This is a genomic window from Stutzerimonas azotifigens DSM 17556 (assembly GCF_000425625.1).
GTDB classification, from domain to species: domain Bacteria; phylum Pseudomonadota; class Gammaproteobacteria; order Pseudomonadales; family Pseudomonadaceae; genus Stutzerimonas; species Stutzerimonas azotifigens.
In genome coordinates this window covers 91056-146585 of sequence record NZ_KE384409.1, presented here as the reverse complement: position 1 = coordinate 146585, position 55530 = coordinate 91056, and the positions used below count along the sequence as shown (strand labels likewise).

The 55530-nt window shown below is 67.3% G+C and carries 56 protein-coding genes and 1 pseudogene (1 of these 57 cut by a window edge); 36 read left to right on the top strand and 21 right to left on the bottom strand.

The window, feature by feature from the left end:
• The 4 genes from H610_RS0112620 to H610_RS0112605 all read right to left on the bottom strand — a co-directional run.
• Positions 1-142 carry the 5' portion of a SufE family protein gene (locus tag H610_RS0112620; protein ID WP_028240007.1) on the bottom strand. Its footprint begins 287 nt before the window's first position, so 142 of the gene's 429 nt are visible here — the first part of the coding sequence; its start codon is at positions 140-142; its stop codon lies beyond the left edge, outside the window.
• A complete protein-coding gene (locus tag H610_RS0112615; protein ID WP_028240006.1) occupies positions 139-1341 on the bottom strand; it encodes an aminotransferase class V-fold PLP-dependent enzyme in 1203 nt (400 codons plus the stop codon). Before H610_RS0112615 ends, H610_RS0112620 begins: the two co-directional genes overlap by 4 nt.
• A gap of 82 nt (positions 1342-1423) precedes the next feature.
• The gene (gene dapD / locus H610_RS0112610; protein ID WP_028240005.1) at positions 1424-2458 is read right to left on the bottom strand and encodes a 2,3,4,5-tetrahydropyridine-2,6-dicarboxylate N-succinyltransferase; all 1035 of its coding nucleotides are present in this window, start codon (positions 2456-2458) and stop codon (positions 1424-1426) included.
• A gap of 43 nt (positions 2459-2501) precedes the next feature.
• Entirely contained in the window at positions 2502-2873 is a 372-nt protein-coding gene (locus H610_RS0112605) for an ArsC family reductase (RefSeq protein ID WP_028240004.1), read from the bottom strand.
• 346 nt (positions 2874-3219) lie between these two features.
• Here H610_RS0112605 and H610_RS0112600 point away from each other — a divergent pair, with 346 nt between their 5' ends.
• Together H610_RS0112600 and H610_RS25810 are read left to right on the top strand one after the other, a co-directional pair.
• On the top strand, positions 3220-3465 hold the full coding sequence (locus tag H610_RS0112600) for a hypothetical protein (RefSeq protein WP_028240003.1): 246 nt from the start codon (positions 3220-3222) through the stop codon (positions 3463-3465).
• A gap of 8 nt (positions 3466-3473) precedes the next feature.
• Positions 3474-3623: a hypothetical protein gene (locus H610_RS25810; RefSeq protein WP_169338858.1), complete on the top strand. Its 150-nt coding sequence runs from the start codon at positions 3474-3476 to the stop codon at positions 3621-3623.
• A 19-nt stretch (positions 3624-3642) separates the two neighbouring features.
• Here the strand turns inward: H610_RS25810 and dapC are convergent, their stop codons facing one another.
• The 4 genes from dapC to rne all read right to left on the bottom strand — a co-directional run bounded on the left by dapC (position 3643) and on the right by rne (position 11867).
• Positions 3643-4836, bottom strand: coding sequence for a succinyldiaminopimelate transaminase (dapC, locus tag H610_RS0112590; protein ID WP_028240002.1), 1194 nt, complete (start codon positions 4834-4836; stop codon positions 3643-3645).
• A 121-nt stretch (positions 4837-4957) separates the two neighbouring features.
• Positions 4958-7660 carry a [protein-PII] uridylyltransferase gene (locus tag H610_RS0112585; protein ID WP_028240001.1) on the bottom strand — a complete coding sequence of 901 codons (2703 nt, stop codon included), beginning with the start codon at positions 7658-7660 and terminating at the stop codon, positions 4958-4960.
• A 43-nt stretch (positions 7661-7703) separates the two neighbouring features.
• Positions 7704-8486, bottom strand: coding sequence for a type I methionyl aminopeptidase (gene map, locus H610_RS0112580; protein ID WP_028240000.1), 783 nt, complete (start codon positions 8484-8486; stop codon positions 7704-7706).
• A 255-nt stretch (positions 8487-8741) separates the two neighbouring features.
• A complete protein-coding gene (rne, locus tag H610_RS0112575; protein WP_201768367.1) occupies positions 8742-11867 on the bottom strand; it encodes a ribonuclease E in 3126 nt (1041 codons plus the stop codon).
• A 547-nt stretch (positions 11868-12414) separates the two neighbouring features.
• Here rne and rluC point away from each other — a divergent pair.
• From rluC to sppA, 3 genes are read left to right on the top strand one after another with little or no spacing between them, the layout of a single operon-like run.
• On the top strand, positions 12415-13368 hold the full coding sequence (gene rluC / locus H610_RS0112570) for a 23S rRNA pseudouridine(955/2504/2580) synthase RluC (protein WP_028239998.1): 954 nt from the start codon (positions 12415-12417) through the stop codon (positions 13366-13368).
• A complete protein-coding gene (locus tag H610_RS0112565; RefSeq protein ID WP_028239997.1) occupies positions 13361-14047 on the top strand; it encodes an HAD-IA family hydrolase in 687 nt (228 codons plus the stop codon). Before rluC ends, H610_RS0112565 begins: the two co-directional genes overlap by 8 nt.
• Positions 14037-15014: a signal peptide peptidase SppA gene (sppA, locus tag H610_RS0112560; protein ID WP_028239996.1), complete on the top strand. Its 978-nt coding sequence runs from the start codon at positions 14037-14039 to the stop codon at positions 15012-15014. The genes H610_RS0112565 and sppA overlap by 11 nt, the downstream gene beginning before the upstream one ends.
• A 1-nt stretch (position 15015) precedes the next feature.
• Here sppA and H610_RS0112555 read toward each other — a convergent pair whose 3' ends face one another.
• The gene (locus H610_RS0112555) at positions 15016-15591 is read right to left on the bottom strand and encodes a Maf family protein (RefSeq protein ID WP_028239995.1); all 576 of its coding nucleotides are present in this window, start codon (positions 15589-15591) and stop codon (positions 15016-15018) included.
• A gap of 103 nt (positions 15592-15694) precedes the next feature.
• Between H610_RS0112555 and H610_RS0112550 the strand changes: the two genes are divergently transcribed.
• From H610_RS0112550 to H610_RS0112490, 13 genes are all read left to right on the top strand, one after another.
• Positions 15695-16222: a YceD family protein gene (locus H610_RS0112550; protein ID WP_028239994.1), complete on the top strand. Its 528-nt coding sequence runs from the start codon at positions 15695-15697 to the stop codon at positions 16220-16222.
• A gap of 11 nt (positions 16223-16233) precedes the next feature.
• A complete protein-coding gene (gene rpmF, locus H610_RS0112545) occupies positions 16234-16416 on the top strand; it encodes a 50S ribosomal protein L32 (RefSeq protein WP_028239993.1) in 183 nt (60 codons plus the stop codon).
• A 3-nt stretch (positions 16417-16419) separates the two neighbouring features.
• Entirely contained in the window at positions 16420-17427 is a 1008-nt protein-coding gene (plsX, locus tag H610_RS0112540; RefSeq protein WP_028239992.1) for a phosphate acyltransferase PlsX, read from the top strand.
• A 104-nt stretch (positions 17428-17531) separates the two neighbouring features.
• Positions 17532-18467: an ACP S-malonyltransferase gene (gene fabD, locus H610_RS0112535; protein WP_028239991.1), complete on the top strand. Its 936-nt coding sequence runs from the start codon at positions 17532-17534 to the stop codon at positions 18465-18467.
• Between the two features lie 16 nt (positions 18468-18483).
• Positions 18484-19227: a 3-oxoacyl-ACP reductase FabG gene (gene fabG, locus H610_RS0112530; protein WP_028239990.1), complete on the top strand. Its 744-nt coding sequence runs from the start codon at positions 18484-18486 to the stop codon at positions 19225-19227.
• Between the two features lie 202 nt (positions 19228-19429).
• The gene (acpP, locus tag H610_RS0112525) at positions 19430-19666 is read left to right on the top strand and encodes an acyl carrier protein (protein ID WP_003283670.1); all 237 of its coding nucleotides are present in this window, start codon (positions 19430-19432) and stop codon (positions 19664-19666) included.
• A 151-nt stretch (positions 19667-19817) separates the two neighbouring features.
• A complete protein-coding gene (gene fabF / locus H610_RS0112520; RefSeq protein ID WP_028239989.1) occupies positions 19818-21062 on the top strand; it encodes a beta-ketoacyl-ACP synthase II in 1245 nt (414 codons plus the stop codon).
• A 2-nt stretch (positions 21063-21064) separates the two neighbouring features.
• On the top strand, positions 21065-21880 hold the full coding sequence (pabC, locus tag H610_RS0112515) for an aminodeoxychorismate lyase (protein WP_028239988.1): 816 nt from the start codon (positions 21065-21067) through the stop codon (positions 21878-21880).
• Complete coding sequence (gene mltG / locus H610_RS0112510) at positions 21877-22944, top strand: endolytic transglycosylase MltG (RefSeq protein ID WP_028239987.1); 1068 nt, start codon at positions 21877-21879, stop codon at positions 22942-22944. The genes pabC and mltG overlap by 4 nt, the downstream gene beginning before the upstream one ends.
• Positions 22941-23573 carry a dTMP kinase gene (gene tmk, locus H610_RS0112505; protein WP_028239986.1) on the top strand — a complete coding sequence of 211 codons (633 nt, stop codon included), beginning with the start codon at positions 22941-22943 and terminating at the stop codon, positions 23571-23573. The genes mltG and tmk overlap by 4 nt, the downstream gene beginning before the upstream one ends.
• A complete protein-coding gene (locus tag H610_RS0112500) occupies positions 23566-24552 on the top strand; it encodes a DNA polymerase III subunit delta' (RefSeq protein ID WP_028239985.1) in 987 nt (328 codons plus the stop codon). The genes tmk and H610_RS0112500 overlap by 8 nt, the downstream gene beginning before the upstream one ends.
• Positions 24553-24582: 30 nt before the next feature.
• The gene (locus tag H610_RS0112495; RefSeq protein WP_028239984.1) at positions 24583-24939 is read left to right on the top strand and encodes a PilZ domain-containing protein; all 357 of its coding nucleotides are present in this window, start codon (positions 24583-24585) and stop codon (positions 24937-24939) included.
• Between the two features lie 83 nt (positions 24940-25022).
• Positions 25023-25805 carry a TatD family hydrolase gene (locus H610_RS0112490; RefSeq protein ID WP_028239983.1) on the top strand — a complete coding sequence of 261 codons (783 nt, stop codon included), beginning with the start codon at positions 25023-25025 and terminating at the stop codon, positions 25803-25805.
• 197 nt (positions 25806-26002) lie between these two features.
• Here H610_RS0112490 and H610_RS0112485 read toward each other — a convergent pair whose 3' ends face one another.
• Positions 26003-27136: an aminotransferase class V-fold PLP-dependent enzyme gene (locus tag H610_RS0112485; RefSeq protein WP_028239982.1), complete on the bottom strand. Its 1134-nt coding sequence runs from the start codon at positions 27134-27136 to the stop codon at positions 26003-26005.
• A gap of 74 nt (positions 27137-27210) precedes the next feature.
• On the opposite strand from H610_RS0112485, the gene H610_RS0112480 reads away from it, so the two are divergent.
• The 3 genes from H610_RS0112480 to H610_RS0112470 all read left to right on the top strand — a co-directional run bounded on the left by H610_RS0112480 (position 27211) and on the right by H610_RS0112470 (position 29091).
• Entirely contained in the window at positions 27211-27834 is a 624-nt protein-coding gene (locus H610_RS0112480; protein ID WP_028239981.1) for a TetR/AcrR family transcriptional regulator, read from the top strand.
• A gap of 79 nt (positions 27835-27913) precedes the next feature.
• On the top strand, positions 27914-28513 hold the full coding sequence (locus tag H610_RS0112475; RefSeq protein ID WP_028239980.1) for a DUF4823 domain-containing protein: 600 nt from the start codon (positions 27914-27916) through the stop codon (positions 28511-28513).
• Positions 28514-28524: 11 nt separating this feature from the next.
• Positions 28525-29091: a DUF1285 domain-containing protein gene (locus tag H610_RS0112470; RefSeq protein ID WP_028239979.1), complete on the top strand. Its 567-nt coding sequence runs from the start codon at positions 28525-28527 to the stop codon at positions 29089-29091.
• Positions 29092-29129: 38 nt separating this feature from the next.
• Here the strand turns inward: H610_RS0112470 and H610_RS0112465 are convergent, their stop codons facing one another.
• From H610_RS0112465 to xseA, 3 genes are all read right to left on the bottom strand, one after another.
• The gene (locus H610_RS0112465) at positions 29130-29597 is read right to left on the bottom strand and encodes a DUF3597 domain-containing protein (protein WP_028239978.1); all 468 of its coding nucleotides are present in this window, start codon (positions 29595-29597) and stop codon (positions 29130-29132) included.
• Between the two features lie 106 nt (positions 29598-29703).
• On the bottom strand, positions 29704-30558 hold the full coding sequence (locus tag H610_RS0112460; protein ID WP_051231724.1) for a peptidoglycan DD-metalloendopeptidase family protein: 855 nt from the start codon (positions 30556-30558) through the stop codon (positions 29704-29706).
• Between the two features lie 296 nt (positions 30559-30854).
• Positions 30855-32231, bottom strand: a complete 1377-nt coding sequence (gene xseA / locus H610_RS0112455; protein WP_028239976.1) for an exodeoxyribonuclease VII large subunit — start codon at positions 32229-32231, stop codon at positions 30855-30857.
• Between the two features lie 197 nt (positions 32232-32428).
• Between xseA and guaB the strand changes: the two genes are divergently transcribed.
• On the top strand, positions 32429-33898 hold the full coding sequence (guaB, locus tag H610_RS0112450; RefSeq protein WP_028239975.1) for an IMP dehydrogenase: 1470 nt from the start codon (positions 32429-32431) through the stop codon (positions 33896-33898).
• 102 nt (positions 33899-34000) lie between these two features.
• Complete coding sequence (gene guaA / locus H610_RS0112445) at positions 34001-35581, top strand: glutamine-hydrolyzing GMP synthase (RefSeq protein ID WP_028239974.1); 1581 nt, start codon at positions 34001-34003, stop codon at positions 35579-35581.
• A 139-nt stretch (positions 35582-35720) separates the two neighbouring features.
• Here the strand turns inward: guaA and H610_RS0112440 are convergent, their stop codons facing one another.
• Positions 35721-36353, bottom strand: a complete 633-nt coding sequence (locus tag H610_RS0112440; protein ID WP_028239973.1) for a TetR family transcriptional regulator — start codon at positions 36351-36353, stop codon at positions 35721-35723.
• 346 nt (positions 36354-36699) lie between these two features.
• On the opposite strand from H610_RS0112440, the gene H610_RS0112435 reads away from it, so the two are divergent.
• Genes H610_RS0112435 through H610_RS0112425 form a run of 3 tightly spaced genes read left to right on the top strand, consistent with a single transcriptional unit; the run spans position 36700 to position 39492 of the window.
• Entirely contained in the window at positions 36700-37356 is a 657-nt protein-coding gene (locus H610_RS0112435; protein ID WP_028239972.1) for an O-methyltransferase, read from the top strand.
• Between the two features lie 31 nt (positions 37357-37387).
• Positions 37388-38266 (top strand): SDR family oxidoreductase, encoded by an 879-nt coding sequence (locus tag H610_RS0112430; protein ID WP_028239971.1) that lies wholly within the window; start codon positions 37388-37390, stop codon positions 38264-38266.
• The gene (locus tag H610_RS0112425; RefSeq protein WP_051231722.1) at positions 38263-39492 is read left to right on the top strand and encodes an arabinose transporter; all 1230 of its coding nucleotides are present in this window, start codon (positions 38263-38265) and stop codon (positions 39490-39492) included. The genes H610_RS0112430 and H610_RS0112425 overlap by 4 nt, the downstream gene beginning before the upstream one ends.
• A 71-nt stretch (positions 39493-39563) precedes the next feature.
• On the opposite strand, the gene H610_RS23840 is transcribed toward H610_RS0112425, so the two are convergent.
• The gene (locus tag H610_RS23840; protein WP_408054996.1) at positions 39564-40709 is read right to left on the bottom strand and encodes a winged helix-turn-helix domain-containing protein; all 1146 of its coding nucleotides are present in this window, start codon (positions 40707-40709) and stop codon (positions 39564-39566) included.
• On the opposite strand from H610_RS23840, the gene H610_RS26005 reads away from it, so the two are divergent.
• Positions 40608-40823: a hypothetical protein gene (locus H610_RS26005; protein ID WP_236614295.1), complete on the top strand. Its 216-nt coding sequence runs from the start codon at positions 40608-40610 to the stop codon at positions 40821-40823. The genes H610_RS23840 and H610_RS26005 overlap by 102 nt on opposite strands.
• Positions 40824-41177: 354 nt before the next feature.
• On the opposite strand, the gene H610_RS0112415 is transcribed toward H610_RS26005, so the two are convergent.
• Genes H610_RS0112415 through H610_RS0112390 form a run of 6 tightly spaced genes read right to left on the bottom strand, consistent with a single transcriptional unit; the run spans position 41178 to position 46378 of the window.
• Positions 41178-41918, bottom strand: coding sequence for an amino acid ABC transporter ATP-binding protein (locus H610_RS0112415; RefSeq protein ID WP_028239969.1), 741 nt, complete (start codon positions 41916-41918; stop codon positions 41178-41180).
• 7 nt (positions 41919-41925) lie between these two features.
• Positions 41926-42654, bottom strand: coding sequence for an amino acid ABC transporter ATP-binding protein (locus H610_RS0112410; protein WP_028239968.1), 729 nt, complete (start codon positions 42652-42654; stop codon positions 41926-41928).
• The gene (gene argH, locus H610_RS0112405; protein WP_028239967.1) at positions 42651-44153 is read right to left on the bottom strand and encodes an argininosuccinate lyase; all 1503 of its coding nucleotides are present in this window, start codon (positions 44151-44153) and stop codon (positions 42651-42653) included. Before argH ends, H610_RS0112410 begins: the two co-directional genes overlap by 4 nt.
• 18 nt (positions 44154-44171) lie before the next feature.
• On the bottom strand, positions 44172-44855 hold the full coding sequence (locus H610_RS0112400; protein ID WP_028239966.1) for an amino acid ABC transporter permease: 684 nt from the start codon (positions 44853-44855) through the stop codon (positions 44172-44174).
• Between the two features lie 7 nt (positions 44856-44862).
• Positions 44863-45525, bottom strand: a complete 663-nt coding sequence (locus tag H610_RS0112395; protein WP_028239965.1) for an amino acid ABC transporter permease — start codon at positions 45523-45525, stop codon at positions 44863-44865.
• A gap of 13 nt (positions 45526-45538) precedes the next feature.
• On the bottom strand, positions 45539-46378 hold the full coding sequence (locus H610_RS0112390; protein ID WP_028239964.1) for a transporter substrate-binding domain-containing protein: 840 nt from the start codon (positions 46376-46378) through the stop codon (positions 45539-45541).
• Between the two features lie 205 nt (positions 46379-46583).
• Between H610_RS0112390 and H610_RS0112385 the strand changes: the two genes are divergently transcribed.
• From H610_RS0112385 to cas2, 9 genes and pseudogenes are all read left to right on the top strand, one after another.
• Positions 46584-47492 (top strand): LysR substrate-binding domain-containing protein, encoded by a 909-nt coding sequence (locus H610_RS0112385; RefSeq protein WP_028239963.1) that lies wholly within the window; start codon positions 46584-46586, stop codon positions 47490-47492.
• Positions 47493-47726: 234 nt separating this feature from the next.
• Positions 47727-48203, top strand: a pseudogene (locus H610_RS26000) (CRISPR-associated endonuclease Cas3''); the annotation flags it as partial.
• 520 nt (positions 48204-48723) lie between these two features.
• Complete coding sequence (locus H610_RS25995) at positions 48724-49962, top strand: CRISPR-associated helicase/endonuclease Cas3 (protein ID WP_236614301.1); 1239 nt, start codon at positions 48724-48726, stop codon at positions 49960-49962.
• Positions 49963-49988: 26 nt separating this feature from the next.
• The gene (gene cas5c / locus H610_RS0112375; RefSeq protein ID WP_028239962.1) at positions 49989-50663 is read left to right on the top strand and encodes a type I-C CRISPR-associated protein Cas5c; all 675 of its coding nucleotides are present in this window, start codon (positions 49989-49991) and stop codon (positions 50661-50663) included.
• The gene (gene cas8c, locus H610_RS0112370) at positions 50660-52459 is read left to right on the top strand and encodes a type I-C CRISPR-associated protein Cas8c/Csd1 (protein WP_028239961.1); all 1800 of its coding nucleotides are present in this window, start codon (positions 50660-50662) and stop codon (positions 52457-52459) included. The genes cas5c and cas8c overlap by 4 nt, the downstream gene beginning before the upstream one ends.
• Positions 52456-53322, top strand: coding sequence for a type I-C CRISPR-associated protein Cas7/Csd2 (cas7c, locus tag H610_RS0112365; protein WP_028239960.1), 867 nt, complete (start codon positions 52456-52458; stop codon positions 53320-53322). Before cas8c ends, cas7c begins: the two co-directional genes overlap by 4 nt.
• A 16-nt stretch (positions 53323-53338) precedes the next feature.
• Entirely contained in the window at positions 53339-53971 is a 633-nt protein-coding gene (gene cas4, locus H610_RS0112360) for a CRISPR-associated protein Cas4 (RefSeq protein ID WP_028239959.1), read from the top strand.
• Positions 53968-55002, top strand: coding sequence for a type I-C CRISPR-associated endonuclease Cas1c (cas1c, locus tag H610_RS0112355; protein ID WP_028239958.1), 1035 nt, complete (start codon positions 53968-53970; stop codon positions 55000-55002). The genes cas4 and cas1c overlap by 4 nt, the downstream gene beginning before the upstream one ends.
• Before the next feature lie 12 nt (positions 55003-55014).
• Positions 55015-55305, top strand: coding sequence for a CRISPR-associated endonuclease Cas2 (gene cas2, locus H610_RS0112350; RefSeq protein WP_028239957.1), 291 nt, complete (start codon positions 55015-55017; stop codon positions 55303-55305).
• Positions 55306-55530: the final 225 nt, after the last annotated feature.

Below are 55530 nucleotides of genomic sequence, written 5' to 3'. Positions count from 1 at the left end.
TGCGTTCGGCGTCGGTCAGCGGCTCCAGGCGCTCGCCCCAGCTCATCAGCAGGCGCGCGCGCTGCTCCCAGCCGCCGGCGGCGCCGAACTCGGCCAGCGCCGCCTGGGCGGCGGCCGGAAGGGCGGACGGATCGATGGTCATGCGAGCATCTCCAGCGCCCGGTCGAGCGCGGCGAAGAAGACGTCCAGGTCGGCGCCGTCGTTGTACAGGCCGAGCGAGACGCGGATCGCCCCGGTCCTGCCGAGGCTGTTCATCAGCGGCATGGCGCAGTGCGTGCCGCTGCGCACGGCGACGCCCTGCTCGGTCAGCAGGTGGGCCAGGTCCCCGTGGTGCACGCCGTCGACCGCGAAGCTGGCCAGCGCCGCCTGCGGGCGGCCCAGCAGGTGCAGGCCGCGTCGCTTGCCGAGGCCGGCGACGAGCTTGGCATGCAGCGCCGCTTCGTGCTGCGCCACGGCCGTTTCATCGAGGGTGAGCAGGTAGTCGAGCACCGCGCCGAGTCCGATCACCCCGGCGATCGGCGGCGTGCCGGCCTCGAAGCCCAGCGGGGCCGGGCGAAAGTCGGCGTGCTGATAGTCCGCGATCTCCACCATCTCGCCGCCGAACTGCCAGTGGCGCAGCTGCGCCAGCGCCTCGCGGCGACCGTAGAGCGCGCCGACGCCTTCCGGCCCATAGAGCTTGTGGCTGGACAGCACATAGAAATCACAGCCGAGCGCCGGAAGATCGTGCCGCCCGTGAACGATGCCCTGAGCGCCGTCGACCACGGTCAGCGCGCCCTGGGCGCGCGCCAGCGGTAGCAGCTCGGTGAGCGGCTGCCAGGTGCCGAGTACGTTCGACAGCTGGCTGACGGCGAGCAGCCGGGTGTGTGCACTGATCAGCCGCCTGGCGGCCGGCAGGTCGACCGCGCCGGCAAGGTCGAGCGGCAGGATCACCAGTCGCGCACCGCGCCTGAGGGCGAGCTGTTGCCATGGTAGCAAGTTGGCATGGTGCTCCAGGGCGCTGACGACGATCTCGTCGCCCGGCCGGACCAGGTGTTCCAGGCCGTAGGCGAGCAGGTTCAGCGCTTCGGTGGCGCCGCGGGTGAAGATCAGCTGGTCGGCGCCGGGGACGTTCAGCCAGGCCGCGAGTTTCTCGCGCGTGCCCTCGAAGGCGCGGGTGGCGCGTTCGGCGGTGGTGTGCTGGGCCCGGTGCACGTTGGCGGCGCCACTGGTGTAGTAGCCGCTCAGGGCGTTGATCAGCGCCTGCGGCTTCTGGGCGGTGGCCGCGCTGTCGAGGTAGATCTCGCCCTGGGCTTCGAGCACGGCCAGGGCGGGAAAGTCGGAGCGCCAGGGGGACGAAAGCATAGCGATGGGCCGGGTGCCGGAAGCCGGGACGAAAGCCGCGTGCGAATGATCGCGCGGGCGGCTTCCGGCACTTGGCTTCCCGTCAGTTGTGCGCGTGCAGCGCTTCGTTGAGTTCGATCGCGGACTTGTGCGTCTTGCATTCGACCGCGCCGGTCTGCGAATTGCGGCGGAACAGCAGGTCGGCCTGACCGGCCAGCTCGCGCGCCTTGACCACCTTGACCAGTTGGTTCTGTTCGTCGAGCAGATTCACCTTGGTGCCGGCCGTGATGTACAGGCCGGCTTCGACGGTGTTGCGGTTGCCCAGCGGGATGCCGATGCCGGCGTTGGCGCCGATCAGGCAGCCTTCGCCCACGGAAATGACGATGTTGCCGCCGCCGGACAGGGTGCCCATGGTCGAGCAGCCACCGCCGAGGTCCGAACCCTTGCCGACGAACACGCCGGCCGAGACGCGGCCTTCGATCATGCCCGGCCCTTCGGTGCCGGCGTTGAAGTTGACGAAGCCTTCGTGCATCACGGTGGTGCCTTCACCGATGTAGGCGCCCAGGCGGATGCGTGCGCTGTCGGCGATGCGAACGCCGCTTGGCACCACGTAGTCGGTCATCTTCGGGAATTTGTCCACCGAGAAGACTTCCAGCAGTTCGCCCCGCAGCCGTGCCTCGAGCTGGCGCTCGGCGACTTCGGCGAGGTCCACCGCGCCTTCGTTGGTCCAGGCGACGTTCGGCAGCAGCGGGAAGATCCCGGCCAGGTTCAGCCCGTGCGGCTTGACCAGGCGGTGGGACAGCAGGTGCAGCTTGAGGTAGGCCTCGGGGGTGGAGGTCAGCGGCGCGTCCTCGGCGAGCAGGGTCGCCACCAGCGGCCGCTGGCTTTCAGCCAGGCGGGTGAGCAGGGCGCACTGCGCGGCGTCCAGCGGCTTGAGCGCGTCGGACAGCTGGGTGGCCTGGCTGGTGGTGATGGCGATCGCCTGGTTGCCGCCGCTGTAGCCGATCACGCCGGCCACCGCCTCGACCAGCTCGGCGGGGGGATTGAGCAGCGGCTGGGCGTAGAAGACCTCGAGCCAGTTGCCCTGGCGGTTGTGGGTGCCGACACCGAAGGCCAGGCTGAAAAGGGTATTGGACATGGCAGGGTTCCTTCTGTCGCTGGGGCGCACCTGCGCCCGGGTGTCAGTTCGAGGGATTGAGGGCGGCGGCGTACTGGTCGGGCTTGAAGCCGATCAGCGTGCGGTCGTGCAGCTCCAGCACCGGCCGCTTGATCATCGACGGCTGGGCGAGCATCAGCTCGATGGCCCTGGCTTCGTCGAGGTCGGCCTTCTGCGACTCGTCGAGCTTGCGAAAGGTGGTGCCGGCGCGGTTGAGCACCGTCTGCCAGCCATGCTCGCGGCACCAGGCCTGCAGGTGCGCGCGGTCGATGCCGGCAGCCTTGTAGTCGTGGAAATCGTAGGCGAAGCCGTGCTCGTCGAGCCAGGTGCGCGCCTTCTTCATGGTGTCGCAGGCCTTGATGCCGTACAGGCGCAGGCCAGGGGTTCCTTCGGACATGGTCTGTTCGTTCACGATTCGTTCGTTCGGCCGCGAATTATGCCATGGCAAAGCGCGTTCCCGACGTTCCATCGCGTCTTGGCGATCGGACGCACCGCCGCCGGGCGAACCCAGGCGCCGGTTCGGCCTCCAACTAGACAGATCGATCAGAAGGAGGAGCAGCCGTGGCCGACGACACGCCCATCCCTGAAGACGAAGACATCGACCTGTCGGACGAGGAACTGGAGCAAGAGCGGATTCGGGACGACCCGACCGACATCCGGACCCGATCGTGCTGCCGGAAGATCCGGCGGTGCAGAAGAACCAGTGAGCACCGGCGAACATCTACCCAGAGACGGAGGCTTTCATGGCCCGCAAGCATTTCGAGAAGTTCGAAGCCATCTCCTCGGCCGTGCCGGCCGGCGATGCCTTCGAGGCGGTGATCGCGGTCAAGCGCCGCGACAGCGCCGAGTCGGCCAGGGTCCATCGCGTGGCGAACGGCCAGCGCTACGACCTGGCATCCGAGGCGGACGTCGCCGCCGAAGCGGCGCTGACCAAGGTGACCGAGGTCGGCGACGACGGCGAACTGATCTGGGAACCCAACGCGGAGTGAGGGCCACCATGAACGAGCGACCAGCCGAACAATGGGAGAGCGAGCGCGAACGCGACCGGCCCGAAGCCGAGGCCGACATCCCCGAGCATATGAAGCCGGAGAACCTGGAAAAACTTCGCGACTACGGCAAGGATTCGATTCCGCCGGGCATCGCCTGACGCCCGGCGGAATCCTCGTTCAGAGACGCTCGAGATAGGCGCGAATGCGCCCGGCGGCCTCGACGCACTCGGCCAGCGGCGCGACCAGCGCCATCCGTACCCGCCCGGCGCCCGGGCTGAAGCCGTCGATTTCGCGGGACAGATAGCTGCCCGGAACCACGGCGACGTGCTCCTGGGCGAACAGTTCGCGGGTGAAGCGCAGGTCGTCGACCGGCGTGCGCGGCCAGAGATAGAAGCCGCCATCGGGGCGCTGTACGTCCAGCACCGGCTGGAGGATGTCCAGCACCGCGTCGAACTTCGCCCGATACAGTTCGCGGTTGGCGCTCACGTGCGCTTCGTCGTTCCAGGCGGCGATGCTGGCGAGCTGGGTCTGCACCGGCATGGCGCAGCCGTGGTAGGTGCGGTAGTGGAGAAAGCCCTTGAGCACCTCGGCGTCGCCGGCGACGAACCCGGAGCGCAGCCCCGGCAGGTTCGAGCGTTTCGACAGGCTGTGGAAGACCACGCAGCGCCTGAAGTCCAGCCGCCCGAGCGCCGCACAGGCCGTGAGCAGGCCGGGCGGCGGGTTGCCCTCGTCGAAGTAGAGCTCGCTGTAGCACTCATCGGCGGCGATGACGAAATCGTATTCGTCGGCGAGGCGAATCAGCTTCTTCAGGGTCTCCAGCGGCACCAGGGCGCCGGTCGGGTTGCCGGGCGAGCAGAGGAACAGGATCTGGCAGCGCGCCCAGACCTGCGCCGGCACCGCTTCGAAGTCCGGGTTGAAACCGTTCTCGGCGCGGCAGGGCAGGTAGTGCGGCGTGGCGCCGGCCAGCAGCGCGGCGCCCTCGTAGATCTGATAGAAGGGGTTGGGGCTGAGCACCAGGCCGTCCGCGCTACGGTCGACGACCGCCTGGGTGAAGGCGAACAGCGCCTCGCGGGTACCGTTGACCGGCAGCACGTGGCGGGCCGGGTCGAGGGCGCCGGCGGGCACGCCGAAACGGCGCTCGCACCAGGCCGCCATGGCCTCGCGCAGGGCGGGAATCCCCTGGGTGGTCGGATAGACCGACAGCTGCTGCAGGTTGGTGGACAAGGCGTCGGCGACGAACTGCGGCGCCGGATGCTTGGGCTCCCCGATCGACAGCGCGATGCGCGGCTTGTCGGCCGGCTGCACGTCGGCCAGCAGGCCACGAAGCTTCTCGAAGGGGTAGGGCTGCAACAGTGACAGGGCGTCGTTCATATCGTGTGCACGCGTGAATGGCTGACTGGGCTGGTGGCCTGATTCGGCTGGTTCAGTGGGTCGATTGCGGCGCATGTCCCAGGACTTCATGCCTCCGCACTTCGACCAACTGCACGGGCCACTAGATGACGATCCGGCTGGGCGAGGGCGGCTGCTCGTTTTCCTGCGACAGCTGGCGGACCAGGGCCTGTTGCAGGCGACTGCAGAACTGCGGATCGGACAGCGGCTGGTTGTCTTCGGTGGTGACGAAGAACACGTCCTCGACGCGCTCGCCGAGCGTGGCGATCTTGGCATTCTGCACCGACAGGTCGAAGTCCTGGAACAGCTGGCCGATGCGCGCCAGCAGGCCGGGACGGTCCGGCGCGGTGATCTCGATGATCGTCTGCGGCCGCTGGGTGTCGTTGAGGATGGTCACCTGCGGCGCGAAGGCGAAATGCTTGAGCTGGCGCGGCACCCGGCGCTGGATGATCGATGGGTATTCGTCGGGGTTGCGCAGCGCCTCGACCAGGCCCTTGCGGATCTGCTCGATCCGCCGCGGGTTGTTGCCGATCGGCGTGCCGTCGGCGTCCAGCACGACGTAGGTGTCGAGCGTGAACTGGCTGGTGGAGGTGATGATGCGCGCATCGTGGATGCTCAGGTTCAGCTGGTCCATCGCCGCCACGGTCACGGCGAAGAAGTCGTGCTGGTCGGGCGCGTAGATGAAGATCTGTGTGCCGCCTTCGAACTCGCGCTGGGTGGTTTCCTTGACCAGCACCAGCGGCCCGCCGTCGTGCGGGTGCTCGAGGATGGCCTCGGTGTGCCAGGCGACGTCGCTCGCCGTGTGGCGCAGGAAATAGTCGTCGCCGAGCTGCGCCCAGAGCTGCTCGGCGTCGTCCGGGTCGGTACCGCTGCGCACCAGCTGGTCCAGCGCGGCCTGCTGGGTCCGGCGGATCTGCTCCTCGCGCTCCAGCGGGTTCTCCAGCCCGCGCTTGAGCGCGCGCTTGGTCTCGGTGTAGAGCTGGCGCAGCAGCGAGGCGCGCCAGGAGTTCCACAGGCTCGGGTTGGTGGCGTTGATGTCGGCCACGGTGAGCACGTAGAGGTAGTCGAGGTGGGTCTCGTCGCCGACCAGGCGGGCGAAGTCGTTGATCACCAGCGGGTCGGAGAGGTCCTTGCGCTGCGCGGTGGTGGACATCACCAGGTGGTTGCTCACCAGCCACACCACCAGTTGGGTGTCCCAGGGTGGCAGTTGGTGACGCTCGCAGAAGCGCGCGGCATCGATCGCGCCGAGCTCGGAGTGGTCGCCGCCGCGGCCCTTGCCGATGTCGTGGTAGAGGCCGGCGAGGTAGATCAGCTCGGGCTTGGGCAGGCGGTCGATGAGCTTGCTGGCCAGCGGGTACTTTTCCGCCAGCTCGGGGCGCTTGAGCTTGCGCAGGTGCTTGATCAGGTTGAGCGTGTGCGCGTCGACCGTGTAGATGTGGAACAGGTCGTGCTGCATCTGCCCGACGATGTGGCCGAACTCCGGCAGGTAGCGGCCGAGAATCCCGTAGCGGTTCATCCGTCGCAGGTTGCGGTGGATGCCCTGGCGCGAACAGAACAGCTCGATGAACAGGCTGGTGTTGCGGATGTCGCTGCGGAACCGGTCGTCGATCAGATGCCGGTGATCGCGCAGCAGGCGGATGGTGTCGGCGCGCACGCCCTGGATCTCCGGGTGCTGCGCCATCAGCACGAAGCACTCGAGGATGGCGAAGGGCGTGCGCTTGAAGACGTTCGGGTGGGTGACCTCGATGTAGCCGTCGCGCAGCTGGAAGCGGCTGTTCAGCGGCCTGATCGGACCCTGCTCGCCCTCGCGCAGGATGACTTCCTCGAAATGCTGGACGATCAGGTCGCCGAGCTCGGCGATGCTCATGACCACCCGGTAGTACTTCTGCATGAAGCGCTCGATGGCCAGCTTGCCGTCGCTGTCCTGGTAGCCGAGCAGGGCGGCGAGCTTGCGCTGGTGATCGAACAGCAGGCGGTCCTCGGCACGTCCGGCGAGCATGTGCAGCCCGTAGCGCACCTTCCAGAGGAATTCCTGGGCCGAGGCCAGCAGCGAATTCTCGGTATCGGTCAGGAAGCCCTGGTCGACCATCGCGTGCATGTTCAGGGTGCCGAACTGGCGGCGCGCGACCCAGAGAATGGTCTGGATGTCACGCAGGCCGCCGGGCGAGCCCTTGACGTTGGGTTCGAGGTTGTACTCGGTGTCGTTGTACTTGGCGTGGCGCGCCAGCTGCTCGGCGCGCTTGGCGAGGAAGAAGTCCTTGCTCGGCCACATGTGCTCGGGGCTGGTGACCCGGATCATTTCCTGGCGCAGGCGCTCGGGCCCGGCGACGGTGCGGCTTTCCATCAGGTTGGTGATGACCGTCAGGTCGGCGCGCGCCTCTTCGGCACATTCGGACACCGAGCGCACGCTCTGCCCGACCTCCAGGCCGATGTCCCACAGCAGGGTGAGAAAGCCCTCGATGGGGTCGCGGAAGACCTCATGGTCGCTGTCGTCGAGCAGGATCAGCAGGTCGATGTCGGAATAGGGGTGCAGTTCGCCGCGGCCGTAGCCGCCAACCGCCACCAGCGCGATGTCGGCGTCCTCGCTCCAGGCGAAGCGGCTCCAGGCGTTGCGCAGGATCTGATCGACGAACCAGGCGCGGTCCTCGATCAGCCGGCGGATGTCGCGGCCGGCGAGAAAGCGCTGGTCGAGCACTTCGCGCGCCTGGCGGATGGCCTTCTTGAACGCGGGGATGGGGCTCGCCTTGAGCGCGAGCTCGGCCTGGAACTGCCCGGGATCGAACAGTTCGGGATCCACCTGTGGCATACGAGACCCTCCTATCGATCAGGGACTGCGGTTCGGCTGCGCGTCAGGCCGAGGTGCGGGCGATGGTGTCGTCGCTGCGCAGGGTAAGGATCTCGTAGCCTCCGGCGGTGACCAGCACGGTGTGCTCCCACTGGGCGGAAAGCTTGCGATCCTTGGTGATGGCGGTCCAGCCGTCGCCGAGCAGGCGGGTGTCGGCGCGTCCCTGGTTGATCATCGGCTCGATGGTGAAGGTCATGCCTTCCTTCAGCTCGAGGCCGGTGCCGGCGCGTCCGTAGTGCAGCACCTGCGGCTCCTCGTGGAACACCTTGCCGATGCCGTGCCCGCAATACTCGCGCACCACCGAATAGCCGTTCTTCTCGGCGTGCTTCTGGATGACCTCGCCGATGTCGCCGAGACGTGCCCCCGGACGGACCAGTTCGATGCCCTTGTACATGCACTCCTGGGTGACCTTGCACAGCCGGGCCGCCCACTCGGGGGCGTCGCCGACGAGGAACATCTTGCTGGTGTCGCCGTGGTAGCCGTCCTTGATCACCGTGATGTCGATGTTGAGGATGTCGCCGCTCTTCAGCGGCTTGTCCGCCGGAATGCCGTGGCAGACGACGTGGTTCACCGACGTGCAGATCGACTTGGGGAAGCCCTTGTAGTTCAGCGGGGCGGGAATGGCCTTCTGCACGTTGACGATGTAGTCGTGACTGATGCGGTCGAGTTCTTCGGTGGTCACGCCAGGCTTGACGTGTTCCTCGAGCATCTCCAGCACGTCGGCGGCCAGGCGGCCGGCGATGCGCATCTTCTCGATTTCTTCGGGCGTCTTGATGGTGACGGTCATGCGGTTCTCTCGGCGCAAGGCAAGAACGTAAAGCGGGGCATTCTAACAGAAGACCGACCAGGCCGCAGAATGTGCCCGGTGCAGGCGGACTGGGGCATGGGCGGAGAGTCGGAAACCGTTCGCCTGTGTCACGGGCCGCCAAAGGTGCGCGCGGCGGCGCTCCTGAATGGCTGTCTGCATCTCATCCCGTCCGGAGCGCTTCGCCGCAACGAAAAAGGGGATGCCTTGGCATCCCCTTTTTTCGTGCAGCTTCGATCAGCCTCGCGGCGTCTCGTTCCTGCGTTTCTCGTCCTCGTCGTCGCGCTCGGCGGCGGTCGGCTCGCTGGGCTCTTCCGTCGGGACCTCGGCGGGCGCCTGCGGTTGTGCCGCTTCGGTCATGGCCTTCGGCTCGATGTCCAGCGTCGACTGCTCCGGCTCCTGCTGGACGGGCGCCGGCTGCTCGGCCTCGTCCTCCGGACGCGGGGTTTCGGCCTCGGCGACCGGCTCGCTGCCGACCACGATCTCCGGGCTGGCAGGCGGCTGCTGGGCAGCCACGGCCTCGACGGCTTGCAGGGAAGGCTCCTCGGCAGCCGGTTCTTCGACGACCGGCTGCGCAGCGGCCGGTGCTGGCGCCGGGGCTGCGGCGGCAGCCTGCTGGGCTTCGCGAGCGAGACGCTCGGCTTCGCGCTGGCGACGGCGCACCTCGCGCGGGTCGTTCGGCGCCCGGCCGGTGGGACGGGTGGGCGCTGCCTGTGCCGGGATTTCTTCCTCGGTCGGCTCGGGCTGCGGCTCGACCACTGGAGCGGGGGCGGGTGCCGGGGCTTCGCTGACCACTTCGATGGCTGGCTCCTCGGCAGGCTGTGCCGTTACCGGCTCGGCTTCGGGCTCGACCTCAGGGGCTGCGGCAGGCTCGACGGCGGCTGCTTCGGCCATTGGCTCGGTAACCGGAGCCGCTTCGGTGGCGACCGGCTGCTCGGCTTCCTGGCCGCCTTCGGCAACAAGCTGCGTGGGCTCGGTGTCGGCGGTGTTGGCCGCGAGAGCCGCAGCCGTGGCTGCAACGGCCAGGTCCTCGGACTTCACCGGCGCGTTCTCTTCGCTCACCTCGGCAACATCGATCTCGTTGCCGTTGGCATCGCGCTGCCGCTCGCGGCGGTTGCTGCGACGGCGCTGGCCGCGGGAGCGGCGGCGCGGACGCTCGCTGTCGCCGCCTTCCTCGCCTTCGTCCTGGGCCTGCTCGGCGTTGAGGATGGCTTCTTCCTCGGCCACCGGCTGCTCGTTGCGCGGCTTGCGCTCTTCGCGCGGCGGACGTGGCGGCTGCTCGCGGACGGCCCGTTCTTCGCTCACCGGCTCCTGGGCATCCAGCGCCGGGCGCAGCTCACGCTTGCGCTCTTCGCGCGGGGCGCGCTCTTCACGGGGCTGGCGCTCACGGCGCGGCGCCTGGCTGGGCGCCTCGGTGGTTTCGGCCACCTCGCGCTTGCGCTCCTCGCGCGGCGGGCGCGGCGGTCGCTCGGCACGCTCCTCACGCGGGGCGCGCTCTTCGCGCGGCGGACGCTCCTCGCGCGGCTTGCGCTCTTCGTCGCGGCCGCGGCCGTCGCGCCGGCGGTTCTGCTGGCGGCCATTGCGACGCTCGTCGTTGCGCGGCTGGCGGCTGCGTTCGGGCTTGCGTTCGGCTTCGGCCGGCTTGGCCTCTTCCTTGCCGGCGAACAGGCTGACCAGCGAGCGGACCAGGCCCTTGAACAGGCTCGGCTCGGGCGTCGGTGCCTCGGGAACCAGCGGGGCAGGCGGCGTCGGCATCGGCGTCGGAGCGGTGCGCGGCGGCGCGGTCTTCACCGCGGCTTCCTGGCGCACCAGGGTGCGGGTGGAACTGACCGGCTGGGCCTCTTCGACTTCGGTCGGCGCCATCTCGTAGCTGGCCTGGCCGGCGATGATCTCGGGGCTGTCGTCGCGCAGGCGCTGGACTTCGAAGTGCGGGGTTTCCAGGTGGTCGTCCGGCAGGATGAAGATGCGCGCGCGGGTGCGCAGTTCGATCTTGGTGATGGCGTTGCGCTTCTCGTTGAGCAGGAAGGCCGCCACCTGGAAGGGCACGCGGGCGCGGACTTCCGCGGTGCGGTCCTTCAGGGCTTCTTCCTCGATCAGGCGCAGGATCGCCAGCGACAGGGACTCGACGTCGCGGATGATGCCCTGGCCGTTACAGCGCGGGCAGACGATGCCGCTGGTTTCGCCGAGGGACGGGCGCAGGCGCTGGCGGGACATTTCCAGCAGGCCGAAGCGCGAGATACGGCCGACCTGAACGCGCGCGCGATCGGCCTCAAGCGCTTCGCGCATGCGGTCCTCGACGGCGCGCTGGTTCTTCGCCGGGGTCATGTCGATGAAGTCGATGACGATCAGGCCGCCGATGTCGCGCAGGCGCAGTTGGCGGGCGATTTCCTCGGCCGCTTCGAGGTTGGTCTGCAGCGCGGTTTCCTCGATGTCGCCGCCCTTGGTGGCGCGTGCCGAGTTGATGTCGATCGACACCAGGGCCTCGGTCGGGTCGATCACGATCGAGCCGCCCGACGGCAGCTTCACTTCGCGCTGGAAGGCGGTTTCGATCTGGCTTTCGATCTGGAAGCGGTTGAACAGCGGAACGCTGTCTTCGTAGAGCTTCACCTTGCTGGCGTACTGCGGCATCACCTGGCGGATGAAGGAGAGCGCTTCGTCCTGGGCCTCGACGCTGTCGATCAGCACTTCGCCGATGTCCTGGCGCAGGTAGTCGCGGATGGCGCGGATGATGACGTTGGATTCCTGGTAGATCAGGAAGGGCGCGGCGCGGTCCTGGGAGGCTTCGGTGATGGCGGCCCACAGCTGCAGCAGGTAGTCCAGGTCCCACTGCAGCTCTTCGCTGGAGCGGCCCAGGCCGGCGGTACGGACGATCAGGCCCATGTCGGCGGGGACGTTGAGGCCGTTGAGGGCCTCGCGCAGTTCGTTGCGCTCTTCGCCTTCGATCCGGCGGGAGATGCCGCCGGCGCGCGGGTTGTTCGGCATCAGCACCAGGTAGCGGCCGGCGAGGCTGATGAAGGTGGTCAGGGCGGCGCCCTTGTTGCCGCGCTCTTCCTTCTCGACCTGGATGATGACTTCCTGGCCTTCGGAGAGCACGTCCTTGATGTTCACCCGGCCTTCGGGGGCCTTCTTGAAGTATTCGCGGGAGATTTCCTTGAGCGGAAGAAAGCCGTGGCGCTCGGCGCCGAAATCGACGAAAGCGGCCTCCAGGCTGGGCTCGATGCGGGTGATGCGGCCCTTGTAGATGTTGGCCTTCTTCTGTTCGCGGGCACCGGATTCGATGTCCAGGTCGAACAGGCGCTGGCCGTCTACCAGTGCGACACGCAACTCTTCGGGTTGAGTCGCGTTTATCAGCATTCTTTTCATGTAGTACCGTCGGTTTCCGGGGCTGCCGGAAACGGCGTTCGGCACACACGACTCTCGCGGTCGGTGTCAGGTGCGTCAGGAATGGTTGTAAGTCACTCCAGTGTCCAGCGATCCGAGGCCTCTGGCCGGGATCGCGACGACGTCTCCTGCTTGCTGTGTTAACAGAAGCAATGGTTCGGGAGGAGGAATCGGTCTTTGGTAGCGGACGACCTGAAGCGTCTGTAAAGCTGTGCTACGCAATCCGAAGACCGTGCATCTCCACCCAACACGCATACTTTGAAAATCGGGTGCCGCTCGCAGAATCCGGGAGCGGTTGCATTGGGCGCGATTCCCCAGCGGGGGCACGCAACATGTCTCTCGAGGCTTGATTCGTCACTCACCGCTGGACGATGAATGACGCTGGACGGCCTCTGCGTCCTGGAACGGTTTTCGGGTCGGCAACGGCGGTGTGGCTGGCCATGCCGGACCAGGCCGCTTTTGGCGGCGTTCGGGACTATAGCAGCAATGACTAAGTGCTTCAAATGCATGAACTTGCTATGATGCGCCGATGACCACGACCCCCTCTCCGACCTCGAGCGTCCAATTGCTCGAGGTCGCGCCGGAGCTTGCCGGCCAGCGCATCGACAACTTCCTCCGCACCCAGCTCAAGGGCGTTCCCAAGACATTGATCTATCGCATCCTTCGCAAGGGCGAGGTCCGCGTCAACAAGGGGCGCATCAAGCCCGACTACCGGTTGCAGGCCGGTGACCTGGTGCGCGTGCCGCCGCTGCGGCTGCCCGAGCGCGACGAGCCGGTGCCGGTCGCCGCGTCCCTGCTGGAGCGGCTCGAGGCGGCGATCCTGTATGAGGACAAGGGGCTGGTGGTGCTGAACAAGCCGGCGGGCATCGCCGTTCACGGCGGCAGCGGGCTCAGCTTCGGGGTGATCGAGGCGCTGCGGCAGCTGCGGCCGGAGGCGAAGGAGATGGAGCTGGTGCATCGTCTCGATCGCGACACCTCCGGCCTGCTGATGATCGCCAAGAAGCGCAGCATGCTCCGCCATCTTCACCAGGCGCTGCGCGGCGATGGCGTCGACAAGCGTTATCTGGCGCTGGTGCGCGGGCGCTGGGAGTCCGCGCGCAAGCAGGTGAGCGCGCCTCTGCTGAAGAACACGCTGCGTTCGGGCGAGCGCATGGTCGAGGTCGACGACGAAGGCAAGGAGGCGTTGACGCTGTTCAAGGTGGTGCGCCGCTTCGGCGAGTTCGCCACGCTGGTCGAGGCGCGCCCGATCACCGGGCGGACGCACCAGATCCGGGTGCATGCCAAGCATGCCGGGCACAGCATCGCCGGCGACAGCAAGTACGGCGACGAGGCCTTCACCCGCGAGGTGCGCGAGCTGGGCGGCAAGCGGCTGTTCCTGCATGCCTACGCCCTGCGAGTGCCGCTGCCGGAAGGCGGCGTGCTGGAGCTGGAGGCGCCGGTCGACGAACTCTGGGAGCGCACGCTGGAGCGACTGGGTGCCTGATTACGAGCTGCTCATCTTCGATTGGGACGGCACGCTGGCCGATTCCATCGGCCGTATCGTCGAATCGATGTGGACCGCTGCCGACCGCTGTGAACTGCCTCGGCGCGAAGCGGTGGCGGTCAAGGGCATCATCGGCCTGGGATTGCCCGAGGCGATCGCCAGTCTCTATCCCGAACTGAACGACAGCCGGCGCGTCGAAGCCTTTCGGCAGGCGTACAGCGAGCACTGGCTCCTTCTCGAGCGGCAACCTTCGCCCCTGTTTCCCGGAGTGAGGGAGGCCCTGGCGGCCTTTCGTTCGGCCGGGTACCAACTGGCGGTAGCCACGGGCAAGAGCCGGCGCGGACTCGATCGCGCGCTTGCCGGGCAGGGCTGGGAGACCTTCTTCGAGGTGACCCGCTGTGCCGACGAGACGGCGAGCAAGCCGGATCCGCTGATGCTCGACGAGATCCTCGTGCATTGCGGTGTGCCCGCGGAGCGGGCGCTCATGGTTGGCGACTCGGTGTTCGACCTGCAGATGGCGGCCCGGGCGGGAATGGACGCGGTGGCCGTCGGCTTCGGTGCCCAGCCGCTGTCGGTGTTGCAGGCGTGCGGGCCGTGCCTGTCGATCAATCATTTCGAAGAGCTCGGCGTCTGGCTGATGCCTTCGGTTTCACGCGAGGTCAGGGACCATGTCGGATGAATGGAAGGCGCCGTCGGCCGGCAACGACGATCAGAAGAGCTGGAAGCTGCTGGAACGCACGCTGCAGGCGAGCATCCAGGAGCAGCGCCGTGCGCGCCGCTGGGGCATCTTCTTCAAGCTGTTGACCTTCGCCTACCTGTTCTTCGTGCTGTTCATGCTTTCGCCGGCGCTGCAGTTGGGCAAGTCGGTCGAGGGTTCGGGCCATACGGCGGTGGTCAATGTGCGCGGCATGATCGCCGACGACGAGGCGGCCAGCGCGGACAACGTCATCGGCGCCCTGCGCGAGGCGTTCGAGGATCCCAATACCCGTGGCATCGTCATGCGGATCAACAGTCCGGGCGGCAGTCCGGTGCAGTCCGGCTATATATATGACGAGATCCGGCGCCTGCGTGGCGAGCATCCGGACATCAAGGTCTACGCCGTGATCACCGATCTCGGTGCCTCCGGGGCCTACTACATCGCCAGCGCTGCGGACGAGATCTACGCGAACAGGTCCAGCCTGGTGGGTTCGATCGGCGTCACGGCGACCACCTTCGGTTTCGTCGAGGCGATCGACAGGCTCGGCGTCGAGCGTCGGGTCTATACCTCCGGGGAGCACAAGGCGTTCCTCGACCCCTTCCAGCCGCAGAAGCCGGAGGAAACGGCGTTCTGGCAGAACGTGCTGCAGACCACCCACCGCCAGTTCATCGACGCGGTCAAGCAGGGGCGTGGCGACCGCCTGCAGGACGAGCGGCATCCGGAGCTGTTCTCCGGCCTGATCTGGTCGGGCGAGCAGGCGCTGGAGCTCGGCCTGATCGACGGGCTGGCCAGCACCGGCGAGGTGGCGCGCAACGTGATCGGCGCGCCGGAGACCGTCGACTTCACCGTCAAGGGCTCGCCGCTGGAGCGTCTTTCCAGGCGGCTGGGCGCCAGCATTGCCGAGCACCTGGCCCTGTGGGCCGGCCTGCAGGCTCCGGTACTGCGCTAGCTCAGGGGATTTCCAGGCCTTCCGCCAGCAGCATGTCGACCAGGCGAATGAGCGGAAGGCCGACCAGGCTGGTCACGTCTTCGCCTTCGGTCCGGCGGAAGAGCGCGATGCCCAGCCCCTCGGCCTTGAAGCTGCCGGCGCAGTCGTAGGGCGTTTCCTTGCGCAGATAACGCTCGATGGTGGCGTCGCCCAGTTCGCGAAAATGCACGTCGAACGGGACGCAGTCGACTTGCACGTTGCCGCTGACGCTGTCGAGCAGCGCCACGCCGGTGAGGAAGCGCACGGTCCTGCCGCTGGCGGCTTTCAATTGCTCCCGGGCGCGTTCGAAGGTATGGGGCTTGCCGAGCACTCGCCCGTCGAGCACCGCGACCTGGTCGGAGCCGATGATCAGGCCGGCATGTCGGGCGGCGAGGGCGCGTGCCTTGCTCTCGGCCAGGCGACGCACCAGGGCGTCCGGGGCCTCGTCGGGCAGTCGGGTTTCGTCGATATCGGGTGACGCGTGTTCGAAGGGCAGGCCCAGGCGGGCCAGGAGCTCGCGGCGATAGGGCGAGCTGGAAGCGAGCAGCAGAGGGCGCATGCGAAGCCTCGTCGGAAAAGCTGTGATTGTAGCGCTGTGGGCCTGACGAAAGGGGTGGAATTCCTTTGACAGCGCCAGAGGGCATCCATAGAATGCCGCGCTTATGTTGAAAGGACCGATACCTTCGCACGTCGAGCCGCGTCAGTTGGCCGAGCGTTCAGCGACCCTCGAGGGTGAGCTGCCGCTCAGCAGGCTCGAACGCCTCAGTGACTCCCTCGAGGACGATCAGGGGGCGGTGCGCGCCCGGTTTTCCTTCGGGCGTGACGAGCAGCGGACCGTGGTGATCCACAGTCGCCTCGATGTTGACGTCAAGATGATTTGCCAGCGTTGTCTGGAGCCGGTCGTGCTGCCGATTCACAGCGAATGTGACTATGCGGTGGTCAACGAGGGCGCGAATACCCAGCACCTGCCCAAGGGCTACGACGTGCTGGAGGTGGGGGAGGATCCGCTGGATCTGCTGGCGCTGGCTGAGGACGAGTTGCTGCTGGCGCTGCCTATTGTTCCACTCCACGACCCCGAAATTTGCCAGGCGCCGGCCGGATCGGAGCAGTCCGAGCCCGCCGAGGACGAGGTGAAGCGGTCCAACCCGTTCAGCGTACTGGCGCAGTTAAAGCGTGACCCAAACGTTTAGGAGTTGATTCAATGGCTGTTCAGCAGAACAAAAAGTCCCGTTCCGCTCGCGACATGCGTCGTTCGCACGATGCGCTCAAGTCGAACGCGCTGTCGGTGGAAAAGAGCACGGGTGAAGTTCACCTGCGCCACCACGTTTCCCCGGACGGTTTCTACCGTGGTCGCAAGGTGATCGACAAAGGCGCCGACGAGTAATCCTTGTCCGCACCGATCATCGCGATCGACGCAATGGGCGGGGACTTCGGTCCCCGCTGCATTGTTCCGGCCAGCCTTTCCTGCCTGGCTGAATCCCCCTCGCTGCACCTGGTCCTCGTCGGCCAATCCCCTCTGATCGACCGTCTCGTCAACGCCCATCCCGGCGTCGACCGCTCGCGCCTGCGCATCGTTCATGCCGGTGAAGTGGTGACGATGGACGAGCGCCCGACCCAGGCCCTGCGCGGCAAGCCGGATTCCTCGATGCGCAGGGCGCTCGAGCTGGTGCGCGACGGGCAGGCCCAGGCCTGCGTGAGCGCCGGCAACACCGGCGCACTGATGGCTCTTGCGCGCTATCTGCTCAAGACCTTGCCCGGCATCGACCGGCCCGCCATGGTCACGGCCATTCCGACCGAGCGGGGCAGCTGTCTGCTGCTCGACCTCGGCGCCAACGTCGACTGCGATGCCGAACACCTCTACCAGTTCGCGGTGATGGGCTCGGTGGCCGCGCAGGCCCTGGGCGTCGCCAGGCCGCGCGTCGCCCTGTTGAACGTCGGAACCGAGGACATCAAGGGCAACCAGCAGGTCAAGCTGGCGGCGAGCCTGCTGCGGCAGGCCCGCGGCATCCACTTTTCCGGCTTCGTCGAAGGGGACGGGCTGTTCCGTGGCGAGGCCGACGTGGCGGTGTGCGACGGGTTCGTCGGCAACATTCTGCTCAAGTCCAGCGAGGGGTTGGCCCACATGGTCGGCACACGGCTCGATGCGCTGTTCCGCCGCTCGCTGCTGTCGCGCCTGGCCGGCACCCTGGCCATGCCACTGCTACGCCGATTGCGTGCCGAGCTGGCGCCGTCCGGCTACAACGGCGCGAGTTTCCTCGGATTGCAGGGGATCGTGGTGAAAAGCCATGGTGCCGCCGGCGAGGCCGGTTTCCGCACCGCCATCCGCAAGGCCGCCGAGGATGTCCGCCAGGACCTTCCGGGACGGTTGCACAGCCAGCTGGAGCATCTACTGTAGTCTTGGTCATGTGACCGCACCCGGCGGCAGACCATCCAACCCAGCAGTACGCGGGCGAGCACTGCCCGCGTTCGAACGACAAGAGCCACAAGAGACTCGTTTCAATGTCCTCAATCGCATTCGTTTTTCCAGGCCAGGGCTCCCAGGTCGTCGGCATGCTCGCCGAAATCGGTGCGCAGCAATCGGTGATCGCCGATACCTTCGCCGAAGCCTCGCAGGCGCTCGGTTACGATCTCTGGGCGCTCTGCCAGCAGGGGCCCGAAGAGCAGCTCAACCAGACCGACAGGACCCAGCCGGCCATCCTCGCCGCGTCGGTGGCGCTCTGGCGCCTGTGGCTGGCCGAAGGCGGCGCGCGTCCGGCCTACGTCGCCGGCCACAGCCTCGGCGAATACTCGGCCCTGGTGGCTGCCGAAAGCCTGTCGCTGGAACAGGCGGTCCGCCTGGTCGAGCGCCGTGGCCAACTGATGCAGCAGGCCGTGCCGGCAGGCGAGGGGGCGATGGCCGCCATCCTCGGCCTGGAAGATGCCGACGTGCTGGCCGCCTGTGCCGAGGCGGCCCAGGGCGAGGTGGTCAGTGCGGTGAACTTCAACGCGCCGGGCCAGGTGGTCATCGCCGGCAAGGCGGCCGCGGTGGCGCGTGCGATCGAGGCGTGCAAGGCCAAGGGTGCCAAGCGCGCGATGCCGTTACCGGTCAGCGTCCCGTCCCATTGCGGGCTGATGCGTCCGGCGGCCGAGCGTTTCGCGGAAGCGGTCAATTCGATCGACTGGCGCGAACCCGCCATCCCGCTGGTGCAGAACGTCAGCGCCGCCGTGCCGGTCGACCTCGACGCGCTCAAACGCGACCTGCTGGCACAGCTCTACAGCCCGGTACGCTGGGTGGAAACCGTGATCCGGCTGAACGAGTCGGGCATCACCGATCTCGTCGAATGCGGTCCGGGCAAGGTCCTGTCCGGGCTCAACAAGCGTTGTGTCAAGGGGGTCAATACCCATGGCCTCGACACCCCCGACCGCTTTGCCGCCGCGCGCGCCGCGCTGGCATGAACAAGGAGAAATGCGAATGAATCTGCAAGGCAAGGTGGCGCTGGTCACCGGTGCGAGTCGCGGGATCGGCCAGGCCATCGCCCTGGAGCTCGGTCGCCAGGGTGCAATCGTCATCGGCACGGCGACTTCAGAGGCCGGCGCCCAGCGCATCGGCGAAACGCTGGCGAACCATGGCATCCAGGGGCAGGGGCTGATGCTTGACGTCGGAAGCGACGACTCGGTGGCGGCCGCGCTGGAGCAGATCCAGCAGGCCCACGGCCAGGTGGCGATCCTGGTGAACAACGCCGGCATCACCCGCGACAACCTCATGCTGCGCATGAAGGACGAGGAGTGGCACGACGTCATCAACACCAACCTGACCAGCCTGTACCGGCTGACCAAGGCGGTGCTGCGCGGCATGACCAAGGCGCGCTGGGGGCGGATCATCAGCATCGGCTCGGTGGTCGGTGCCATGGGTAACGCCGGGCAGGTGAACTATGCCGCAGCCAAGGCCGGCCTCGAAGGGTTCGGGCGCGCGCTCGCGCGTGAAGTGGGCTCGCGCGGCATCACGGTCAACGCGGTGGCGCCCGGCTTCATCGACACCGACATGACCCGCGAACTGCCGGAAGCGCAGCGCGAGGCGTTGCTCGGCCAGATTCCGCTGGGTCGTCTCGGGCAGGCCGAGGAGATCGCCAGGGTGGTGGGCTTCCTGGCTTCCGACGGTGCGGCCTACGTCACCGGGGCCACCGTTCCGGTCAACGGCGGGATGTACATGAGCTGAGTGTGACGCCGGGCGAAGCCCGGCTGTCTCAGCAATCGTCGTAACCGCTGGATAAGGTAATAAGCGGCTGGCCGGGTTATAGACAGATCATCGGTAGCGGAGGCATGCTGTCCTGCTTTCAGCTTGAAATGCGGAAAACGCTTTCTATACACTACCGCGCAGACCAGCTGCCTGGATTTTTCCATAGGAGTGAAAACAAGGTATGAGCACCATCGAAGAACGCGTCAAGAAAATCGTTGCCGAGCAACTTGGCGTCAAGGAAGAGGAAGTCACTAACAGCGCTTCCTTCGTCGAAGACCTGGGTGCCGACTCCCTTGACACTGTCGAGCTGGTGATGGCTCTGGAAGAGGAATTCGAGACCGAGATTCCGGACGAGCAGGCCGAAAAGATCACTACCGTTCAGGAAGCCATCGATTACATCAACGCGCACGCGCAGTAAGACGTAATCCCGCTTCGAACAGGAAAAGCCGCACTGCCTTCGATGGGGTAGTGCGGCTTTTCTTTGATTGCGTATAAAAGGCCCGACGGGGCCATGGCGACGGCAATGGCTGGTCGTTCGCCCTCAAGAGTTATGTGTAAGGAGAATTGCTGTGTCGCGTAGACGCGTCGTGGTCACCGGGCTGGGCATGGTATCGCCCCTGGGTAACGATGTGCCGAGCAGCTGGCAAGGGATTCTGGCCGGCCGCAGCGGTATCGGGCTGATCGAGCACACCGACCTTTCCGCGTATTCCACGCGTTTCGGAGGTTCGGTCAAGGGCTTCGAGGTCGAGCAGTACCTGCCGGCCAAGGAGGCGCGCAAGCTCGATCTTTTCATCCAGTACGGACTCGCGGCCAGCTTCCAGGCCTGGCGCGACTCGGGACTCGAGGCGACCGACGAGAACCGGGATCGCTTCGGCGTCGCCATCGGCTCCGGCATCGGTGGTCTGACCAACATCGAGAACAACTGCAAGTCACTGATCGAACAGGGGCCCCGGCGGATTTCGCCGTTCTTCGTGCCCGGCTCGATCATCAACATGGTCTCCGGATTCCTGTCGATCCATCTGGGCCTGCAGGGCCCCAACTATGCCGTCGCCACGGCCTGCACCACGGCCACCCACTGCATCGGCATGGCGGCCCGGAACATCGCCTATGGCGAGGCCGACGTGATGATCGCCGGTGGCGCCGAGATGGCCGCCTGTGGGCTCGGCATCGGCGGGTTCGCCGCGGCGCGGGCGTTGTCCACGCGCAATGACGATCCTGCCGCTGCCAGCCGCCCCTGGGACAGGGCGCGCGATGGCTTCGTGCTATCCGACGGCGCCGGCGCGCTGGTGCTCGAGGAGCTGGAGCACGCGCGCGCGCGCGGGGCGACCATCTATGCCGAGCTGATCGGCTTCGGCATGAGCGGCGATGCGTTCCACATGACTTCGCCACCGGAAGACGGCGCCGGTGCCGCGCGCTGCATGCGCAACGCGCTCAAGGATGCCCGGCTGGACGCGAGCCAGATCGACTACATCAATGCCCACGGCACCTCGACCCCCGCGGGCGACACGGCCGAGGTGGCGGCGATCAAGAGTGTGTTCGGCGAGCATGCCTACGAGCTGGCGGTGAGTTCGACCAAGTCGATGACCGGCCACCTGCTCGGCGCGGCGGGCGCGGTCGAGGCGATCTTCACCGTGCTGGCGATCCGCGACCAGGTGGCTCCGCCGACGATCAACCTCGACGACCCGGACGAGGGCTGCGACCTCGACTTCGTGCCGCATGAGGCACGGTCGATGCCGATCGAGGTGGCGCTGTCCAACTCCTTCGGCTTCGGCGGAACCAACGGCTCGCTGGTCTTCCGCCGCTTCCAGGCGTGAGCCTGACCTGGATCGACGGCCTGCCTGCGTCGCAGGTGGCCGTCCTCGACCGTGGGCTGGCCTACGGCGACGGCCTGTTCGAAACGATCCGGGTCATCGATGGCCGGCCGCTGCGGCTCGAGCGTCACCTGGCCAGGCTGGGCGAAGGCTGCAAACGGCTCGCACTGCCGGTGGATATGGAAACCGTCGGCGCCGAGCTGAACGCATTCGCCGCTGCGCTCGGCGAGGGCGTTGCCAAGCTGATCGTGACGCGCGGGGCGGGGCAGCGTGGCTATGCCTTTCCCCAGCCGGCGCGGCCCAGCCGAATGCTCATCGGGGGCCCGCAGCCGCACTATCCCGCCGAGAATGCAGAGCAGGGCGTCCGTCTGTTCCCCTGCCGGCTGCGCCTGGCCGAGCAACCGGCGCTGGCCGGCCTGAAGCACCTCAACCGGCTGGAGCAGGTGCTGGCGCGCGCCGAGTGGAGCGATCCATCCTTCGCCGAGGGTTTGCTGCGCGACGGCGCCGGTCGCCTGGTCGAAGGGGTGTTCAGCAACCTGTTCCTGATCTCGGGCCGGCGCCTGCTGACTCCGGCGCTGGATCGCTGTGGTGTCGCCGGCGTGATGCGCGCCGAGCTGCTCGAACTGGCCGGCCCGGCGGGGCTCGAAGCGGTGGTGAGCGACCTGGGGCCGGATGCCCTCGAAGGGGCCGACGAGGTGTTCGTCTGTAACAGCCAGTACGGCATCTGGCCGGTAGTGGCTTGTGACGTGCTGAGCTGGCCGGTCGGGCCGCTCACCCGTAAACTGCAGGCCCTTCTGGCGAAGATGCCGAGCGATTCGTGATTCGAAAGATCCTACTTGTGCTGCTGGTCGTCGGGCTGGCGGCAGTGCTGGCCGGCGTTTTCGGCGCCTGGCGGCAGTACGCAGCCCTCGAACAGCCCCTCGAACTGCAAGAGGCGCAACTGCTGGAGGTCCGCCCCGGCGATACCCCGGGCGGCGTGTTTCGGCGTCTCGAGACCGAGGGGCTGCTGGACGATGCATTCTGGTTGCGGCTGTACTGGCGGCTGAATCTGGCCGGGCAGACCCTGCACATCGGGGAGTACCAGCTGCAGCCCGGCATGACGGTGCGCCAGATGATCGGGCTATGGCAGCGCGGCGAGGTGATGCAGCACAGCGTCACCCTGGTGGAGGGCTGGACGTTCCAGCAGGTGCGTCTCGCGCTGGCGGCGCAGCCGAAGATCGAACAGAGCCTGCAGGGCCTTTCCGACACCGAGGTGATGGCCGAGCTGGGCTACCCGGACCTGCACCCGGAGGGCCGCTTCTTCCCCGATACCTACCTCTATACTCGCGGCACCAGCGACCGCGAACTCCTCCTACGCGCTTTCAGCCGCCTCGAACAGGTCCTGGCGGAGGAGTGGAGCAAGCGTGCCGAAGGCCTGCCGTACAGCGATCCCTACCAGGCGCTGATCATGGCTTCGATCATCGAGAAGGAGACCGGCGTACCGGAAGAGCGCGGGCAGATCGCCGGGGTGTTCGTGCGCCGCCTGGCCAGGGGCATGCTGCTGCAGACGGACCCGACGGTCATCTACGGGCTCGGCGACCGCTATCGCGGGCGGATCACCCGTGCGCACCTGCGCGAGGCCACGGACTACAACACCTACGTCAAGCCCGGGTTGCCGCCGACGCCGATCGCCATGGTCGGCCGCGAGGCGATCCATGCCGCGCTGCATCCGGCAGAGGGCAACAGCCTGTACTTCGTCGCGCGCGGCGACGGCAGCCACGTCTTCAGCGACACGCTCGCCGAGCACAATCGCGCGGTTCGCGAGTTCCAGCTCAACCGCCGCGCCGACTACCGCTCCAGCCCCGCGCCGCAGATCCAGGCGGCGCCGAGCGAGGGCACCCCATGAGCGGTCTGTTCGTCACCCTGGAAGGGCCGGAAGGCGCCGGCAAGAGCACCAACCGCGAGTACCTGGCCGAGCGCCTGCGGGCGCACGGCGTCGAGGTGGTGCTGACCCGGGAGCCCGGCGGCACGCCGCTGGCCGAGCGCATCCGCGAGCTGCTGCTGGCGCCCAGCGCCGAGCCCATGTGCGAAGACGCCGAGCTGCTGCTGGTGTTTGCCGCGCGCGCCCAGCACCTGGCGCAGGTGATCAGGCCGGCGCTGGCACGCGATGCCGTGGTGCTCTGCGACCGCTTCACCGACGCGACCTACGCCTATCAGGGCGGCGGGCGCGGGCTCGGCGCCGAACGTATCGCCCGGCTGGAAACCTTCGTCCAGGGCGAACTGCGCCCGGACCTGACCCTGGTGTTCGACCTGCCGGTCGAGGTCGGCCTGAGCCGGGCGGCCGCCCGCGGGCGCCTCGATCGCTTCGAACAGGAAGGCCTGGCGTTCTTCCAGGCGGTGCGCGACGCCTACCTGGCGCGGGCTCGCGCCTGCCCCGGGCGCTACCGGGTGCTCGACGCCGGCCAGCCGCTGAGCGGTGTGCAGCAGGCGCTCGATGCCTTGCTGCCGGAATTGCTGGAGCGCATCCGTGGCTGAAGCCTATCCCTGGCAGGCCGAGCTCTGGCAGCGCTTCGCCGGCCGCAGCCAGCACGCCCATGCCTATCTGCTGCACGGGCCTGCGGGGATCGGCAAGCGCCATTTCGCCGAACGCCTGATGGCCATGCTGCTGTGCCAGCGGCCGACGGCGGAAGGCGCCTGCGGTACCTGCAAAAGCTGCCTGCTGCTGGCGGCGGGCACGCATCCGGACCATTACGTTCTCGAACCCGAGGAGGCCGACAAGGCCATCCGCGTCGACCAGGTGCGCGATCTGGTCGGTTTCGTCAGCCAGACCGCGCAGCTCGGCGGTCGCAAGATCGTCCTGCTGGAGCCGGCCGAGGCGATGAACCTGGCGTCCGCCAACGCCTTGCTCAAGAGCCTGGAGGAGCCATCCGGCAACACCGTGCTGCTGCTCGTCAGCCACCAGCCGAGCCGCCTGCTGCCGACCATCCGCAGTCGCTGCGTGCAGCAGGCCTGTCCGCTGCCGAGCCAGGCCCAGGCGGTCGAATGGCTGGCCGGCGCGCTGCCGGACCTGGACGACGCTGCGCGGCGTCAGCTGCTGCAGCTGGCCGGTGGTTCGCCGCTGGCGGCGGTCCGGCTGCATGGCCTGGGCGTGCTCGAGATGCGCGCGCAGGTGGTGGGCGCGGTGAAGAAACTGCTCAAGCAGCAGCTGTCGGTCAGCCAGGTCGCGGAAAGCTGGAACGCCGTACCGCTCATACTGCTGTTCGACTGGTTCTGCGAGTGGGCGCAGCTGGCCCTGCGTTTCCAGATGACGCGTGACGAGCAGGGGCTCGGTCCCGAGGACATGGCCAAGGTCGTCCAGTACCTGGCGCAGAAGGCGCCGTTGCCGCGCGTGCTCGCCATCCAGGACTGGCTGCTCGAGCAGCGGCAGAAAGTGCTCGGCAAGGCCAACCTGAACCGTGTCTTGCTTCTCGAAGCGCTGTTGACGAAGTGGGCAAGCCTGCCAGGGGCGGGCTAGAATCCGGGCTCCTGACGCTGGAATCGATCCATGAACCTTCCACCCAATCTGGGCCCGCGCAACGGCATCCTGTCCCTGACCATCAAGGACAAGTCCGTGCTCTATGCCGCCTACATGCCGTTCATCAAGAATGGTGGTCTGTTCATCCCCACCAACAAGACCTATCGCCTCGGCGACGAGGTGTTCATGCTGCTCAACCTGATGGACGAGCCGGAGAGGATTCCGGTCGCCGGCAAGGTCGTGTGGATCACCCCGAAAGGCGCCCAGGGCAACCGCGCGGCCGGCGTCGGCGTGCAGTTCCACGAGGGAGACAACACCGCCCGCAACAAGATCGAGACCTACCTGGCCGGCGCGCTCAAGTCCGACCGCCTGACGCACACGATGTAGGCCGGCCGGCCGGGCGGGCGCTGCAGCCCGGCGAAGGGTTGCATTACAATTCGCCGTTCCCTGTCACCCGGACGGCTATTCCCATGTTGGTAGATTCCCACTGTCACCTCGACCGGCTGGAGCTCGGCGCCCACGACGGCTCGCTCGATCGGGCGCTGGCGGCGGCGCGCGAACGCGGCGTCGGTCACTTCCTGTGCATCGGCGTCAGTGCCGACAACGCCGACGCGGTCTGCGAGCTGGCGGCCCGGCATGAGGACGTCGACTGCTCGGTCGGCATCCACCCACTGGACCTCGAAGCCGACGCGGCGCCGAGCCTCGACTGGCTGCTCGAACAGCTGGCCCGCCCGCACGTGGTCGCGATCGGTGAAACCGGGCTGGACTACCACTACGAACCGCAGGCCGCCGAGCGTCAGCAAACCTCCTTCCGCCTGCACCTCGAGGCCGCGCGGCGCACCGCCAAGCCGGTGATCGTGCATACCCGCGAAGCGCGCCAGGACACGCTGGCATTGCTGCGCGAGGCCGACCTGCCGCAGGCGGGCGTGCTGCACTGCTTCACCGAGGACTGGGCGATGGCCCGCGCGGCGCTGGACCTGGGCTTCTACATTTCCCTGTCCGGCATCGTCACCTTCCGCAACGCCGAGGCGCTGCGCGAGGTGGCGAAGAAAATTCCCGCCGACCGCCTGCTGGTGGAGACCGACTCGCCCTATCTGGCGCCGGTGCCGCATCGCGGCAAGCCCAACCTGCCGGAATACGTGCGCGAGGTCGCCGAGTTTCTCGCCGAACTGCGCGGCGAGCCCTTCGAAGCCCTCGCCGAACGGACCACGGACAACTTCTACCGGCTGTTCCCGCTCGCGCGCCGACGCTGACAAAAAGAACCCGGCGTCCCTGCGGAGCCGGGCCAAGACCATTAGGAGTACGAAACCTCGATCCTCGAGGCCTCACCTGGCCAGGCTTGGGGGATACCCGGCCAGCAGGACAAGTATCGGTCGGTTTGCCCGTTCCTGCCGGGCGCGGTTGATCATTTATTAAACGGATTTGGAATAGGTGGGGCGGGCTTGATCGCTTAGCGACGGGCCATGCCCCTGACCAGGTCCAGGGTCTCGTCCAGCACCCGCTGCGGCGTGTAGAAGTGCGGCGACAGGCGGATGCCGCCGCCGCGCAGGGCGCAGACGACCTGCGCCTGCTTCAGTGCCTCGAAATGGCCGGACTGCTCCCCGTCACCGATGCGGAAGGTGAGGATGCCGGCCCTTCGTTCGGGACGGGCGTCGCCGAGCAGCTCGATGCCGGGCAGGCGCGCCAGCCCTTCGCGCAGCACGTCGATACGCTCGCCGAGGGCACGGGCCACCTTCGGCATGCCGACCTCCTCGAGCAACGAGAGGCTCGCTTCCAGCGCCACCGCGCCTAGCATGTTCGGGCTGCCGCACTCGAAACGCCGGGCGCTGCGCGCTGGCTCCCACTCGCGGCGGTCGTAGTCACCGGCATGTTCGAGCATGTGCCAGCCGTACTCGTGCAGGGTCAGGCGTTCGCGCAGATCCCGCCGGCAGTAGAAGACACCGAGCCCCTCGGGGCCGAGCAGCCACTTGTGGCCGTCGGCCATGGCGAAGGCGCAGCGGCTGTCCTGCACGTCGAAGGGCAGGGCGCCGAGCTGCTGGATGGCATCGATGCACAGCAGTACGCCGCGCTGCTCGCAGCCCTGCCCGAGTCTTTCCAGGTCCAGGCGCAGGCCGCTGGCGTACTGCACCGCGCTGATCGCCATCAGCCGCGTCCGCCCATTGCAGGCCTGCAGCAGGTCGGCCTCGGGATCGTCGCCCTTGAGGCCGACCTGGCGCACCTGCACGTCGAACCGCTGCAGGGCCTCCCAGACCACCCGGTTGGAAGGAAACTCCTCGTCGCTGATGACGACCTCGTCGCCCTCGCGCCAGTCCAGCCCGAAGGCGACGAAGGAAAGCGCCTCGGAGGTATTCTTCACCAGCGCGACGTCGGCGATCGAAGGGGCGTTCAGCAGGCGCTTCAGTCGTTCACGCAGCCTCCGCTCGGTCTCCAGCCACTGGGGGTAATCGCGTGCCCCGACGGCAAGGTTCTGTTGCGCGAAGGCGGCGACCGCCTCGGCGGCGCGTCGCGGCCAGGGCGCGACGGCGGCGTGGTTCAGGTAGCGCAGACCGGGGGCCTGGGGAAACTCGTCATGCAGTTCGACCATCGGCTTTGTTCCGTGCATTTTTCGACCAGGTAGGCATAATATCGCGCTTCAATTAAGGCACTTCGCAATCAGTCATGCAGAACGAACCCCGAAAGGTCCGCGAGTTTCGCCGTCGCGAGCAGGAGATTCTCGACACGGCCTTGCAGCTGTTTCTCGATCAGGGTGAAGACAGCGTCACCGTCGAGATGATCGCGGACGCCGTCGGCATCGGCAAAGGCACGATCTACAAGCACTTCAAGTCGAAGGCCGAAATCTATCTGCGGCTGATGCTCGATTACGAGCGCGACCTCAACGAGCTGCTGCATTCGCCTGACGTGGACCGCGACCGCGAAGCGCTTTCCCGGGCCTACTTCGAGTTCCGCATGCGCGATCCGCAGCGCTATCGACTGTTCGACCGCCTCGAGGAGAAAGTGGTCAAGGGCCGGCAGGTTCCGGAGATGGTCGAGGAACTGCACAAGATCCGCGCCTCCAACTTCGAGCACCTCACCCAACTGATCAAGGGCCGGATCGCCGAGGGCAAGCTCGAGGACGTCCCACCGTATTTCCATTACTGTGCGGCCTGGGCGCTGGTGCATGGCGCGGTCGCGCTGTACCACTCGCCGTTCTGGAGCAGCGTGCTGGAAGATCAGGAAGGCTTCTTCCAGTTCCTCATGGACATCGGCGTGCGCATGGGCAACAAGCGCAAGCGCGACAGCTGACCCCGGTTCGCTGGCGCGAAAGCTGCATCGGGCGTCCCCGTCGCCGGCTTTCCGACGCCGGACCAGAAGAGGACAGAACATGCGTGCGCTGGGATTGCTGCTGATGTTGTCGTTGGCCGGCTGCATGAGCGTCAGCGACATGGCCGGCAGCGCGCGTCATCACCTGAGCGACGCCGGCCTGCTCGACCACAGCAAGACGAGCCGGACGAGCGCGTGGCGGCTGCAGCCGGACTCCTTCATTCTCATCGCCCAGGGCCATTTCGTGCCGCCGGGACATGCCTATCCACGTCCCAACGTCATCGCCGAAGAGACCTACGAGCGGTTCGTCGAATACTTCCCGCTGGTTCGTCGTGCTCCCGAGCCGCTGGGGCTGGAGGAAGCGTTGAACCAGGGGCGCGAACTCGGTGCCCATTATGTGTTGTACACGCGTTTCGCGGCGGCGGACGACCGGATCGGCAACGTCCGGGAATGGGACGACGAGCGCAGGCTGAGCCGGCTCGGCATCGACAGCGGCGTGGTGCAGCTGATGCTCATCGAGATCGCCACCGGCTACCTGGTCGACACCGCTACCATCCGCAGCCGCGGCGGACTTCTGTCGTTGTATGACGCCAAGCCGGAGGCCCTGCTGGGCCCGCCGCTGCGCGAATACGCACAGCGCCTGCTTGGCGTCTCCCGCTAGAGGAGAACCGAATGAGCGACACGGGCAGAGCAGGGGACCTGCTGGGGCAGATCCCCAGGAGCGAAAAGAAGGGACTGCCGCCGGTTCACCTGTGGAATCCCCCGTTCTGTGGCGACCTGGACATGCGCATCGCCCGGGACGGCACTTGGTACTACCTGGGCACGCCGATCGGGCGACCGGCCATGGTGCGACTGTTCTCCACGGTGATTCGCCGCGACGGCGACGACTACTTCCTGGTGACGCCGGTCGAGAAGGTCGGCATCAGGGTCGACGATGCGCCCTTCGTCGCCGTGCGCCTGGAGGTCGAGGGCGAAGGCGAGGCCCAGGTGCTGCGCTTCGTCACCAACGTCGAGGATGAGACCGAGGCCGGGCCCGAGCATCCGCTGCGGGTCGAGCTGGACCCGCAGACCCAGGAGCCCGCGCCCTACGTGCACGTACGAGCCAACCTGGAGGCGCTGATCGCGCGCAGCGTCTTCTATCAGTTGGTCGACCTGGCGGTGCCGCGCGAAGTCGACGGCGTCTCCTGGCTCGGCGTCTGGAGCCATGGCGTGTTCTTCCCGATCGGCCCGCAGGCCTGAGCGCGGCGCCGTCGCCGGGTGGCGGCGGCGCCGGTCCGTCAGTGCAGCAGCTCGGGCGGCACCTGACCGCCGTTTTCCGACAGCTGCTTGAGCACCTCGCGGTGCAGCCACATGTTCATCTGCGCCGAATCACCCATCTTGTCCGGCGGGCAGCCCAGTTCGGTGGCCAGCTCCTTGCGCGATTCCAGGCTGCTGTCGATGCCCAGCAGCTTGAGCAGATCGACGATGGAGGTGCGCCAGTTCAGGGTCTCCGGATGCTGGCCGGCCATGGCGTCGAGCTTGGCGGCGACGTCCACGCGTTCGGGTGCCGCCGACGGTACTGGCGTCACGCCGGCCGGTGTCTCCAGCGGCCCGGTGGTCGCGTTGGAGGTGGCGGTCGGTCGATCGGTCAGGGAGGTGGCCGAGTCGGCGCCGGGCGCTGGCGGGGCGGCCTTGGCGGTGGCTTCGTTGCCTACGGCCGGCGAACCGATGCCGAGTTTTTCTTTGATCTTGCTGAACAGGCCCATGTTTGCGGTTTCCTCTTCTGCTGGGTGGGACTATTCAGACCGTCGCAAGGGGGCCTGGATTCATGGCCGCAGGTCGGAAGCCCGGCGCCAGGCCGCGACCCTTTGCTCAGGGCTCGAAGGCGCCGATGAAGATGGTCGGATCGACACGCACGTCGTTGAGGCTGACGTTCCAGTGCAGGTGCGGCCCGGTGGCCCGCCCGGTCGAACCGACCTTGCCGATCACGCCGCCGCGCGCGACCTGATCGCCGACATTCACGCCGATTTCCGACAGGTGGCAGAACATGCTGACCAGGCCCTGTCCGTGATCGAGGAACACCGTGCGGCCGTTGAAGAAGTAGTCACCGACGAGGATGACCCGCCCGGCGGCCGGCGCCTTGATCGGCGTGCCCGCCGGGACGGCGAAGTCCAGGCCCGAGTGCGGGTTGCGCTCCTCGCCGTTGAAGAACCGGCGAAGCCCGAACGGCGAGGACAGCGGCCCCGCCACCGGCCTGTCGAACAGCAGGTTGCTCGGCTGCCCGGGGCTGAACTGCCGGTAGGCGCCGGTCTGCTCGTCGAGTTCGCGGGCGATACGCTTCAGGTCCTCCGGGTTCGGGTTCACCTGGCGCTGGTTCTTCAGCGTGATGTGCTGCTCCCGGTAGTGGCGCGCTTCGACGGCGAAGGTGAGGGTGCGCTCGCCCACCTGCAGTTGCTGCGGCCCGGGGGTGGTGGCCAGCGGAATGCCGACGATGGCGATCCAGCGTGCGCCATCCTCGCGGATCACCAGCACCGGCTTGTCCTGGTAGCGCACGCGCGGCGCGTCGGCCCCGTCGCCGAGCGGCACCACGGCGACGCCCCCGGGGACCGGTTTGTTCAGCAGGCGGGTGAGGAAGCCTTCGGCCTGGGCCGGAAGCGCGAGGCAGAGGGCGAGCAGAAGAACCAGGGTGCGCACTGACGAGGGCTCCGTAGGGCATGGGCTTGCCATGGTCGCCGAAAGCGCCGGCCGGAGAAAGGCGTGCTGTGCAGCAGGGCTTTTCTGTTGGGGCCGCGAATGGGCGGGTTCGTTCGTGGTCGAGACTCACCAGCACATCGCCCCGAGGGCGGGCCTCCCACAAAGCAGGGCAGCCGCAGGCCCTTGCCAGGCATCCGGCCCACCCTGTGGGAGGCGCGCCCCCGCGGCGACAGCGACAGCCAAGCCCCCAGGCACGGCTCTTCGCGGGAGCGGCCTCGGCCGCCCAAAGATGATGGCGTCCCGTTCGCGGTCGAGACAGCTCACACCGATCAGAGCAGCGGAAGGGTGACCGGCTCGAGATGATTGTCTTCCACGCGGACCTGCAGCTCGCCCTCGGCCAGCCGCGCCGACAGGCGCTGGCCGGGGTGGGTCTGGCTGGCGGCGCGGATGGCGCGGCCCTGTTCGTCGAGCAGGATGCTGTAGCCGCGCCCGAGGGTCGCCAGCGGGCTGACCACGTGCAGCGTCTGCACCAGCGCCTGCAGTTGCTGGCGCTGGTGCCGGAGCGCGGCCTGCATGGCGCGCGGCAGGCGGTCGCCGAGGTGGTCCAGGCGTTGCCGCAATTGCGCCAGGGCGCGGCCGGGGTGCTGCGCGCCGAGCCGGGTGTCCAGGCGTGCCAGGCGTTCATGGCCGGTGCACAGCCGACGGTCGATGGCGCGGATCAGCCGTTGCTCGAGGTCGTCGACGCGCTGCGCCTGCTGCTGCAGGCGTTCGCCGGGGTGGCGCAGGCGCCGGGTCAGCCCTTCGAGGCGCAGGGCGTCGCGGCGCAGGCGCTCGCGGGTGCAATGCAGCAGGCGCCGGCGCAGGGTTTCCAGGCGCTGCTCCAGGTCGCCGGCATGCGGTGCCAGTAGTTCGGCGGCCGCCGAGGGGGTCGGGGCCCGCACGTCGGCGACGAAGTCGGCGATGGATACGTCGGTTTCGTGCCCGACGGCGCTGACGATGGGGGTGCGGCAGGCGTCCACCGCGCGCGCCACGGCTTCCTCGTTGAAGCACCAGAGGTCCTCCAGCGAGCCGCCGCCGCGGGCCAGGATCAGCGCATCGAAGCCCTGCGCGTCGGCCAGGGCCAGGGCGCGCACGATCTGCGCGGTCGCCTCCCGGCCCTGCACGGCGGTGGGAACCAGGGTGAGTTCGACATGCGGCGCGCGGCGGCGGAAGACGCTGATGATGTCGCGGATCACCGCGCCGGTCGGCGAGCTGACGATGCCGATGCGCTGGGGATGCGCCGGCAGCGGCCGTTTGCGCTCGCTGGCGAACAGCCCTTCGCCGGCGAGCTTCTCCTTCAGCGCCTCGAAGGCCAGGCGCAGCGCGCCGTCGCCGGCCGGCTCGACATTGTCGAGAATCAACTGGTAGTCGCCGCGACCCTCGAACAGCGAGACCTTGCCGCGCACGCGCACGGCCAGCCCGTCGCGCAGGGCCTGGCGCACGCGCAGGGCGTTCTGCCGGAACAGCGCGCAGCGCACCTGGGCGTTGCGGTCCTTCAGGGTGAAATAGACGTGGCCCGAGGCGGGGCGCGCCAGGTTGGAGATTTCGCCTTCGACCCAGACCTGGGCGAACACGTCCTCGAGCAGCAGGCGCGCGCGGCCGTTGAGCTGCGAGACGGTGAGGACCTCGCGATCGAGGTTCAGGCGCTGGAAGGGATCGGTGAGCATGGCCGGCATGATAGCCGCGGGCATCGGCGGCTGGAACCGGCAGGGCGGCGCGGCTGTCGGCAGGAGAGGCGACGAAGGCGCGCGCCGGGCCGAACAGCAGCGTCTCCGACGGCGTTTCCCGGCCGCGCGCAGATTGAGACGTCAGGCCCGCGTGGGTATAATGCCGCGCTTCCTTTTTCCCGCCTGGGAGCCCCGCCATGCTGCGCATCAGCCAAGAAGCCCTGACCTTCGACGACGTTCTCCTGATTCCAGGATATTCCGAAGTCCTGCCCAAGGATGTCAGCCTCAAGACCCGCCTGACCCGCGGCATCGAGCTGAACATTCCGCTGGTGTCGGCCGCCATGGATACCGTGACCGAAGCCCGCCTGGCCATCGCCATGGCGCAGGAAGGCGGCATCGGCATCATCCACAAGAACATGAGCGTCGAGCAGCAGGCGGCCGAGGTGCGCAAGGTCAAGCGCCACGAGACGGCGATCGTCCACGACCCGGTGACCGTCAGCCCCGACACCAAGATCAGCGAACTGCTGCGCAAGGCCGACGAGCTGGGCTTCTCCGGCTTCCCGGTGGTGGCCAACCGCGAGGTGGTGGGCATCGTCACCGGCCGCGACCTGCGTTTCACGCCGAACGCCGGCGACTCGGTGGCGGCGATCATGACGCCGAAGGAAGAGCTGGTCACCGTGCTGGAAGGCACCGGCCTCGAGGAGATCAAGGCCAAGCTGTACGAACACCGCATCGAGAAGATGATCGTGGTGGACAAGAATTTCCAGCTGCGCGGCCTGGTGACCTTCCGTGACATCGAGAAGGCCAAGACCTATCCGCTGGCGTCCAAGGACAGCCAGGGCCGCCTGCGCGTCGGCGCAGCGGTGGGCACCGGTGCCGATACCGCCGAGCGGGTCGAGGCGCTGGCCGCCGCCGGAGTCGATGTCATCGTCGTGGACACTGCGCACGGCCATTCGCGCGGCGTGATCGAGCGCGTGCGCTGGGTCAAGGAGCAATTCCCGGACGTGCAGGTGATCGGCGGCAACATCGCCACCGCCGAAGCGGCGCTGGATCTGGTCAAGGCGGGCGCCGACGCGGTCAAGGTCGGCATCGGCCCGGGCTCGATCTGCACCACCCGCATCGTCGCCGGTGTCGGCGTGCCGCAGATTTCCGCCATCGCCAACGTCTCCGCCGCGCTGGAAGGCACCGGTGTGCCGATGATCGCCGACGGTGGCATCCGCTTCTCCGGCGACCTGTCCAAGGCGATCGTCGCCGGCGCCAACGCGGTGATGATGGGCTCGATGTTCGCCGGTACCGAAGAGGCCCCGGGCGAGGTCGAGCTGTTCCAGGGCCGCTCCTACAAGGCCTATCGCGGCATGGGCTCGCTCGGCGCCATGGCGCAGGCGCAGGGCTCGTCGGATCGCTACTTCCAGGATTCCGCCGCCGGCGCCGAGAAGCTGGTGCCCGAAGGTATCGAAGGCCGCGTGCCGTACAAGGGCGCACTGGCTGCCATCATCCACCAGCTGATGGGCGGCCTGCGGGCCTCCATGGGCTACACCGGCAGCGCCACCATCGACGAGATGCGCACCAGGCCGCAGTTCGTCCGCATCACCGGCGCCGGCATGGCCGAGTCGCACGTGCATGACGTGCAGATCACGAAAGAAGCACCCAATTACCGCGTAGGTTAATCGGCTTTTCGCTGGAGGCTGGAGGCTGGAGGCTGGACGATCACGCTTTTTCGTTCAGCCTCCAGCCTCCAGCCTCCAGCCATTTATTCAGGTGAAGAACAAATGGCCCATCCCGACATTCACGCCCACCGCATCCTGATCCTGGATTTCGGTTCGCAGTACACCCAGCTGATTGCCCGTCGCGTGCGCGAGCTGGGTGTGTACTGCGAGCTGCACCCGTTCGACATGGACGAGGACGCGATCCGCGCCTTCGCGCCGCGCGGGATCATCCTCGCCGGCGGTCCCGAGTCGGTGCACCAGGAAGGCAGCCCGCGCGCGCCGCAGGTGGTGTTCGACCTGGGCGTACCGCTGTTCGGCATCTGCTACGGCATGCAGACCATGGCCGAGCAGCTCGGCGGCAAGGTCTCGGGCTCGGACATCCGCGAATTCGGCTATGCGCGGGTCGACCTGGTGGGCAAGTCGAAGCTGTTCGACGGCATCGAAGACCACATGGACGACGACGGCGTGTTCGGCCTGGACGTCTGGATGAGCCACGGCGACAAGGTCAGCAACCTGCCGGAAGGCTTTCACATCATCGCCAGCACGCCGAGCTGCGCGATCGCCGCCATGGGTGACGAGTCGCGCGCCTACTATGGCGTGCAGTTCCACCCGGAAGTGACCCACACCAAGCAGGGCGGGCGCATCCTGTCGCGGTTCCTGCTGGATATCTGCGGCTGCGAGGCGCTGTGGACGCCGTCGAACATCGTCGAGGACCTGGTCGCCCAGGTCCGCGCCCAGGTGGGCAACGCCAACGTGCTGCTCGGCCTGTCCGGCGGGGTCGATTCCTCGGTGGTCGCCGCGCTGCTGCACAAGGCCATCGGCGACCAGCTGACCTGCGTGTTCGTCGACAACGGTCTGCTGCGCCTGCACGAGGGCGACCAGGTGATGGCCATGTTCGCCGAGAACATGGGCGTGAAGGTCATCCGTGCCGACGCCGAGGCGCAGTTCCTCGGCAACCTCGAAGGCGAGGCCGACCCGGAGAAGAAGCGCAAGATCATCGGCCGCACCTTCATCGACGTGTTCGACGCCGAGGCCAGCAAGCTGCACAACATCCAGTTCCTCGCCCAGGGCACCATCTACCCGGACGTGATCGAGTCCGCCGGCGCCAAGAGCGGCAAGGCCCACGTGATCAAGTCGCACCACAACGTCGGCGGCCTGCCCGAGGAGATGAACCTCAAGCTGGTCGAGCCGCTGCGCGAGCTGTTCAAGGACGAGGTGCGCAAGATCGGCCTGGAGCTCGGCCTGCCGTACGACATGGTCTACCGCCATCCCTTCCCGGGCCCGGGCCTTGGCGTGCGCATCCTCGGCGAAGTGAAGAAGGAATACGCCGACCTGCTGCGCCGCGCCGACGACATCTTCATCAGCGAGCTGCGCAAGGCCGACTGGTACCACAAGGTCAGCCAGGCGTTCGTGGTCTTCCAGCCGGTGAAATCGGTGGGCGTGGTCGGCGATGGCCGGCGTTATGCCTGGGTGGTGGCGCTGCGCGCGGTGGAAACCATCGACTTCATGACCGCGCGCTGGGCGCACCTGCCCTACGAGCTGCTGGAGACCGTCTCCAACCGCATCATCAACGAGATCGAAGGCATCTCCCGGGTGACCTACGACGTGTCGAGCAAGCCGCCGGCGACGATCGAGTGGGAGTGAAGCCGGAACGCTCCGAAGGACGATCGCCAGCCGGCGGAACAGGCTGGCGGTAGAGGAATGGGCAGGCCGGGATCGGACCTGCCCATTCGTCCTTCAGCCTCCGGAATATGCCGCCAGGACCGTTGGCGGCGTCTGTCCCTCAACTTCCCTGAAGGCGCACGAGGTAGGCGCAGAACATGTCGGCCATCGCGTCGGCGTAGACCTCGATCTCCGCCGGGCTACGCGGCGTCTCGGAAAAGCGCTTGCCCACGGTGCTCAGCGTCGTGGTGATCAGGTCGCAGGCCAGCGACCGCGTGGCCGTGTCCGCCCTGGGCAGCAGTTCCTCCATGAACAGCGCGACCGCCCGATCCGCCGGCGCTCGTATCTGCTGCGCTTCCGGCGCATCGCGATAGAGCGGGGCGGCGTCATTGAGCGCCACACGCATTTCGGCCTCGTCGCATTCCGAACGGATGAAGGCACGGACCATCGTGCGCAGGCGCTCGAGCGGCGGCGTGTCGATGTCCTCGAGGATGCGCTGCAGCATCCCGGTGGTTTCCTTCCACTCGTCCGTTTGCAGCCGAAAGAGAATCGCTGCCTTGTTCGGGAAGTACTGGTACACCGATCCAACGCTGACGCCTGCCTTCTCGGCAACCCGTGCGGTGGTGAAACGGGTGGCGCCTTCCTGAGCCAGTACCTGGACCGCGGCCTGGAGTATCGCCGCCACGAGTTCGGTCGAGCGGGCCTGTCGGGGTTGTTTCCGAGAGGAAATCTGCGGGTGGCGGTGATCGGTCATGGGGCGCGCAAATACGTAAGTGGCAGTGAATGGACGCCATCGTACCTTCATTGCGATGGATCAGTCGCATTTTCGTCGCAGTCGCCGCCGTTCCAGGGCGCGCAAGGACGTCGGCGCCGTGGCAGTGCAGGTCCGCGTTCCTGAGGAAAATCTGAACAACCGCTCCCGGGTAAGGTGAGGGCGAGCGGTGTATACCAGGGGGGCCGCGGGTGATGAGGGCTTGCAGGGTGAAGCGAAAACGCGAACCCCCATGCGAATAACGAAATGCGAATGATTGGTCGTATTCTGTCCCTCGACGCGCTGGGTAAATCGCGCTTCGCCTCTCGCTTCCAACCGGACGGCTCTCATGACCACGACACTGACCACCCCTGCGCTGGCGGCCTTGCTGGATCGCCTGTTCACGCAGGCCGACACGGCGACCAGCCCGGCGCTGGCCGGGATCTCCCCCGAAGAGCGGGAGCGCCTGATGCACAGCAAGACCGAATACCTGGACTTCTACGGGCGCCTGAAGGACCTCTGGCTGCCGGTCTCGCGCGAGACCGGCGCGCTGCTCTACATGCTGGCGCGCAGCACGAACGCGCGGAACGTCGTCGAATTCGGCACCTCGTTCGGCATTTCCACCCTGCACCTGGCCGCGGCGCTGCGCGACAACGGCGGTGGCCGCCTGATCGGCAGCGAGTTCGAGCCGTCCAAGGTGGCGCGGGCACGGGCGCATCTGGCCGAAGGCGGCCTCGCCGACCTGGTGGAGATTCGTGAGGGCGATGCGCTGCAGACGCTGGCCAGCGATCTTCCGGACGCCATCGACCTGCTGCTGCTCGACGGCGCCAAGGCGCTCTACACCGACGTGCTCGCGCTGGTGGAAAGCCGGCTGCGACCGGGCGCGCTGATCGTGGCCGACAACGCCGACTGCAGCCCTGACTACCTGGCGCACGTGCGCGCCTCCGGCGGCTACCTGTCCGTACCGTTCGGCGAGGACGTGGAGCTGTCGATGCGCCTCGGCTGAGCCGAACCGACTTTCAATTCGGAGAATTCACATGCACATCTTTGTCACGGGCGCCACGGGGTGGGTCGGATCCGCTGTGGTCGGAGAGCTGGTCGGTGCCGGCCACCAGGTCACCGGACTGGCCCGTTCCGACGTCAAGGCCGCCGCGCTCGCCGCGGCCGGCGCGCAGATCGTACGGGGCACGCTCGACGATCTCGAGACGCTGCGCGCGGTCGCCTCGAGGGTGGACGCGGTGATGCACACCGCTTTCAACCACGACTTTTCCCGGTTTCTGGAGAATTGCGAACAGGATCGCCGGGTGATCGAGGCGCTGGGCAGCGCCCTGGAAGGATCGAACCGCCCGTTGCTCGTGACCTCTGGCCTGTCGGGGCTGGCGCGGGGAGCAACCGAGTCGGACCGGCCCGATCCGAGCGCGCCGCGGAAATCCGAAGCGACCGCACGGGCCTTGGCCGAACATGGCGTGCGCGCGGCGACGGTTCGCCTCGCGCCCTCGGTCCACGGCCTCGGCGATCATGGCTTCGTCCCGATCCTGGTCCGGCTGGCGCGAGAGAAGGGCGTATCGGCCTACCTCGGCGAGGGCCGGAACTGCTGGTCGGGCGTGTACCGGCAGGATGCCGCGCGCGTCTACCGGCTGGCCCTCGAGCAGGGCGTGAGCGAGTCGGTGTACCACGCGGTCGCGGACGAGGCCGTGCCTTTCAAGGCGATCGCCGAAGTGGTCGGCCGCCGCCTCGGCCTGCCGATCGAGCCGCGGGCGCGCGAGCATTTCGGCTGGTTCGCCGGCATGGCTGGCGCGGACATGGCGGTATCCAGTGCGCGCACGCGCGAACTGCTCGACTGGAAGCCGGAAGGCCCGGGCCTGCTCGCCGATCTTGACCAGGCGGGCTACTACGCAGGCGGACCACGCACATGACGCAAGCCCCTCTTCAAGCCTCGCCGGCTTCGGACGCCTCTGCCGCCCCGGCAACCAATGTATTCCTGAGACTGTTTCCCATCACCCTGGCAGTGTTCATCGGCTTCCTCACCATCGGCATGCAGTTGCCGGTGCTGCCGTTGCACCTGCACGAAACGCTGGGCATGGGGACGCTGGTGGTGGGGGCGGTCATCGGCGCGCAGTTCGTCGCGGCGCTGCTGTCCCGCCCCTGGGCGGGCAATTTCGCCGACATGCGCGGGGCCAAGCGCGCCGTGATCGCCGGTTTTCTCATGGCAGCCGGCTCCGGCGTGGCTTACCTGGTATCGCTGGCTTTCGTCGCGGTGCCGGCCGTGTCGGTCTGGATACTGCTGGTCGGGCGCATCCTGCTGGCGCTGGGCGAAAGCCTGATCGCCACCGGGGCGCTGGGCTGGGGCATCGGGCTGGTCGGGCCGCAGAACGCGGGCAAGGTGATGGCCTGGGTCGGCATCGCCATGTTCGGCGCCTATGCGCTGGGCGCGCCCGTCGGCGTGCTGGTGAGCACTCATTGGCACTTCGCGGGCATCGCCATGGCCGCGCTGGTCGTGCCGTTGCTGGCGTTGGCGGTGGTCTGGCGCGCGCGTGCCGTCCCACCGTCGGCAACCAGGCGGACGCCGTTCTACAAAGTGCTGAGCGCCGTGTGGGGGCCTGGCCTGGGGTTGGCGCTATCCAGCGTGGGCTTCGGCCTGATCACCGCCTTCATCGCCCTGTTGTTCGCCGCCAGGGACTGGGACAACGCGTCGCTGGCATTTACCGCCTTCGGGTTGGCGTTCATCGGTGCGCGCATCCTCTTCGGACATCTGCCGGACAAGGTGGGAGGCGCACAGGTCGCGCTGGTCTGCGTGATCGTCGAAGCCATCGGCCAGCTGCTGATCTGGAAGGCCGACAGCGCAACCATCGCCTACCTGGGGGCGGCCCTGACCGGGTTCGGCTATTCGCTGGCCTTCCCCGGCTTCGGGGTCGAAGCCGTACGGCGGGCGCCGCCGCAAAGCCGCAGCCTCGCCATGGGCGCCTACGTGGCATTCCTGGACATCTCGCTGGGCATCAGCAGCCCGCTGGCCGGTGCATTGGCCGGCGCACAGGGGATCGCTTCGGTTTACCTGGCGGGGGCAGTCGCCGCCGGGCTGTCGCTGGTCGTCGCCCTGAGGCTGCTGGCCACCGGGCCGTCGAGGGGCGGGCGGGGGGCCTGACCCCGCGCCTGCGCGACCGCTTCCTCATTCACCAGGAGCCGCTACGAATCGCGAGGGCGCCGGCCCGACAGCTACCGGCCGGGCGTCGGTGCGAAGGTGGCGAGGAGAGGGTCGATCGCAGCAGTCGGGGCCACGGCGAGGTTCGGCAGTTCAAGCCAGGCCGCCATCCGGAGAAGCTCATCGACCAGTCGCTCGACCGTACAGTGCGGCGCCTCGGGCTCGACATGCGCCCGCTGGACGATCAGCACGCCGGCCTTGCGATCCGCCTTGAGGTCCACGCGCGCGACGAGCATTCCATCGAGCAGGAACGGCAGCACGTAATAGCCGTGTTCGCGCTTGTGGGCGGGCGTGTAGATCTCGAGCCGATAGCGGAAGCCGAACAGCCTCTCGGTGCGCGGCCGGTGCCAGACGAGCGGATCGAATGGCGAAAGCAGCGCCGCGCCCTCGATCCTGCGGCCGGCCCGCGCATCCCTGTGCAGATAGGCTTGCTGCCTCCACCCGCGCACCTGCACGGGGACGAGGGTGCCCTCGTCGACCAGTTGCCGGATCGGCAACCGCACGTCCGCGGCGGGGATGCGGTAGTAGTCGCGCAGGTCGTCCGCCGTCGCGACGCCGAGCGCCTCAGCCGAGCGGGCGAGAAGCGCCCGTCGGGCGTCCACGCCGCCTGGCGTGCCGAGATCGAGGACCGCACGTGGCAGGACCCGCTCGGGCAGGTCGTAGACGCGCTCGAAGCTGCCCCGGCGGTGCGTCGCGGCGATGAGGCCCGCCCAGAACAACCATTCGAGCGCGTGCTTGGCATCGCTCCACACCCACATGCCTTTGGCGGCTCTGCTGCCCGCCACGTCGGAGGCGGCCAGCGGCCCTTCGGCGCGAATGCGATCGAGCATGGCATCCGCTTCCGCCCGCTTTTCGCCGGCGAAGGGCTCGAGCGGCTTCCAGATGCCCTCGCCGCGAAGCGCGCGGGCCATGCGCCATCGCAGCAGCGGCTGGCAGTCGATCGGCAGCAGCGAGGCCTCATGCCCCCAGTATTCGAAGAAGCGTTTCGGCCTGGCGGCCATCACAACGTCCAGCAGGGTACGGTCGTAGGCACCCAGTCGGGAGAAGAGCGGCAGGTAATGGGCGCGCACCAGCACGTTCACGCTGTCGATCTGCAGCAGGCCGAGCCGGTCGATCGCCCGTCGCAGCTGCGCCGCAGCGATCCGGTCGTGACGGCGCAGGGCATTGAAACCCTGTGCCGTAAGCGCGATGCGACGCGCTTCGGAGAGAGAGATTTCCGGTTTCAGGAGCGCTCCCCCGGCAGTGCGGCGAGCAAGGCCCGTAGGCTCGTCTGAGGCCGCTCCGGCTCTTCCTGCACGGCGAAATGGCCGACGAAGCGAGCGCGCTCGCCTCCGACATCCGTGCTGAGACCCGGGCCCGCCGACCAACCGCCTGTGTCCGGAGCCCGGCTCCGGTCATGGGCTTCTGGCTTCGTCCCGATGCTGGCGAGCCGCTGCTCGGGGATATCGATGGCGTAGGGCCAAACCATGGGTTTTCCTCGCTGGCGCCGCCTCCGCGGGAAGCCCGGCGTGGCAGTCTTCCCGCCGGGCCGATGTGAATCCGCGCTGCCGGCCTTCGCGCAAAGATAGGCCTCGGCGGTCCATGGCGGCAATCGCCGATCCTGCACGGCCGGTTTCGTGCCATCCGGTTCAGTGGATGATCTTCGACAGGAACTGCTGCGCCCGTTCGCTGCGTGCATGGGCGAAGAAGTGCTCGGGCACGGCGCTTTCGACGATCGCGCCGCCATCCATGAAGACCACGCGGTCGGCGACCTGGCGGGCGAAGCCCATCTCGTGGGTGACCACCAGCATGGTCATGCCCGATTCGGCCAGGGTGACCATGGAATCCAGCACCTCGCCCACCATTTCCGGGTCGAGCGCGGAGGTCGGCTCGTCGAACAGCATGACCTTTGGCTCCAGACACAGCGCGCGGGCGATGGCCACGCGCTGCTGCTGGCCGCCCGACAGCTGCGCCGGGTAGCGATCGGCCTTGTCGGCGATGCGCAGTTTCGCCAGTTGCCGCATGGCCCTTTCGCGGGCCGTACGGCGATCCAGCCCCAGTACATGGACGGGCGCCAGCGCGCAGTTGTCGGCGACGCTCATGTGGGGGAACAGATGGAAATGCTGGAACACCATGCCCACGTGCTCGCGCACCCGGGAGATGCTTGCCGGCCTTTCATCGAGGCGGATGCCGGCCACTTCGAGGCGGCCGTTCAGGAAGGGCTCCAGCGCGTTGATGCAGCGGATCAGCGTCGATTTTCCGGAGCCGCTCGGCCCGCAGATCACCAGGCGTTCGCCGGCGGCGACCTGCAGGCTTACGTCCTTCAGGGCGTGGAAGGGGCCGTACCATTTGTTCAGGCCGTCGATCCGGACGATGGGCGTGTCGGGCATGCGGGACTCACTTCAATACGTGGGTGAGGAACTGGCGCGTGCGCTCTTCGCAGGGCGCGGAGAACAACTGGGCAGGCGGCGCGCATTCGACGATCCGGCCGCCGTCGAAGAAGATCACCCGGTCGGCCACTTCGCGGGCGAAGCCCATCTCGTGGGTGACCACCACCATGGTGGTGCCTTCGGCGGCCAGTTCCTTCATCACCTGCAGGACTTCGTTGACGGTTTCGGGGTCCAGCGCCGAGGTGGGTTCGTCGAACAGCATCAGCCGCGGCTGCATGGCCAGCGCACGGACGATCGCCACGCGCTGCTGCTGCCCGCCGGACAGCTCGGCGGGATAGGCGTGCGCCTTGTGCGCCAGGCCCACCCGCTCGAGCAGTTTCATCGCCTGTGCTTCGGCCTCGGCGCGGGCCAGGCCGCGCAGCTTCATCGGCGCCAGGGTCATGTTGCGCAGGATGCTGAGGTGCGGGAACAGGGTGTAGTCCTGGAACACCATGCCGACCTCGTCGCGCAGCCTGGCCAGGGAGTCCCGGCCGCCGTTCGAGCCGCTCAGTACGATGTCGCCCGCGGTGGCCGGCTCCAGGTTGTTCAGGCAGCGGATCAGCGTGGACTTGCCCGAGCCGCTCGGGCCGATCACCACCACCACTTCCCCCTCGTGGATGTCGAGGTCCACGCCCTTGATGACGTCGGCGTCGCCGAAATGCTTGCGCAGGCCTCGTACGCTCATCAGCGTGTTCATGCGCGTGCGAGCTCTTCTATGGCCGTCTGCAGGGCCTGCCGTGCGCGGGCCAGGCGCTCCCGGCGGGCAACCTGCTCGGCGCGTTCGTGCTCCAGGCGCATTCTCGCGGCGTCGATCTGCTCGTGCAGCGCACTGGCCGCGGGGCCGCCCGGCAGCTTGCGGGCGTTGACGTTGCTCAGCGGGTCGAGGGCTTCGCGGATCTGCCGGGCGTCCAGCCCGAGGGTACGGCCGAGCTGCTCCCTGGCAGCCGTTTCGATCATCTCGCCGTCGATACGGTTGGCCGGCAGGCCCTTGTCCATCGCATCGCGAACCACCGCGCCGACCACATGGTGGGCTTCGCGGAACGACAGGTCGGCCGCGCTGACCATCAGGTCGGCCAGCCCGGTGGCCGTGGAGAAGTCCTCGGTGGCCTTGCGCAGGCCCACCTCGAGGTTGGGGCGGGCCGTGCGCAGCACCAGGTCAAGCAGCTTCAGGCACTGCTCGCACTCCTGCGCCGACTCCCAGAAGCCGCGCATGCTCTCGCGGTTGCCGTCGCCGGTATGGGTGAAATTGGTGCCCTTGATGGTGACGGCCGAAGCCACCAGCGAGCCGAGCACCTGGCCGGTGCGCCCCTTCAGGTATTCCAGCACCACGGGATTCTTCTTCTGCGGCATGATGCTGGAGGTGCCGGCGACGCTGTCCGGGAACTCGACGAGCGCGAACTCGTGGGTCGACCAGATGAAGAAGTCCTGCGCGACACGGCTCCAGAACACGGCCAGCAGGGTCATCTGCGCCATGCTTTCCAGCGCGAAATCCCGCGAGCCGACGGCATCGAGGGTGTTTTCCAGATAACCGTCGAAACCCAGCAGCTCGGCGGTGCGCGCGCGATCGATGGCGAAGGGCGTGCCGGCGAAGGCGGCGGCGCCCATGGGGCTGCGGTTCATGCTGTCGAGCGTGGTGGCCAGGCGGATGCAATCGCGCTCCAGGGACTGGGCCACCCCGGAGAGGTAGAACCCGTAGGTGATCGGTTGGGCCGGCTGCAGGTGGGTGTAGCCGGGCATGATCGCCTCGGTGTGTTGCGCGGCGCCGTCCAGCGCGCTCTGGCGTACCTGGTACAGCGCATCGAGCAGATTCATCAGCACGTCGCGGCCACGCAGGCGGTCCAGCGTGGCCAGCAGGTCGTTGCGGCTGCGGCCGATATGCAGGCGGCCGCCGACGTCGGTGCCGACCTGGCCGATCAGGTGCGCTTCGTAGTTGAAGTAGGCGTCTTCGCGCAGGGGATCCAGGGTCACGGCCTGCGGCCCTGTCCTTTCCATGTCCAGCACGCCCCGGGCCAGAGCCGCGGCGACCGCCGTATCGATCAGGCCGCATTCGGCGAGCATGACGATGTGCGCCTTGTTGACGTCGCCGAGATAACCGAAGCCGTCGACGAAACCGGCCAGGCGCGGTGTGTAGATCAGGTCGCAGACTTCCGCTGCGGTGGGTTCCTTCAGCCGGCGGCTGACTTTGGACTGGTGCATGGAGGGGCCTTTTGCGGGTCAGGACTGAGGTTGGGGCAGCCGGGGCTGGCGGCCCAGGCGGCGTTCGAGGTAGCGGCTGAGCCAGGTCAGCGCGCTGCAGATGACGAAGTAGACGAGCAGGACGACGGCGTAGACGGTGAAGGCGGGGTTGACGCCGCCCATCATGGTGCTGCGCTCGATGATGATCTGGCCGACCTTGAGGAACTCGCCGACACCCACCAGCGCGCCCAGCGAGGTGGCCTGCACCAGCAGCGTCAGCAGGCCGGTATAGGCGGGCAGGATGGCTTTCAGCGATTGCGGTACGACGATGTAGAGGTAGATGTGCCATGGGCGCAGGCCCAGGGCCCAGGCGCTCTTCCACTGGTGCCGCGGCACCGAGAGCAGCCCGCCGCGGACGATCTCGATGCCGTTGGCACTGCCCCACAGGGTCAGGCCCAGCGTCACCGCGGCGAAGGGGCTCAGGTCGATGCCCAGCAGCGGCGCGCCGAAGAAGATGAAGAACACGTTGACGATCAGCGGAATCGAGCGGAACAGCTCGACGTAGGCGTGGATCGCCCAGCGCAGCGTGCGGCTCTTCAGCGTCGCCAGCGTGCCGAGCACCGCCGAAATCAGCGTGGTGAACAGCAGGATCACCAGCGCCAGCTTCAGGGTCATGAGCAGGCCCTTGGAGATGAAGCCCCAGTTCTCGATCACGAATTCCATGTCGGCCTCATTGCTGGAAAGGGCGCTGCAGGTGCGCTTCGAGGCGCCCCGCGAGCAGGGCCAGGACCGCCACCAGGGCCAGGTAGATCACGCAGATGGCGGTGAACATCTCGATGGCGCGAAAGTCCGTGGCGATGCGGTCGACGGCGACGAAGGTCAGCTCGGCCAGCCCGATGGTCTGCAGGTAGGCGGAGTTCTTAAGCAGCGAGATGGCCGTGTTGAGCATCGCCGGCAGGCTGACGCGAAAGGCGATCGGTATGGCGATCAGCCGGAAGAACTGGCGCGAGCTCAGGCTGAGTGCCGCGCCGGCTTCGCGCAGCCCCTTGTCGACGGTCGCCAGGCCGCCACGCAGGTTCTCGATCTGATAGGCCCCGGCCCAGAGTGACAGGCACAGGACGCCCGACCAGTACAGCGACAGCTTCAACCCCACGGCCGGCAGGCCGTAGAAGATGAAGAACAGCTGGACCAGGATGGGCGTGTTGCGGATCAGCTCGACATAGAGCGCGACCAGTTGCGTCAGTCCCGGCAGCCTGAACAGCTTGATGCCGGCGCCCAGCACGCCTATCAGCAGCGACAGCAGGATGCTCAGGGCCGAGACCTGCAGGGTCATCCACAGACCGTCGAGCAGGGCCGGCCACTGCGTGAGCAGGTAGTCGAAGTCGAAACTCATGGGAAGCCGCCGCTCAGTGGGATTCTTCGGGCTTCGGCTGCTCGAACACGCTCAGGTAGTAGGCGCGGATGTCTTCCGGCACGTACTGCTCGACCCAGGGGCGAAAGCGTTTTTCCTCGTGCATGCGGGTGACCGCCGCGGAAAGGTAGGTGCGCCATTCGTCCTCGCCCTGGCGCAGCCCGATGGCCGCATCGGAAATCTGGAAGGGTTCTTCGATCAGGCGCACCGAGGGGTCGTTGGCGGTCACCACCACCAGGGTCGCCGCATCATGGGTGTAGGCGTCCGCGCGGCCCTGGCGAAAGCTCTGCAGGGCATCGGCGGCGCTGTTCAGGCGCAGGGTCTTGACCTCGGGCATGCGCTCCTCGAACCACTTGGCCTGCACCGAGCCCTTGAGCGTCGCCAGGGTCTTGCCCTTGAGGTCGGCAATCTTCTCGATGCCGCTGTCCTGGCGCACCAGCACGTCACTGGCGCCCCAGCGATAGGGCTGGGTGAAGTCGATGACGCGTTGGCGCTCGGGGGTGACGCCCAGCGTGGCGATGAGCAGATCGACCTTGCGGCCGAGCAACTGGGGCACGCGGTTTTCCGCCGTCACGCAGGTGAAGGCCACCTTGTCGCGAGAGCCGAAAGCCCATTCGGCGATCTGCCGGGACATCTCGACCTCGACACCAGCGAAATCGCCGTTGTTGTCCTGATAGCCGTAAGGTGGCTGGTCGCAGCGCACGCCGGCACGCAACACGTCCTGCTGGCTGATGGAAGAGGGGACCGGGGGCATGTCTGCTGCCACGGAATGCATGGCGAAGCCAAGCGAGGCGGTGGCAAACAGGACGAACGGAAGCTTGCTGAACAACGACATGGGTATCTCCTGTTTGTTGTTATCGCAATGGGCGAGCGGATGCTCGTACGAACCATGGCAGTTAGGAGTATCGGAACTTATGGGGTGGCCTCGCTGTGCGTTCCGAACACGATTGCGAGTGCCTTGGCTGGAGTTTCAAAGGGAATGGCTCATACTGCAAATGCCAATGCGCTAAGAACCCATACGGAAATGATATGAGGAAGGCGTGAACTTCAAGCAGGTGGAAGCCTTTCGGGCCGTCATGCTGTCCGGCTCCATGACCGCGGCGGCCGAAGCGCTGCATACCTCGCAGCCCAACATCAGCAGGCTGATCGCACAGCTGGAGCGCCAGAACGGCTTCGCCCTGTTCGAGCGGGTCGGCAGCAGGCTGATTCCCACCGACGAGGGAACGGCGTTCTTCAACGAGGTGGACCGGGCGTTCGTCGGCCTGCGCAATCTGGAACACTCGGCCCGGCACATCCGTCAGCTCGGAACCGGGCGGTTGCGGATCGGCGCCGTGCCTTCGCTGTCGCTGACGTTGCTGCCGCGTGCGGTCCAGCGATTTCGCCAGGGCCGCGAGCAGGTCGCCATTTCCCTGCACACCAGCGACTCGACGACGGTTGCCCGCTGGGTCGCCTCGCAGTACTGCGACTTCGGGCTCGTATCCTTCATCGGTGAGGAAACACCTGGCATCCAGGTGCAGCTGATCGGTGACCTGCCTGCCGTGTGCATCTTTCCCAGGGGGCACCGGCTGACGGAACTGGAGCGGGTCGGCATCGACGACCTGGCGGGCGAGGAGTTCGTGTCGCTGGCCCATGACGACGGAACCCGCCGCCGTATCGACCGCCTCTTCCTGCAACATGGCGACCGCCGCAAGCTGAGCCTCGAGGCGCCCTATGCGGCGACGATCTGCGCCATGGTCGGCACCGGGCTGGGCGTCAGTATCGTCAGTCCCCTGGTGGCCCGGGACTATCTGCATGCCGGTGTCGACGCGCGCCCGTTCGCCGCCGACTTCCGCTTCACCAGCTACCTGCTGTATCCCGACCGTCGTCCCAGAAGCAATCTGGGATCGCATTTCGCGACGCTGCTGAAGGCGATCTTCCGCGAGGCGATGGAGGGGCCGGCGTGGGGGTGAAGATGGCAAGGAAGGGGGCTGTCGTGAGCATATACGTGACGGTTGCCGGATAACGGCGCAGATCGTAGTTCGCCTGACACCCAGGTCGCGGGTGACGTTCCTGCACGGTGCTACCCATGCGGGCGCGCCGTAACCCGCTGCAAATGCTTACCTGTTTTTATCAACAGTATTCGACTTGGAGCAGGTTGGGCATAAGGTGGCCATAGGCTATCGCCCAGGGAAGGTACGTCGAACATGGATTTCTTCGCTCACTCGACCGCCCGTGTCGATAAGGTGGATTGGCAGCTGCTTTCCGAACACCTGAGTCAGGTCGGCTCGCTCGCCCGGTTGCGGGGTGATGCGTTCGGCGCCGGCGACATGGCCTGTGTAGCCGGTCTGCTCCACGACCTCGGCAAGTACACCGCGCGTTTCCAGCGCCGCCTCGAAGGCGATCCGATGCGGGTCGACCACGCTACCTGGGGCGCTCAGGTCGCACGAAAGCATTATGGGCAGATTGGCGAACTGCTCGCCTATGGCATCGCCGGGCATCATGCCGGGCTGGCCAACGGCGTGGCGCGGGAGAAGCGCCCGGCCTTGAGCGAGCGCCTGGCCCAGTCTTCCCTCGACGCGCTGCCACCGCTGCTTCCCGTCTGGCAACGCGAGATCGAACTGCCGGACCGGCTGAGCCTGCCGGAGGGCTTCACGCCCGTCCAGGCGCGCGGTGCCTTCCAGCTTTCGCTGTTGGCGAGGATGGTGTTTTCCTGCCTGGTGGATGCCGACTTTATCGATACCGACAACTTTTACCGTCGCATCGAGGGAGAGTCGCCGAGGCCGGAGCGGGAGGGGCCCTCGCTCCAGGCGCTGCGCGAGCGGCTGGAGGTCCATCTGGCGGGATTCTCCCGGGAAGGTGGCATCAACCCGATACGTGCCGGGATTCTCGACCATGTACGTGGCCAAGCCTCCCAGGCGCCCGGGCTGTTCTCCCTGACCGTACCCACCGGGGGCGGCAAGACCCTGGCGTCGCTGGCCTTTGCGCTCGATCATGCCATCGCCCACGGCCTGCGCCGAGTGATCTACGTGATTCCCTTCACCAGCATCGTCGAGCAGAACGCGGCGGTGTTCCGCCGCGCCTTCGGCGACCTCGGCGAGCATGCCGTGCTGGAGCATCACAGCGCCTTTTTCGATGATCCGCGGGCCGAGCCGGAGTCGATGGAGAAGCGGCGCCTGGCCATGGAAAACTGGGGATTCGCCCGTGGTGGTCACCACCGCCGTGCAGTTCTTCGAGAGTCTGTTCGCGGATCGTCCCGCCCGCTGCCGCAAGCTGCACAACATCGCCGGCAGCGTGGTGATCCTCGACGAGGCCCAGATCCTGCCGCTGCCGCTGTTGCGGCCCTGCGTCGCGCTACTGAACGAGCTGGCGCTGAACTACCGGACCAGCGTGGTGCTATGCACCGCGACGCAGCCCACCCTGGGCAAGGCCCAGGGGTTCAAGGAAGGGCTAGAGCAGGTGCGCGAGCTGGCGCCCGAGCCTCCTCGGCTGTACCAGGCGCTGCGTCGGGTCGGCGTGCGGCATGTCGGCGCCCTGGACGACGAGGCGCTGGCCGGCCATCTGCGTCAACGGGAGCAGGTGCTTTGCATCGTCAACAATCGGCGCCACGCGCGGCACCTGTTCGAGGCCATCGCCGAGGAGCCGGGCGCCCGCCATCTGACCACGCTGATGCATGCCCGTCATCGCAGCCGGGTGCTGGAGGAGGTCCGCCAGCGCCTGCATAGCGGCCAGCCATGCCGACTGGTCAGCACCAGCCTTATCGAGGCTGGGGTAGACGTCGACTTCCCCTCCGTGCTGCGTGCCGAGGCGGGGCTGGATTCCATCGCCCAGGCCGCCGGGCGCTGCAATCGGGAGGGCCGGCGCGCGTTGGTCGACAGCGAGGTACTGATATTTTCCAGCCCGGACTGGAAACCGCCGGAGGAGCTGGAACGCTTCGCTTCGGTGTTTTGCAGCGTCGCACGGCGTCATCGCGAGGACCTGTTGTCCCTCGACGCGGTGGAAGCCTACTTCCGTGAGCTTTACTGGCGACTGGGTGAACCCGCGCTGGACAAGGACGACCTGCTCGGCCTCCTCAAGCAGACCAGGGAAGGCTCGCTGCCGCTGGAGACCCTGGCCGCGCGCTTTCGCATGATCCAGACCACCATGAGGCCGGTAATCGTCCCCTTCGACCCGAACAACGACGAGGCCGTACCCGAGGTAGAGGAGGCCTTGCGCGACCTGGAGTACGCCGCCGGTGCCGCGCGCAAGCTGCAGCCTTATCTGGTCCAGGTGCCTCAACAAGGATACGACGCGCTCTGGCGTGCCCACGCCATTCAGCCCGTGGCACCCGAGCGCTACGGCGAGCAGTTCGTGCGGCTGGTCAACCCGAGGCTGTACGACGCGCGGTTCGGGTTGCATTGGGACGATCCGCAGTTTCTGGATGCCGAGCGGCTGCTCTGGTGAGGCCACCTTATAGAGGGAGGTGTTTTATGACTTATGGAGTGAGGCTCCACATCTGGGGCGAACGGGCCTTGTTCACACGGCCTGAGATGAAGGTGGAGCGCGTCTCCTACGACGTGATCACGCCTTCGGCGGCGCGCGGGATACTGGAGGCGATTCACTGGAAACCGGCGATCCGCTGGGTGGTGGACAGCATCCAGGTGCTCAGGCCGATCCGGTTCGAATCGATCCGGCGCAACGAGGTGGGTGGCAAGCTCTCCGCGGCGGCGGTTGGCAAGGCGATGAAGGCCGGGCGAACCGACGGGCTGGTGGCCTATGTCGAAGAGGACCGCCAGCAGCGCGCGGCGACCTTGCTGCGTGAAGTGGGCTACGTGATCAGCGCCCATTTCGAGCTCACCGCCAAGGCGGGCCCGGACGACAGCGTCGGCAAGCATCTGGACATCTTCAACCGGCGCGCGCGACGTGGGCAGTGCTTCCAGGCGCCTTGCCTGGGCACGCGGGAGTTTCCCGCCAGCTTCGCCCTGGTCGAGGAGGGCGCGGAGCCGCCCGAACCGGCCGACGAGCTGCGCGGCGAGCGCGACCTGGGCTGGATGCTGCACGACATCGACTTCGCCAACGGCATGACCCCTTACTTCTTCCGGGCGCGAATGGTCGACGGCCTGATCGAGGTACCACCGGCGATGTCCAGCGAGGTCCGCGCATGATCCTCGCTGCGCTCAACGACTATTACCAGCGATTGTCCGAGGATCCGGACTCGGACATCTCGGCTCCGGGCTACAGCCAGCAACAGATCGGCTATGCCATCGTGCTGTTCGAAGATGGGCGCGTGGCCGATGTGCTCAATCTGCACGACGAGAGGGGCAAAAAGCCGGTGGCGCGTTCGATGAGCGTGCCGCAGCCGGAGAAGCGCACCGCTGGCGTCAAGGCCAACTTTCTCTGGGACAAGACCAGTTATGTGCTGGGCGTCAGTGCCAGCAGCAAGCGCAGCGTCCAGGAGCATGACGCCTTCAAGACTCGGCACCGCGAGGCCCTAGCGGGAACCGACGATCCGGGACTCAAGGCGCTGCTGGCGTTCCTGGAGGCCTGGACGCCGGAGCGCTTTCACGACGAGCCCGCCTTCGTCTCTTACGGTGAGGCGATGCTGGACGCCAACATGGTCTTCATCCTCGACGGCGAGCGGGGCTACCTGCATGACCGGCCGGCGGCGCAGGCGGTCTGGGCACGATTGCAGGGAGGGGCCGCCGGCAGCCAGGAGATGTGCCTGGTGACCGGGGAACGGGCGCCTATCGCTCGGCTGCACCCGGCGATCAAGGGCGTGAATGGCGCGCAGAGTTCCGGCGCGTCAATCGTTTCGTTCAACCTGGAGGCCTTCAAATCGTACGGCAAGGACCAGGGCGCCAATGCGCCGGTCTCCGAATCGGCGGCCTTCGCCTACACCACCGCCCTGAACCACATGCTGCGACGCGATCCGCAGAACCGCCAGCGCCTGCAGATCGGCGACACCACGGTGGTGTTCTGGGCCCAGGCACCGGAAAAATCCCAGGCCGAGGCGGCCGAAGACGTGTTCGCCGCCTTCTTCGACCCGCGCGAGGATGACCTGCGGGCCACCGGGCAATTGCAGGCGGTAATGGAGCAGGTGCGCCGCGCCCGTCCGCTGCGGGAGCTGGGTGCCGGGCTCGAGGACGGCACGCGGATCTTCGTGCTGGGGCTGGCGCCCAACGCGTCGCGCCTGTCGATCCGTTTCTGGGAGACCGACACCCTTGCGCGCTTCGCCATCCGGCTGGCGCAGCATTACGACGATCTTGAGCTGCTGCCGTCGCCGTGGCGATATCTCCCATCACCGCGTTCTCTCGCCCGCGCCGCCGCGCCGCTCTACGACGGCAAGGCCAAGGACGAGGACGTCCCACCATTGCTGGCCGGCGAACTGACCCGAGCCATTCTGGCCGGGACCCGCTATCCCCAGAGCCTGCTCGGCGCCCTGGTCATGCGGTTTCGCTCGGACGGCGTCATCAACGGTACGCGTGTGGCGCTGTGCAAGGCCGTGCTGGCGCGTAACGCCCGCCTGAATCAATGGAACACCCACAAGGAGGTCTTCGTGAGTCTCGATACCCGCAACGCCGATTCGGGCTACCTGCTCGGGCGGCTGTTCTCCTGCCTGGAGAACATCCAGCGCGCCGCGCTGGGCAAGCAGATCAACGCCACCATCCGTGACCGCTATTACGGTGCGGCCTCGGCCACGCCGGCCAGCGTCTTCCCGATGCTGGTGCGCAACGCCCAGCATCACCTCGGCCGCCTGCGCAAGGACAAGCCCGGGCTCGCGGTGAACCTCGAGCGGGACGTCGGCGAGATCATCGACCTGCTCGGCCCGGCGTTCCCCCGGGCGATGGCGATCGAGGCACAGGGGCACTTCGCCATCGGCTATTACCACCAGACCCAGGCCCGCTATACCCGCGCCGAGGCGCAGGACGCCACCGAAGAAGACCAAGGAGATACCGAATGAGCGCCATCGCCAACCGTTACGAGTTCGTCTACCTGTTCGACGTCACCAATGGCAACCCCAACGGCGACCCCGACGCCGGCAACCTGCCGCGGCTCGACCCGGAAACCAACAAGGGCCTGGTCACCGACGTGGCACTCAAGCGCAAGATCCGCAACTACGTGGCCCTGGAGAAGGAGGGCGATCCGGGCTATGCGATCTACATGCAGGAGAAGTCGGTACTGAACAACCAGCACAAACAGGCCTATGCCGCCCTGGGTATCGAGCCGGAAGCCAAGAAGCTGCCCAAGGACGAAGCCAAGGCCCGGGAGCTGACGACCTGGATGTGTGCGAACTTCTTCGACGTGCGTGCCTTCGGTGCGGTGATGACCACCGAGGTGAACGCCGGCCAGGTGCGCGGCCCGATCCAGTTGGCCTTCGCCAGTTCCATCGAGCCCGTGCTGCCGCTGGAGGTGTCCATCACCCGCGTGGCGGTGACCAACGAAAGGGATCTGGAAAAGGAGCGCACCATGGGCCGCAAGCACATCGTCCCCTACGGACTGTATCGGGTACATGGCTTCGTTTCCGCCAAGCTGGCCGAGCGCACCGGCTTTTCCGAGGATGACCTGGCGCTGTTCTGGCGGGCGCTGACCAACCTGTTCGAACACGACCGCTCCGCCGCACGGGGGGAGATGGCGGCCCGCAAGCTGATCGTCTTCAAGCACGAGCACGCGATGGGCAATGCCCCGGCCCACCTGCTGTTCGACAAGGTTCGGGTCGAGCGCAGTGGGTCAGCGGAGGCCCCGGCGCGCGGCTTCGGCGACTATCGGGTCAGTGTGGATGCCGAGTCGCTGCCCGCTGGCGTCAGCGTCACGGAGCTCTTCTGACCTCTGGAGCTCGGCCATGGATGACGACGAGCTGATTCCGATCTCCGCCCTGCAGCACTATCTGTATTGCCCGAGGCAGTGCGCGCTGATCCATATCGAGCGGCTCTGGGCGGAGAGCCGGGAAACGGCCGAAGGGCGCCTGCTACACGAGCGCGTCGACCAGCCCCAGGTCGAGCGCCGCCGTGGTGTGCGCACGGTGACCGCCATGCCCTTGCTGGAACCGACGCTCGGTCTGGTCGGGGTGGCGGATCTGGTGGAGTTCCATGCGACGAGCCAGGGCGAACAGGCGTTTCCGGTGGAATACAAGCGCGGCCGCCCCAAGGCGCACCGTGCCGACGAGGTCCAGCTATGCGCCCAGGCGCTGTGCCTGGAATCGATGCTGGGCGACCGGGTGCCGGCCGGCGCGTTGTTCTACGGCAAGACGAGACGCCGCAAGGATGTGATCTTCGATGACGCCTTACGCGAGCTGACCCGTGCAGTGATCGCGCAGACCATCGCCATGTTGCGTACAGGACGTACGCCAGGCGCCGTCTATCAGGCGCGCCGCTGTGATGCCTGCTCATTGCTAGATCTCTGCCAGCCACACTGGCTCGAGCACGGGCAAGGCGTGACCGACTGGCTTCGAAGCCAACTGGAGGATCAAGGATGAGGCGCCAGCTGAATACCCTGTATGCCACCACCGAGGGCGCCTGGCTGCGCAAGGAGGGCGAGAACATCGTCATGGAGGTGGAGCGGGCGGTCCGTGCGCGACTGCCGATCCACATGCTGGAAAGCCTGGTCTGCATCGGGCGCATGGCGGTGTCGCCACAGCTCCTGGGCTACTGCTCCGAGAAAGGCATCAGCATCTGCTACCTGACTCCACAGGGGCGCTTCCTGGCGCGGGTCGAGGGCCCCGTATCCGGTAACGTACTGCTGCGCCGCGAGCAGTATCGTCGCAGCGACGATCCGGCGAAATGCGCCGCCATCGTGCGCAACCTGCTGATCGGCAAGGTGCACAACCAGCGCGCGGTGCTCGCCCGCGGATGGCGCGATCATGGCGAGAAGCTGAGCGATGCGTCCGCTTTCCAGCATGCTTTGAAAAGACTCAAGCGAATCGCCCAGCGCATGCTGATCGAAACGGATACGGACGTGCTGCGGGGCTTGGAAGGGGAGGCCGCGCAGGCCTACTTCGGGGTATTCGACCAGTTGATCCGGATCGACTCGCCCCTGCTGCGTTTCGGCGGTCGCAACCGGCGGCCGCCCCGGGACGCCTTCAATGCGCTCTTGTCGTTCCTTTATACCCTGTTGACCCATGACTGCCGTTCCGCGCTGGAAACCGTCGGGCTCGATCCGGCGGTAGGCTTTCTGCACCGCGACCGTCCCGGGCGCCCGAGCCTGGCGCTGGATCTGGCCGAGGAGTTTCGTCCGCTCCTGGGCGAGCGCCTGGCGCTGTCGCTGATCAACCGTCGGCAACTGGGCGAGCGCGATTTTCGCACCTTCGACAACGGCGCCGTACTGCTCGGCGAGGACGCGCGAAAGACGGTGCTGGTGGCCTACCAGGAGCGCAAGCGCGAGGAGCTGCGCCATGTCTTCTCGGGAGAAAAGCTCGACATCGGCCTGCTGCCCTACGTCCAGGCGCAACTGCTGGCGCGTCACTTGCGTGGCGACCTGGATGCCTATCCGCCGTTTCTCTGGAAGTGAGGTGTTCGCCCGATGATGGTTCTCGTCAGCTACGACGTCAGCACGATCAGCAAGGGCGGTGAAAAGCGCTTGCGGCGGATCGCCAAGGTCTGCCGCGATTACGGTCAGCGCGTGCAGTTCTCTGTTTTCGAGCTGGAGGTGGATCCCGCGCGCTGGGTATTCGTCAAGCAGCGCCTGTGCGACCTGATCGACCCGGAGGTCGACAGCCTCCGCTTCTACCACCTCGGCCAGAACTGGCAACACAAGGTCGAGCATGTCGGCTCCAAGCCGGCCCTTGATCTCAACGGCCCCCTGATCCTCTGAGCGAACCCCAAGCGTCCGGCGAAACCCCGGCAGGTTCGCATTGCCGGCGAACACCGGTGGTCACTGGCTTGCGCTCCGCTGGACTGTCCTTGCCCATGCGCCTGAGCGTCTTCTCGGTTGAGGTTCGCGTTTCGAAGCCGTTTTCTTCTTTGCTGCCGTTGCGTTACAAAGGGGCCGTCACGCCCCACGCGGGCGTGTGGATTGAAACCTGTTGAATACCTTCTT

Coding starts and splice junctions, on each gene's coding strand:
- H610_RS0112605 (WP_028240004.1), bottom strand. CDS start 2,873: ATGTCCGAAGGAACCCCTGGCCTGCGCCTGTACGGCATCAAGGCCTGC.
- H610_RS0112615 (WP_028240006.1), bottom strand. CDS start 1,341: ATGCTTTCGTCCCCCTGGCGCTCCGACTTTCCCGCCCTGGCCGTGCTC.
- cas8c (WP_028239961.1), top strand. CDS start 50,660: ATGATCCTCGCTGCGCTCAACGACTATTACCAGCGATTGTCCGAGGAT.
- H610_RS26005 (WP_236614295.1), top strand. CDS start 40,608: ATGGGCGCGCACCAGCACGTTCACGCTGTCGATCTGCAGCAGGCCGAG.
- H610_RS0112480 (WP_028239981.1), top strand. CDS start 27,211: ATGCAGAACGAACCCCGAAAGGTCCGCGAGTTTCGCCGTCGCGAGCAG.
- rluC (WP_028239998.1), top strand. CDS start 12,415: ATGACCACGACCCCCTCTCCGACCTCGAGCGTCCAATTGCTCGAGGTC.
- H610_RS25810 (WP_169338858.1), top strand. CDS start 3,474: ATGAACGAGCGACCAGCCGAACAATGGGAGAGCGAGCGCGAACGCGAC.
- H610_RS0112425 (WP_051231722.1), top strand. CDS start 38,263: ATGACGCAAGCCCCTCTTCAAGCCTCGCCGGCTTCGGACGCCTCTGCC.
- cas7c (WP_028239960.1), top strand. CDS start 52,456: ATGAGCGCCATCGCCAACCGTTACGAGTTCGTCTACCTGTTCGACGTC.
- sppA (WP_028239996.1), top strand. CDS start 14,037: ATGTCGGATGAATGGAAGGCGCCGTCGGCCGGCAACGACGATCAGAAG.
- H610_RS0112495 (WP_028239984.1), top strand. CDS start 24,583: ATGAACCTTCCACCCAATCTGGGCCCGCGCAACGGCATCCTGTCCCTG.
- rne (WP_201768367.1), bottom strand. CDS start 11,867: ATGAAAAGAATGCTGATAAACGCGACTCAACCCGAAGAGTTGCGTGTC.
- H610_RS0112440 (WP_028239973.1), bottom strand. CDS start 36,353: ATGACCGATCACCGCCACCCGCAGATTTCCTCTCGGAAACAACCCCGA.
- H610_RS0112485 (WP_028239982.1), bottom strand. CDS start 27,136: ATGGTCGAACTGCATGACGAGTTTCCCCAGGCCCCCGGTCTGCGCTAC.
- H610_RS0112600 (WP_028240003.1), top strand. CDS start 3,220: ATGGCCCGCAAGCATTTCGAGAAGTTCGAAGCCATCTCCTCGGCCGTG.
- map (WP_028240000.1), bottom strand. CDS start 8,486: ATGACCGTCACCATCAAGACGCCCGAAGAAATCGAGAAGATGCGCATC.
- H610_RS0112470 (WP_028239979.1), top strand. CDS start 28,525: ATGAGCGACACGGGCAGAGCAGGGGACCTGCTGGGGCAGATCCCCAGG.
- H610_RS0112490 (WP_028239983.1), top strand. CDS start 25,023: ATGTTGGTAGATTCCCACTGTCACCTCGACCGGCTGGAGCTCGGCGCC.
- guaB (WP_028239975.1), top strand. CDS start 32,429: ATGCTGCGCATCAGCCAAGAAGCCCTGACCTTCGACGACGTTCTCCTG.
- H610_RS0112430 (WP_028239971.1), top strand. CDS start 37,388: ATGCACATCTTTGTCACGGGCGCCACGGGGTGGGTCGGATCCGCTGTG.
- H610_RS0112395 (WP_028239965.1), bottom strand. CDS start 45,525: ATGAGTTTCGACTTCGACTACCTGCTCACGCAGTGGCCGGCCCTGCTC.
- cas1c (WP_028239958.1), top strand. CDS start 53,968: ATGAGGCGCCAGCTGAATACCCTGTATGCCACCACCGAGGGCGCCTGG.
- acpP (WP_003283670.1), top strand. CDS start 19,430: ATGAGCACCATCGAAGAACGCGTCAAGAAAATCGTTGCCGAGCAACTT.
- H610_RS0112550 (WP_028239994.1), top strand. CDS start 15,695: ATGTTGAAAGGACCGATACCTTCGCACGTCGAGCCGCGTCAGTTGGCC.
- rpmF (WP_028239993.1), top strand. CDS start 16,234: ATGGCTGTTCAGCAGAACAAAAAGTCCCGTTCCGCTCGCGACATGCGT.
- H610_RS0112435 (WP_028239972.1), top strand. CDS start 36,700: ATGACCACGACACTGACCACCCCTGCGCTGGCGGCCTTGCTGGATCGC.
- guaA (WP_028239974.1), top strand. CDS start 34,001: ATGGCCCATCCCGACATTCACGCCCACCGCATCCTGATCCTGGATTTC.
- cas2 (WP_028239957.1), top strand. CDS start 55,015: ATGATGGTTCTCGTCAGCTACGACGTCAGCACGATCAGCAAGGGCGGT.
- H610_RS0112415 (WP_028239969.1), bottom strand. CDS start 41,918: ATGCCCGACACGCCCATCGTCCGGATCGACGGCCTGAACAAATGGTAC.
- dapD (WP_028240005.1), bottom strand. CDS start 2,458: ATGTCCAATACCCTTTTCAGCCTGGCCTTCGGTGTCGGCACCCACAAC.
- argH (WP_028239967.1), bottom strand. CDS start 44,153: ATGCACCAGTCCAAAGTCAGCCGCCGGCTGAAGGAACCCACCGCAGCG.
- xseA (WP_028239976.1), bottom strand. CDS start 32,231: ATGCTCACCGATCCCTTCCAGCGCCTGAACCTCGATCGCGAGGTCCTC.
- H610_RS0112410 (WP_028239968.1), bottom strand. CDS start 42,654: ATGAACACGCTGATGAGCGTACGAGGCCTGCGCAAGCATTTCGGCGAC.
- H610_RS0112390 (WP_028239964.1), bottom strand. CDS start 46,378: ATGTCGTTGTTCAGCAAGCTTCCGTTCGTCCTGTTTGCCACCGCCTCG.
- cas5c (WP_028239962.1), top strand. CDS start 49,989: ATGACTTATGGAGTGAGGCTCCACATCTGGGGCGAACGGGCCTTGTTC.
- tmk (WP_028239986.1), top strand. CDS start 22,941: ATGAGCGGTCTGTTCGTCACCCTGGAAGGGCCGGAAGGCGCCGGCAAG.
- H610_RS0112465 (WP_028239978.1), bottom strand. CDS start 29,597: ATGGGCCTGTTCAGCAAGATCAAAGAAAAACTCGGCATCGGTTCGCCG.
- fabD (WP_028239991.1), top strand. CDS start 17,532: ATGTCCTCAATCGCATTCGTTTTTCCAGGCCAGGGCTCCCAGGTCGTC.
- H610_RS0112460 (WP_051231724.1), bottom strand. CDS start 30,558: ATGGCAAGCCCATGCCCTACGGAGCCCTCGTCAGTGCGCACCCTGGTT.
- dapC (WP_028240002.1), bottom strand. CDS start 4,836: ATGAACGACGCCCTGTCACTGTTGCAGCCCTACCCCTTCGAGAAGCTT.
- H610_RS0112400 (WP_028239966.1), bottom strand. CDS start 44,855: ATGGAATTCGTGATCGAGAACTGGGGCTTCATCTCCAAGGGCCTGCTC.
- H610_RS0112475 (WP_028239980.1), top strand. CDS start 27,914: ATGCGTGCGCTGGGATTGCTGCTGATGTTGTCGTTGGCCGGCTGCATG.
- fabG (WP_028239990.1), top strand. CDS start 18,484: ATGAATCTGCAAGGCAAGGTGGCGCTGGTCACCGGTGCGAGTCGCGGG.
- H610_RS0112555 (WP_028239995.1), bottom strand. CDS start 15,591: ATGCGCCCTCTGCTGCTCGCTTCCAGCTCGCCCTATCGCCGCGAGCTC.
- H610_RS0112585 (WP_028240001.1), bottom strand. CDS start 7,660: ATGCCACAGGTGGATCCCGAACTGTTCGATCCCGGGCAGTTCCAGGCC.
- cas4 (WP_028239959.1), top strand. CDS start 53,339: ATGGATGACGACGAGCTGATTCCGATCTCCGCCCTGCAGCACTATCTG.